Source organism: Rhizobium sp. S163 (assembly GCF_030380805.1).
GTDB lineage: Bacteria > Pseudomonadota > Alphaproteobacteria > Rhizobiales > Rhizobiaceae > Rhizobium.
Genome location: NZ_JAUDSA010000036.1, coordinates 225,091 through 279,995 on the forward strand (window position 1 = coordinate 225,091; position 54,905 = coordinate 279,995).

The 54,905-nt window shown below is 62.7% G+C and carries 55 protein-coding genes and 2 pseudogenes (2 of these 57 only partly in view); 25 read left to right on the forward strand and 32 right to left on the reverse strand.

What is annotated here, in order from left to right:
* Positions 1-1,020 carry the 5' portion of a lytic murein transglycosylase gene (locus QTL96_RS26155; RefSeq protein ID WP_112945247.1) on the reverse strand. Its footprint begins 204 nt before the window's first position, so only the first 1,020 of its 1,224 coding nucleotides appear in the window; its start codon is at positions 1,018-1,020; its stop codon lies off the left edge, out of view.
* A 201-nt stretch (positions 1,021-1,221) separates the two neighbouring features.
* On the opposite strand from QTL96_RS26155, the gene galU reads away from it, so the two are divergent.
* Positions 1,222-2,109, forward strand: a complete 888-nt coding sequence (gene galU / locus QTL96_RS26160; RefSeq protein WP_018899750.1) for a UTP--glucose-1-phosphate uridylyltransferase GalU — start codon at positions 1,222-1,224, stop codon at positions 2,107-2,109.
* Between the two features lie 48 nt (positions 2,110-2,157).
* Here the strand turns inward: galU and QTL96_RS26165 are convergent, their stop codons facing one another.
* Complete coding sequence (locus QTL96_RS26165) at positions 2,158-3,723, reverse strand: outer membrane beta-barrel protein (protein ID WP_289729768.1); 1,566 nt, start codon at positions 3,721-3,723, stop codon at positions 2,158-2,160.
* Positions 3,724-3,863: 140 nt separating this feature from the next.
* Here QTL96_RS26165 and QTL96_RS26170 point away from each other — a divergent pair, with 140 nt between their 5' ends.
* Positions 3,864-4,859, forward strand: coding sequence for a KpsF/GutQ family sugar-phosphate isomerase (locus QTL96_RS26170; RefSeq protein WP_112981611.1), 996 nt, complete (start codon positions 3,864-3,866; stop codon positions 4,857-4,859).
* A 42-nt stretch (positions 4,860-4,901) separates the two neighbouring features.
* On the opposite strand, the gene QTL96_RS26175 is transcribed toward QTL96_RS26170, so the two are convergent.
* Positions 4,902-5,357, reverse strand: a complete 456-nt coding sequence (locus QTL96_RS26175; RefSeq protein WP_289729769.1) for an NfeD family protein — start codon at positions 5,355-5,357, stop codon at positions 4,902-4,904.
* 3 nt (positions 5,358-5,360) lie between these two features.
* Positions 5,361-6,374, reverse strand: coding sequence for an SPFH domain-containing protein (locus tag QTL96_RS26180; protein ID WP_289729770.1), 1,014 nt, complete (start codon positions 6,372-6,374; stop codon positions 5,361-5,363).
* Positions 6,375-6,568: 194 nt separating this feature from the next.
* Here QTL96_RS26180 and queC point away from each other — a divergent pair, with 194 nt between their 5' ends.
* Genes queC through queE form a run of 3 tightly spaced genes read left to right on the forward strand, consistent with a single transcriptional unit; the run spans position 6,569 to position 8,365 of the window.
* Positions 6,569-7,276 (forward strand): 7-cyano-7-deazaguanine synthase QueC, encoded by a 708-nt coding sequence (queC, locus tag QTL96_RS26185; protein ID WP_289729771.1) that lies wholly within the window; start codon positions 6,569-6,571, stop codon positions 7,274-7,276.
* A 4-nt stretch (positions 7,277-7,280) separates the two neighbouring features.
* Positions 7,281-7,637 (forward strand): 6-carboxytetrahydropterin synthase QueD, encoded by a 357-nt coding sequence (queD, locus tag QTL96_RS26190; RefSeq protein ID WP_112981591.1) that lies wholly within the window; start codon positions 7,281-7,283, stop codon positions 7,635-7,637.
* Entirely contained in the window at positions 7,634-8,365 is a 732-nt protein-coding gene (queE, locus tag QTL96_RS26195; RefSeq protein WP_289729772.1) for a 7-carboxy-7-deazaguanine synthase QueE, read from the forward strand. Before queD ends, queE begins: the two co-directional genes overlap by 4 nt.
* A 41-nt stretch (positions 8,366-8,406) precedes the next feature.
* Here queE and QTL96_RS26200 read toward each other — a convergent pair.
* From QTL96_RS26200 to QTL96_RS26225, 6 genes and pseudogenes are all read right to left on the reverse strand, one after another.
* Positions 8,407-8,562 (reverse strand): annotated as a pseudogene (locus QTL96_RS26200) (riboflavin biosynthesis protein RibD); the annotation flags it as partial.
* Between the two features lie 41 nt (positions 8,563-8,603).
* On the reverse strand, positions 8,604-9,641 hold the full coding sequence (gene hemH, locus QTL96_RS26205) for a ferrochelatase (protein ID WP_289729773.1): 1,038 nt from the start codon (positions 9,639-9,641) through the stop codon (positions 8,604-8,606).
* Between the two features lie 148 nt (positions 9,642-9,789).
* Positions 9,790-11,721: a 5'-nucleotidase C-terminal domain-containing protein gene (locus tag QTL96_RS26210; RefSeq protein WP_289729774.1), complete on the reverse strand. Its 1,932-nt coding sequence runs from the start codon at positions 11,719-11,721 to the stop codon at positions 9,790-9,792.
* Positions 11,722-11,934: 213 nt separating this feature from the next.
* Complete coding sequence (gene omp10 / locus QTL96_RS26215; RefSeq protein ID WP_289729775.1) at positions 11,935-12,303, reverse strand: outer membrane lipoprotein Omp10; 369 nt, start codon at positions 12,301-12,303, stop codon at positions 11,935-11,937.
* A gap of 171 nt (positions 12,304-12,474) precedes the next feature.
* Positions 12,475-13,926 (reverse strand): homospermidine synthase, encoded by a 1,452-nt coding sequence (locus tag QTL96_RS26220; protein WP_112981595.1) that lies wholly within the window; start codon positions 13,924-13,926, stop codon positions 12,475-12,477.
* A gap of 137 nt (positions 13,927-14,063) precedes the next feature.
* Positions 14,064-14,936, reverse strand: a complete 873-nt coding sequence (locus tag QTL96_RS26225; RefSeq protein WP_289729776.1) for a DUF3445 domain-containing protein — start codon at positions 14,934-14,936, stop codon at positions 14,064-14,066.
* A 57-nt stretch (positions 14,937-14,993) separates the two neighbouring features.
* On the opposite strand from QTL96_RS26225, the gene QTL96_RS26230 reads away from it, so the two are divergent.
* On the forward strand, positions 14,994-15,185 hold the full coding sequence (locus QTL96_RS26230; RefSeq protein WP_289729777.1) for a hypothetical protein: 192 nt from the start codon (positions 14,994-14,996) through the stop codon (positions 15,183-15,185).
* A 176-nt stretch (positions 15,186-15,361) separates the two neighbouring features.
* Positions 15,362-16,267, forward strand: coding sequence for a sensor domain-containing diguanylate cyclase (locus tag QTL96_RS26235; protein WP_289729778.1), 906 nt, complete (start codon positions 15,362-15,364; stop codon positions 16,265-16,267).
* Here QTL96_RS26235 and QTL96_RS26240 read toward each other — a convergent pair.
* The 3 genes from QTL96_RS26240 to QTL96_RS26250 all read right to left on the reverse strand — a co-directional run bounded on the left by QTL96_RS26240 (position 16,264) and on the right by QTL96_RS26250 (position 20,249).
* Positions 16,264-16,890, reverse strand: a complete 627-nt coding sequence (locus tag QTL96_RS26240) for an aminotransferase class IV family protein (protein WP_289729779.1) — start codon at positions 16,888-16,890, stop codon at positions 16,264-16,266. The genes QTL96_RS26235 and QTL96_RS26240 overlap by 4 nt on opposite strands.
* A gap of 2 nt (positions 16,891-16,892) precedes the next feature.
* The gene (locus QTL96_RS26245) at positions 16,893-18,059 is read right to left on the reverse strand and encodes an aminodeoxychorismate synthase component I (RefSeq protein WP_289729780.1); all 1,167 of its coding nucleotides are present in this window, start codon (positions 18,057-18,059) and stop codon (positions 16,893-16,895) included.
* 336 nt (positions 18,060-18,395) lie between these two features.
* Positions 18,396-20,249, reverse strand: a complete 1,854-nt coding sequence (locus QTL96_RS26250; RefSeq protein ID WP_289729781.1) for a M3 family oligoendopeptidase — start codon at positions 20,247-20,249, stop codon at positions 18,396-18,398.
* 209 nt (positions 20,250-20,458) lie between these two features.
* On the opposite strand from QTL96_RS26250, the gene QTL96_RS26255 reads away from it, so the two are divergent.
* From QTL96_RS26255 to QTL96_RS26265, 3 genes are all read left to right on the forward strand, one after another.
* A complete protein-coding gene (locus QTL96_RS26255) occupies positions 20,459-22,012 on the forward strand; it encodes a sigma-54 dependent transcriptional regulator (protein WP_111563367.1) in 1,554 nt (517 codons plus the stop codon).
* A 180-nt stretch (positions 22,013-22,192) separates the two neighbouring features.
* Positions 22,193-24,109: a DUF882 domain-containing protein gene (locus QTL96_RS26260; RefSeq protein ID WP_037111523.1), complete on the forward strand. Its 1,917-nt coding sequence runs from the start codon at positions 22,193-22,195 to the stop codon at positions 24,107-24,109.
* 93 nt (positions 24,110-24,202) lie between these two features.
* On the forward strand, positions 24,203-24,970 hold the full coding sequence (locus QTL96_RS26265) for a pyrroline-5-carboxylate reductase (RefSeq protein WP_289729782.1): 768 nt from the start codon (positions 24,203-24,205) through the stop codon (positions 24,968-24,970).
* Positions 24,971-24,985: 15 nt separating this feature from the next.
* Here the strand turns inward: QTL96_RS26265 and QTL96_RS26270 are convergent, their stop codons facing one another.
* A complete protein-coding gene (locus QTL96_RS26270) occupies positions 24,986-25,180 on the reverse strand; it encodes a hypothetical protein (RefSeq protein WP_112981603.1) in 195 nt (64 codons plus the stop codon).
* A 102-nt stretch (positions 25,181-25,282) separates the two neighbouring features.
* Positions 25,283-26,395, reverse strand: a complete 1,113-nt coding sequence (locus tag QTL96_RS26275; RefSeq protein ID WP_289729783.1) for an NAD(P)/FAD-dependent oxidoreductase — start codon at positions 26,393-26,395, stop codon at positions 25,283-25,285.
* Between the two features lie 262 nt (positions 26,396-26,657).
* Here QTL96_RS26275 and QTL96_RS26280 point away from each other — a divergent pair, with 262 nt between their 5' ends.
* Positions 26,658-28,094 carry an NAD-dependent succinate-semialdehyde dehydrogenase gene (locus QTL96_RS26280; protein WP_289729784.1) on the forward strand — a complete coding sequence of 479 codons (1,437 nt, stop codon included), beginning with the start codon at positions 26,658-26,660 and terminating at the stop codon, positions 28,092-28,094.
* A 79-nt stretch (positions 28,095-28,173) separates the two neighbouring features.
* Here the strand turns inward: QTL96_RS26280 and QTL96_RS26285 are convergent, their stop codons facing one another.
* The 3 genes from QTL96_RS26285 to QTL96_RS26295 form a co-directional block, all read right to left on the reverse strand.
* The gene (locus QTL96_RS26285; RefSeq protein ID WP_018899724.1) at positions 28,174-28,437 is read right to left on the reverse strand and encodes a DUF2312 domain-containing protein; all 264 of its coding nucleotides are present in this window, start codon (positions 28,435-28,437) and stop codon (positions 28,174-28,176) included.
* Between the two features lie 90 nt (positions 28,438-28,527).
* Positions 28,528-28,833 (reverse strand): DUF1244 domain-containing protein, encoded by a 306-nt coding sequence (locus QTL96_RS26290; RefSeq protein WP_289729785.1) that lies wholly within the window; start codon positions 28,831-28,833, stop codon positions 28,528-28,530.
* Positions 28,834-28,848: 15 nt separating this feature from the next.
* Positions 28,849-29,637 carry an N-formylglutamate amidohydrolase gene (locus QTL96_RS26295; RefSeq protein ID WP_289729855.1) on the reverse strand — a complete coding sequence of 263 codons (789 nt, stop codon included), beginning with the start codon at positions 29,635-29,637 and terminating at the stop codon, positions 28,849-28,851.
* A 243-nt stretch (positions 29,638-29,880) separates the two neighbouring features.
* Between QTL96_RS26295 and QTL96_RS26300 the strand changes: the two genes are divergently transcribed.
* The 3 genes and pseudogenes from QTL96_RS26300 to QTL96_RS26310 form a co-directional block, all read left to right on the forward strand.
* Positions 29,881-30,366, forward strand: coding sequence for a DUF1036 domain-containing protein (locus QTL96_RS26300; protein ID WP_111563360.1), 486 nt, complete (start codon positions 29,881-29,883; stop codon positions 30,364-30,366).
* Positions 30,366-31,805: a pyruvate kinase gene (gene pyk / locus QTL96_RS26305; protein WP_289729786.1), complete on the forward strand. Its 1,440-nt coding sequence runs from the start codon at positions 30,366-30,368 to the stop codon at positions 31,803-31,805. Before QTL96_RS26300 ends, pyk begins: the two co-directional genes overlap by 1 nt.
* A gap of 107 nt (positions 31,806-31,912) precedes the next feature.
* Positions 31,913-32,074, forward strand: a pseudogene (locus QTL96_RS26310) (riboflavin biosynthesis protein RibD); the annotation flags it as partial.
* 39 nt (positions 32,075-32,113) lie between these two features.
* Here QTL96_RS26310 and QTL96_RS26315 read toward each other — a convergent pair.
* Together QTL96_RS26315 and QTL96_RS26320 are read right to left on the reverse strand one after the other, a co-directional pair.
* On the reverse strand, positions 32,114-32,665 hold the full coding sequence (locus QTL96_RS26315) for a DUF4865 family protein (RefSeq protein WP_289729787.1): 552 nt from the start codon (positions 32,663-32,665) through the stop codon (positions 32,114-32,116).
* Positions 32,662-33,081 (reverse strand): tautomerase family protein, encoded by a 420-nt coding sequence (locus tag QTL96_RS26320; RefSeq protein ID WP_289729788.1) that lies wholly within the window; start codon positions 33,079-33,081, stop codon positions 32,662-32,664. The genes QTL96_RS26315 and QTL96_RS26320 overlap by 4 nt, the downstream gene beginning before the upstream one ends.
* Positions 33,082-33,187: 106 nt before the next feature.
* On the opposite strand from QTL96_RS26320, the gene QTL96_RS26325 reads away from it, so the two are divergent.
* Entirely contained in the window at positions 33,188-34,105 is a 918-nt protein-coding gene (locus QTL96_RS26325; RefSeq protein WP_289729789.1) for a LysR substrate-binding domain-containing protein, read from the forward strand.
* 324 nt (positions 34,106-34,429) lie between these two features.
* On the opposite strand, the gene QTL96_RS26330 is transcribed toward QTL96_RS26325, so the two are convergent.
* A complete protein-coding gene (locus tag QTL96_RS26330) occupies positions 34,430-35,404 on the reverse strand; it encodes a threonine/serine dehydratase (protein WP_289729790.1) in 975 nt (324 codons plus the stop codon).
* Positions 35,405-35,473: 69 nt separating this feature from the next.
* On the reverse strand, positions 35,474-36,577 hold the full coding sequence (locus tag QTL96_RS26335) for a helix-turn-helix domain-containing protein (RefSeq protein WP_289729791.1): 1,104 nt from the start codon (positions 36,575-36,577) through the stop codon (positions 35,474-35,476).
* Positions 36,578-36,606: 29 nt separating this feature from the next.
* Here QTL96_RS26335 and QTL96_RS26340 point away from each other — a divergent pair, with 29 nt between their 5' ends.
* Positions 36,607-37,443 (forward strand): hypothetical protein, encoded by an 837-nt coding sequence (locus QTL96_RS26340; protein WP_289729792.1) that lies wholly within the window; start codon positions 36,607-36,609, stop codon positions 37,441-37,443.
* Between the two features lie 30 nt (positions 37,444-37,473).
* On the opposite strand, the gene ggt is transcribed toward QTL96_RS26340, so the two are convergent.
* The 7 genes from ggt to QTL96_RS26375 all read right to left on the reverse strand — a co-directional run bounded on the left by ggt (position 37,474) and on the right by QTL96_RS26375 (position 43,325).
* Positions 37,474-39,219, reverse strand: coding sequence for a gamma-glutamyltransferase (gene ggt, locus QTL96_RS26345; RefSeq protein ID WP_289729793.1), 1,746 nt, complete (start codon positions 39,217-39,219; stop codon positions 37,474-37,476).
* Positions 39,220-39,291: 72 nt separating this feature from the next.
* Positions 39,292-40,371, reverse strand: a complete 1,080-nt coding sequence (locus QTL96_RS26350) for an alpha/beta hydrolase (protein ID WP_289729794.1) — start codon at positions 40,369-40,371, stop codon at positions 39,292-39,294.
* 105 nt (positions 40,372-40,476) lie between these two features.
* Positions 40,477-41,109, reverse strand: coding sequence for a hypothetical protein (locus QTL96_RS26355; RefSeq protein WP_018899710.1), 633 nt, complete (start codon positions 41,107-41,109; stop codon positions 40,477-40,479).
* A 107-nt stretch (positions 41,110-41,216) separates the two neighbouring features.
* Positions 41,217-41,342 (reverse strand): type B 50S ribosomal protein L36, encoded by a 126-nt coding sequence (gene ykgO / locus QTL96_RS26360; protein WP_003566454.1) that lies wholly within the window; start codon positions 41,340-41,342, stop codon positions 41,217-41,219.
* A gap of 177 nt (positions 41,343-41,519) precedes the next feature.
* Entirely contained in the window at positions 41,520-42,593 is a 1,074-nt protein-coding gene (locus tag QTL96_RS26365; RefSeq protein ID WP_289729795.1) for a 5-(carboxyamino)imidazole ribonucleotide synthase, read from the reverse strand.
* Positions 42,590-43,084 (reverse strand): 5-(carboxyamino)imidazole ribonucleotide mutase, encoded by a 495-nt coding sequence (purE, locus tag QTL96_RS26370; RefSeq protein WP_018899708.1) that lies wholly within the window; start codon positions 43,082-43,084, stop codon positions 42,590-42,592. Before purE ends, QTL96_RS26365 begins: the two co-directional genes overlap by 4 nt.
* 37 nt (positions 43,085-43,121) lie before the next feature.
* Positions 43,122-43,325, reverse strand: a complete 204-nt coding sequence (locus tag QTL96_RS26375; protein ID WP_018899707.1) for a YdcH family protein — start codon at positions 43,323-43,325, stop codon at positions 43,122-43,124.
* A 229-nt stretch (positions 43,326-43,554) separates the two neighbouring features.
* On the opposite strand from QTL96_RS26375, the gene QTL96_RS26380 reads away from it, so the two are divergent.
* Positions 43,555-43,728: a DUF465 domain-containing protein gene (locus QTL96_RS26380; RefSeq protein ID WP_018899706.1), complete on the forward strand. Its 174-nt coding sequence runs from the start codon at positions 43,555-43,557 to the stop codon at positions 43,726-43,728.
* A gap of 156 nt (positions 43,729-43,884) precedes the next feature.
* On the opposite strand, the gene QTL96_RS26385 is transcribed toward QTL96_RS26380, so the two are convergent.
* Positions 43,885-44,145, reverse strand: coding sequence for a metalloregulator ArsR/SmtB family transcription factor (locus QTL96_RS26385; protein ID WP_018899705.1), 261 nt, complete (start codon positions 44,143-44,145; stop codon positions 43,885-43,887).
* Positions 44,146-44,213: 68 nt separating this feature from the next.
* Positions 44,214-44,978, reverse strand: coding sequence for a sulfite exporter TauE/SafE family protein (locus QTL96_RS26390; RefSeq protein WP_289729796.1), 765 nt, complete (start codon positions 44,976-44,978; stop codon positions 44,214-44,216).
* 107 nt (positions 44,979-45,085) lie between these two features.
* Between QTL96_RS26390 and QTL96_RS26395 the strand changes: the two genes are divergently transcribed.
* Together QTL96_RS26395 and QTL96_RS26400 are read left to right on the forward strand one after the other, a co-directional pair.
* A complete protein-coding gene (locus QTL96_RS26395; RefSeq protein WP_018899703.1) occupies positions 45,086-45,739 on the forward strand; it encodes a thiamine phosphate synthase in 654 nt (217 codons plus the stop codon).
* A gap of 10 nt (positions 45,740-45,749) precedes the next feature.
* A complete protein-coding gene (locus QTL96_RS26400) occupies positions 45,750-46,832 on the forward strand; it encodes a tetratricopeptide repeat protein (protein WP_289729797.1) in 1,083 nt (360 codons plus the stop codon).
* A 15-nt stretch (positions 46,833-46,847) separates the two neighbouring features.
* On the opposite strand, the gene QTL96_RS26405 is transcribed toward QTL96_RS26400, so the two are convergent.
* Positions 46,848-48,584, reverse strand: coding sequence for a chemotaxis protein (locus QTL96_RS26405; protein WP_289729798.1), 1,737 nt, complete (start codon positions 48,582-48,584; stop codon positions 46,848-46,850).
* 344 nt (positions 48,585-48,928) lie between these two features.
* Between QTL96_RS26405 and QTL96_RS26410 the strand changes: the two genes are divergently transcribed.
* The 6 genes from QTL96_RS26410 to QTL96_RS26435 form a co-directional block, all read left to right on the forward strand.
* Positions 48,929-49,258, forward strand: coding sequence for an STAS domain-containing protein (locus QTL96_RS26410; protein WP_018899700.1), 330 nt, complete (start codon positions 48,929-48,931; stop codon positions 49,256-49,258).
* Positions 49,255-49,623, forward strand: a complete 369-nt coding sequence (locus QTL96_RS26415) for a response regulator (RefSeq protein ID WP_018899699.1) — start codon at positions 49,255-49,257, stop codon at positions 49,621-49,623. The genes QTL96_RS26410 and QTL96_RS26415 overlap by 4 nt, the downstream gene beginning before the upstream one ends.
* On the forward strand, positions 49,620-51,695 hold the full coding sequence (locus tag QTL96_RS26420) for a chemotaxis protein CheA (protein WP_289729799.1): 2,076 nt from the start codon (positions 49,620-49,622) through the stop codon (positions 51,693-51,695). The genes QTL96_RS26415 and QTL96_RS26420 overlap by 4 nt, the downstream gene beginning before the upstream one ends.
* Positions 51,692-52,192 (forward strand): chemotaxis protein CheW, encoded by a 501-nt coding sequence (locus tag QTL96_RS26425; RefSeq protein ID WP_113011455.1) that lies wholly within the window; start codon positions 51,692-51,694, stop codon positions 52,190-52,192. Before QTL96_RS26420 ends, QTL96_RS26425 begins: the two co-directional genes overlap by 4 nt.
* Before the next feature lie 30 nt (positions 52,193-52,222).
* Complete coding sequence (locus tag QTL96_RS26430) at positions 52,223-53,914, forward strand: methyl-accepting chemotaxis protein (RefSeq protein WP_289729800.1); 1,692 nt, start codon at positions 52,223-52,225, stop codon at positions 53,912-53,914.
* Positions 53,915-54,119: 205 nt separating this feature from the next.
* Positions 54,120-54,905: the beginning of a methyl-accepting chemotaxis protein gene (locus tag QTL96_RS26435; protein WP_289729801.1), read on the forward strand. The gene runs 1,152 nt beyond the window's last position; the window shows 786 of its 1,938 coding nt (coding positions 1-786); its start codon is at positions 54,120-54,122; the stop codon falls past the right edge of the window.

Consider the following 54,905-nt stretch of genomic DNA (forward strand, 5'->3'; position numbering starts at 1 on the left):
GCGCTGCTTCATGCCGCCATAGCCGGCGATCTCGTCGGCGAGCAGGCCGACGGCAATCGCGTAGCTGTCGGAGGCGTTGTACTTCTTGATGGTGTAGAAGTTGCTGGTCATCAGGAAGCCCGGGCCGTCATTGCCGGCGGGCATCTTCAAGACCGCCTTGCCGGAGCCGTCCTTGAAGCCCATCCCGCTCGGGCGCTTCAGGCCAAGGGCTGCCCACTGCGACAGCGTCATGGTCTTGCCGACGTGCTTCAGCGCGCTTGATGGAACCTGGACTTCGTAGCCCCAGGTCTTGCCGAAATCCCAGCCGTTCTTCTTCAGGAGATTGGCGGATGTGGCGAGCGCGTCGGGAACCGAGTTCCAGATGTCGCGGTGGCCGTTGCCGTCGGCGTCGACGGCGTAGAGCAGGTAGCTGGTGGGGATGAACTGGGTGTGGCCCATGGCGCCGGCCCAGGAGCCGGTCATGCCATCAGGCGAGATGTCACCGTTCTGCAGGATCTTCAGGGCGGCGATCAGCTGCTTCTGCGCGAACTTGGTGCGCTTGGCGTCGGCATAGGCGAGTGTCGCCAGCGCGCGGGGCACGTAATGCAGCCTGTCGTCCTTCTCGAGCACCGCGCCGTAGTTCGATTCCATCGACCAAATCGCCAGGAGAATCGTCTTGTCGACACCGAAGTTCCGCTCGATCCAATTCAACGTAGAGGCGTGTTTGGCCATCATCTTGCGGCCGATCTGGACGGTATAGGGATTTACGCGAGAATCCACGTAATCCCAGATTTTCGTCGTAAATTCAGGCTGATAAGTAGCCTTTTCCAGCACCGTAGGGTCAGGGTCGCTGACGCCTGAGAAAGCTTTACGATAAGTTGCCTTGCTGATGCCATTTTGAGCGGCAGTTTGATAGAAGTCCGCGATCCACTTCTGGAACCGCTGGTCGGCCATGGCGTTAACAGGCGCCAGACTGGCGGATGCGGTCATGATGAATGCGAATGCAAGACCACGAAGGGAGATTTTGTGATTTTGAGTCATCGGCGGTCATCCGTCCTTTCGTTTCAGGCACAGCAGAGCGCAAAAATTCCGCTCAGGCCTGAGACTACCCGAACGGAGTCAACAAATTCTTTACCATGACGCACGAACACAGTCACTATTTGCAAAACCGTAGCAAATCTCATCTAATCCGATCAAAATCGCGTTATATTTCAAGCGTTAGAATCATCCCAGGAGGCCTGTGTGGCAGAGCATAAAAAAGTTCGCAAAGCTGTATTCCCGGTCGCCGGTCTCGGCACGCGCTTCCTTCCGGCCACGAAGGCCGTTCCGAAGGAAATGCTGACTGTCGTCGACAAGCCGATCATTCAGTATGTGGTGGACGAAGCGCTGGAAGCCGGGATCGAGCATTTCGTTTTCGTGACGGGCCGTAACAAGCACATCATCGAAGACTATTTCGATATCCATTTCGAGCTTGAGCAGACGCTGCGCGAGCGCAGCAAGAACGCCGAAATCACGCTGCTCGCAGGCCAGCTTCCCAAGGCTGGTACCGTGAGCTTCACGCGCCAGCAGGAGCCGCTCGGCCTCGGTCACGCCGTATGGTGCGCCCGCGAGATCATCGGCGACGAGCCTTTCGCGCTGCTGCTTCCCGACATGATCATGAAGAGCGAAGCCAAGGGCTGCATGAAGGGCATGATCGACCTTTATGCCCAGAGCGGCGGCAACATCATCGCTGTCGAAGAGTGCGCGCCCGATCAGGCCCACAAGTACGGCATCGTCGGCGTCGGCGACGCGATCGGTGACGGCTTCCGCATCACCGGCATGGTCGAAAAGCCCGCCAAGGGCACCGCACCGTCGAACTTCTTCATCAACGGCCGCTACATCCTGCAGCCGGAAGTGTTCAAGATCCTGGAAACCCAGGAACGCGGCGCCGGCAACGAGATCCAGCTCACCGACGGCATGCTGAAGCTCCTGAAGGACCAGGCTTTCGCCGGTTACCACTTCAAGGGCACGACCTACGACTGCGGCGCCAAGGATGGCTTCATCCTCGCCAACGTTGCCTTCGCGCTCGAGCGTGCGGATATCCGCCCGACCGTGATCGAGGGCTTCAAGGACCTGCTCAAGGGTCTCTGATATCAGGCGATCGAAGGGGAGGCCGCTTCGCGGTCTTTCCGATCGCTATCAGCGTTTCAGCTTCAGACCGACGCCGGCTCGCCATTGCTGCGAGTCGGCGCCGACTTTTCTGGAGGTAAGTTCGTAACCGATGGTGCTCGTCAGATCGAGATATCGGTTGATGTTCCAGGTCAGGCCGGCGCTGGTCGTATAGACCGTCTCGTCGCTGATCGCGCTATCCGATGGATAGTCGCGCAAGGTAATCCCACCCAGGAAGGTTCCGACCAGATTGTCGCGCAGCTGATGCGTGACCGTCGTCGTCATGGCGCGCGAGATATAGCCCGCGACACCCGGCGTGGTGGATGGCTGCAGGCTGGTTTGCAGTCCGAAATCGATATCCGTGCCGCGCAGAGGCGACCAGCGGACGCTGGCATCAAGCACGGTTGCGTCGATATCGGACAACCTGTTGTCGTCGAAGCTGGCGATCTCGTAGCCGACGCCCACTTCGCCGCGCAGCTTTTCGCCGAGATCGACCTCGACGCCGACCTTGGCGCCGTAGCTGTCGCCGGAGCGCTGGTAGCCCGCCACGTCGGTCGTCTGGTCGTATACCGTCTTGCCGACATTGCCTTCGATGAAGGGGATCAGGGCAGGCGACAGCTCGTAGCCGATGCGGCCACGCAGCGTGCCCGATGTCTGGTCGCGGTCGCTGAGCGATACGACGGTGCCATCAGACAGCGTCGCGTCGGAATAGATCGTGCGGGTGAAATCGATGCCGGTGCTGCCGCGCAGGATGCCGAAGTCGCGCTCGATCGAGGCGCCAAGCGTGAACTCCTGCACGTCCGACTGCTGGTCGGCGTTCTGGATGGCGTTCGGGTCGTCGGTGTCTTCGCGGTAGAAGTGGTAGCCGCCGTTGATGTGGGCCGTGGTTTCCTCGGGGAGATCAAGCCTCAGATCGCCGTTGATCCGGAAGTCCGGCTGCTCCTCGCCTTCGCCACTGACATTCTTTTGCCAGGCGCCTTCGCTTGTGATCAGCAACTGATGCAGCGCCCAGTCCGACGTCAGCGTGGTCTTCATGTCGGTTTCGAGGAAGGCGCGCGTCTGCTTGACGTCGCCGTCCTTCTGCGTCTCGGTGTTGATGCTCTGCGTCACCGTCGGGCGCAGCACGAAGGTTCCGACGCGGATGCCGGGCGTTTCCTCGGTCGAGAGATTGACGTCGGGCTTGCGCGGCCTGCGCTCGTCGAGTGGAGCCTCGCGGGTGTTCAGCCGCATCATGTCTTCGTCGAGAATGGAGCCGGTGGTCTCGTCGCTCGGCTGGTCGCCTGATGTGGTTTGGCGTGCGGCCGCGCTGGTGTTGGCGCTGGTGCCGTTGGCGGTGCTGTCGTTCGCATTGGCCGGGTCGTCGGCGGATGCCGTGGCGCCGGGTATGGCCGTGCCGTCATCCTGTTGATCGCCTGTTGCATCGGGGGTGGCGATGTAGGCGGACTGGGCAAGGGGAGAGGAAGATGCGGCCGTGCGCGCCGTCTGCGCAAGCGCCGAAACAGGAGCCATGAGCTCGAGACCTGCCAGCACCACGGACACGGCAACGCCCGCCGTGCGGAGCGGCGTCAGACTGCTCGTATGTCTCCAATGGCCCATATGGTCGCGCTCGGCATGCTTCGAAGTGGTTACCCGAACGTAAAGCCTCGTGGTTAACCATTCGTTGCCATTTGGCCGCAAGCAGTGCGCAATCCGCCGCTGCGGTGGACACCGCGCTGGAAAGCGGCTAACGGATGGCGATGATCAAGCGAGCGGTAAATCTCATCGACAACGGCGTGATCGACTCGGCCAGGCGCACACTCGCCACCGAACGACAGTCGTTGGTGTCCCTCGAACAGGCCTTTGACGGCGACCTCGCCGGGCCTTTCATGCAGGCCGTCGAAACGATCGGCGGGATTTCGGGGCGAGTGATCGTCACCGGCGTCGGCAAAAGCGGCCATATCGGCGTCAAGATCGCCGCGACGCTGGCTTCGACCGGAACGCCCGCCTTCTTCATGCATGCCGCCGAGGCCAATCACGGCGATCTCGGCATGGTAGGGCTGGGGGATGCGGTGCTGGCGCTATCGAAGGGCGGCGAGAGCGCGGAACTGCGCAACGTGATCGCCTATACGCGCCGCTTCTCCATTCCGCTGATCTCCATGACCTGCTCGCCGGATTCGTCGCTGGCCAAGGCGTCCGATGTCGTGCTGCTGATGCCGAATGTCGAGGAAGCCTGCCCGCACGGCTTGGCGCCAACCACGTCGACGATGATGCAGCTCGCCATGGGTGATGCGCTGGCGATCGCGCTGCTCGAGGCGCGCGGCTTCACGGCGCGCGACTTCCATGTGTTTCATCCGGGCGGCAAGCTGGGTGCGGCCTTGAGCCATGTCGCCGACGTCATGCACACCGGCGAGCGCGTGCCGCTGGTTGCCAAGGGCACACCGCTGCCGGAGGCGATCTCGACGCTATCGCGCAAGCATTTCGGCTGCGTCGGCATTTTGGACGAAGACGGCCGGCTTTGCGGCATTGTCACCGAGGGCGACATGGCGCGCAATCTCTCGCGCAATCTGTCGGAGCTCGTGGTCGACGATATCATGACGCGTTCGCCGAAGACGGTGAAGCCGAATGTCTTGGCGACCGCGGCGCTGGCATTGCTCAACAAGCACAGCATCGGCGCGCTTATCGTCGTCGACGACGACAACAAGCCGGTCGGGCTTATTCATTTCCACGATCTTCTCAGGATCGGCGTGGCCTGATCAAGGCCAGCTTGATCGGGATCAAGACGAGCTTGATCGGGATCAGGCTTCCTCGACCGTCAGGTCGCGGCCGTTGCTTGATATGACCTTGACGCGCGCGCCGACGGGCAGATCCGGGCCGCTCACCTTCCATTGCGTGTCGTCCAGCTTGATGCGGCCACGGCCCTCGGTGATCGGCTCGGCGAGCGTCGCGGTGCGGCCGACGAGGCTGGCGCCGCGCTGGTTGAGGAAGGGCTCGTCCGTCTCGCCGTGATCGCGCGTCAGCTTGCGGCCGATGAAGGTGGCGGCGACGGCGAAGGCGGCAAACAGGATCGCCTGCAGCTGCCAGACCCAGAAGGCGCTATCCCAAAAGAGCAGCGACAGCGCGCCGACGGCGATTGCCGCAAGGCCGATCCAGACGAGGAAGAAGCCGGGCACCAGCATCTCGGCGGCGAGCAGCACGAGGCCGACGACCCACCAGCTCCATGGCCCCAATTCCGATGTGATGGCGGACAGCATCGATCAGCGCTCCGGGTTCTGGTTGAACGGGTTGACCTGCGGAGTGGTGCGCGGGGCCTGGACCTGGCGCGGCGCGGGGGCTGCCGGCAGAGTGTCCTTGCCGCCGAAGACTTCCTTGGCGATGGCGCCGATGCCGCTTAGCGAGCCAATGATCGACGAGGCCTCGATCGGCATCAGCACGACCTTGGAATTGGTGGCCGAGCCGATCGCGGTCAGCGCCTCGGTGTATTTCTGCGCCACGAAGTAGTTGATCGCCTGCACGTCGCCGGCGGCGATCGCCTCGGACACCATCTTCGTGGCCTTGGCTTCGGCCTCGGCCAGGCGTTCGCGCGCCTCGGCGTTGCGGAAGGCGGATTCGCGCTGGCCCTCGGCCTGCAGGATCGCCGACTGCTTGGCGCCCTCGGCGCGCAGGATCTGTGCGTTTCTCGAGCCTTCGGCCTCCAGCACCTGGGCGCGCTTCTCGCGCTCGGCCTTCATCTGGCGGGCCATGGCGTCGACGAGGTCGCGCGGCGGCTGGATGTCCTTGATCTCGACGCGGGTGACCTTGATGCCCCAGGGCTGGACGGCATCATCCACGACGCGCAGCAGGCGGTCATTGATGGCGTCGCGGTTGGAGAGCAGCTCGTCGAGATCCATCGAGCCCATGACCGAGCGGATGTTGGTCATGGTCAGGTTGAGGATGGCATTTTCGAGATTGGAGACCTGGTAGGCCGCCTGGGCGGCGTTGAGGATCTGGTAGAAGGCGACGGCATCGGCCGAGACGGAGGCGTTGTCGCGGGTGATGACTTCTTGCGTCGGTACGTCGAGCACCTGCTCCATGACGTTCATGCGGGCGCCGACGCGCTCGATGAAGGGGGTGATGATGTTGAGGCCCGGACCCAGCGTGCGAGTGTAGCGGCCGAAGCGCTCGACCGTGTACTGATAACCCTGCGGGACCGTCTTGATGCCGGCGAAGAGCACCAGGATGACGAAGACCACCAGCGCGATGACCACGATGTCGAAGCCGCCCAAAACCATGAAATACCTCCCAAACCCGAATCGAATAGCCGCACCTTAGCCGAGACGATTTCAAAAGCCACGCTCTCAGGTAGTCGTGCCGCCTCACCCATCAAATATGGGGGTTCGATTGGTTCTTCACAATGTGGTCCCTTTGGCCTAGAACGCCCGCATCCGGTCGCAGCCCACCCGGTCAAAACAAGGGATCAAACATCATGAAGACTATCGTCATCTGCTCCGGCGGATTGGACTCCGTTTCGCTTGCGCACAGGATCGCCGCGGAACAAACCCTCATCGGCCTTCTCTCCTTCGATTACGGCCAGCGTCACCGCAAGGAACTCGACTATGCCGCCGCCTGCGCAAAGCGGCTCGGCGTGCCGCATCAGATCATCGACATCAGGCCGATCGGCAGCCATCTCACCGGCTCGGCGCTGACCGACAATATCGACGTGCCCGATGGACACTATGCCGAGGAGACCATGAAGGCGACCGTGGTTCCGAACCGCAACGCCATCATGCTCGCCATCGCCTTCGGGCTTGCCGCCGCGCAGCAGGCGGATGCCGTGGCCGTTGCCGTGCATGGCGGCGACCACTTCATCTATCCGGATTGCCGCCCCGGCTTTATCGACGCGTTCCAGGTGATGCAGGATGCAGCTCTCGACGGCTATGCCAGCGTCAAGCTGCAGGCGCCCTGCGTCAATGCCACCAAGGCCGATATCGTCACGGATGGGGCGAAGCACGGCACGCCGTTTGCCGAGACGTGGTCGTGCTACAGGGGCGGCGCGCGCCATTGCGGGCGCTGCGGCACCTGCGTCGAGCGGCGCGAGGCGTTTCATCTGGCCGGCGTCGCAGACCCGACGGAGTACGAGGACGCCGATTTCTGGAAGTCGGCGACATCGGGCTTCTCGGCCACGGAGGTGTAACCCCGTGTTCCGCATCACCAAGGAATTCCACTTCTCCGCCTCGCATCAGCTCTCGCACCTGCCCGCCGATCACCAGTGCGCGCGGCTGCACGGGCACAACTATATCGTCGTCGTCGAGCTTGCGGCTGCAGAGCTCAACGCGGACGGCTTCGTGCGCGATTATCACGAGCTTGCGCCGCTGAAGCGTTACATCGACGAACGGTTCGATCACCGGCATCTGAACGAGGTGCTCGGTCATAACAGGGTGACGTCGGAATATCTCGCCAAGCACTTCTATGACTGGTGCAAGGCGATCCTGCCGGAGACGTCGGCCGTTCGGGTCAGCGAGACGCCGAAGACCTGGGCGGAGTATCGGCCATGAGCGCCGATCACAAGATCCGCGTCAGCGAGATCTTCGGGCCGACGATCCAGGGCGAGGGCGTGCTGATCGGTCTGCCGACGGTTTTCGTGCGCACAGGTGGCTGCGATTACCGCTGTTCGTGGTGCGATACGCTGCATGCCGTCGACAGCGAATATCGCGATCAATGGACGCCGATGTCGGTGGAGGAGATCTGGGCCGAGGTCGTTTCGCTCTCGGGCGGGCAGCCGCTCACCGTCTCGCTCTCCGGCGGCAATCCGGCGATCCAGCCGCTGGGGCCGCTGATTGCACGCGGACATGCGGAGGGTTATCGGTTCGCGCTGGAGACGCAGGGCAGTGTCGCCAGGGATTGGTTTACCGATCTCGACACACTGGTCTTGAGCCCGAAGCCGCCGTCGAGCGGCATGGAGACGGATTGGGGGCAGTTCGAGGACTGTCTGGCGCGGGCCGCCGGCGGGCCTGAGGTCGCGCTTAAGATCGTGGTGTTCGATGAGCGGGATTATCGCTATGCGCGGGAGGTTGCCGGGCGCTATCCGGATTTGCCGGTTTATCTGCAGCCGGGCAACCACACGCCGCCACCTGCCGATGACGATGATGCCAGGATCGATATCGATGGGATCATGGATCGGATGTTGTGGCTGGTCGGGAAGGTGACCGAGGATCGGTGGTTCGAGGCCAGGGTGTTGCCGCAGCTGCATGTGTTGTTGTGGGGGAATCGGCGGGGGGTGTGAGTGGGTGGTGGGGAGTGCACTTAGGCTCGGTTTTGCCGTGTGTTACCCCCCTCTGTCCTGCCGGACATCTCCCCCACAAGGGGGGAGATTGGCTGGGGGGAGCCGCTCGCTCCAACCTTTATTGTTTGGCGTAAACCTCACCACTTGCCGATCTCCCCCCTTGTGGGGGAGATGCCCGGCAGGGCAGAGGGGGGTATGGCTGGTCGCAGCGGCTAACGACGTCTCAAGGCAACGCGCCTCAAACCCACCCCAACAATTCCCGCCGCACCACCTTCTCCAGCACGCGCATCCCATCGTCGCTGTCGTTCAGACACGGAATATGCGCGAACTTCTCGCCGCCGTTCTCGTGGAACGAATGCGCCGCCTGCTCGGCGATTTCTTCCAGCGTCTCCAGACAGTCGGAGACGAAGCCGGGGTTCAGGACGGCGATCTTTTTCACGCCGTCCTTGGCGAGTTGCTCCACCGTCTTGTCGGTGTAGGGCTGCAGCCATTCTTCCGGGCCGAAGCGGGACTGGAAGGTGACCATGAACTGGTCCTTGGAGAGACCGAGCTTTTCGCGCAGCAGGCGGCCGGTCTTCTGGCACTGGCAGTAATAGGGGTCGCCCTTCTTGAAGTAGGACATGGGGATGCCGTGGAAGGAGGCGATGATCTTTTCCGGTTGCCAGTCCAGCGTCGACAGATGTTTCGTGATCGAGTTGGCCAACGCCTCGATGTAGGTGTCGTCGTCGTGATAATCGGGCACGGTGCGCAGCGCCGGCTGCCAGCGCATCTTCAACAGGTGCTGGAAAGCCTTGTCGTTGACGGTCGCGGTGGTGGCGGCGGCATATTGCGGATAGAGCGGGAAAAGCACGATGCGGTCGCAGCCGTCGTCCTTCAGCGCCTGGATGCGCGAGGCGATAGAGGGGGTGCCGTAGCGCATGGCCCAGTCGACCTTGACGTTCTGCAAATCCTTCAGCCGCTCGGCCATCAGGTCCGACTGGCTGCGCGTGTAGGTGCGCAGGTAGCTCTCGTCCTTTTCCTTGTTCCAGATCAGCTCGTAAGCCTTGCCGACCTTGCCGGGGCGGGTGTTCAGGACGATGCCGAAGAGGATCGGATACCACTTCCAGGGCGACCATTCGATGACGCGCTTGTCGGTGAGGAACTCCTTGAGATAGCGGCGCATCGAGGTGTAGTCGGTGCCGTCAGGGGTGCCGAGATTGACGAGCAGGACGCCCACCTTGCCATAGTTCACCTTCGGGTGTGCCGACGGATGGTGCGTGGTATCAACGGTCGTCATTCAAACCTCAGTTCTGCTGCTCAGCCGCTCATACGCGGACGAGATCGAATGGTTCACCCTATAGGAACAAAAGCCGGCCCGGGAAACCCCGGACCGGCTCACATCATTGGGACAAATCGTCATACTTTATTGCGTCCAGCCGCAAGGCTTACTTGGACGGGATCTGCAGCTCCTTGCCAACAGTCAGATGGCGCGGGGTCGGCTTGCCGTTGGCCTCGGAGATCTTCTTCCAGAGCGTACCGTCGCCATAGAACTGCTTGGCGAGATCCCACAGCGTGTCACCCGATGCGATGACGTGGGTGGTCGGCGTGTTCGGGGCGAGAGCCGCAGGGGCTTCCGTGGCCGGTGCCGTTGCCGCCGGAGCGGCGGGAGCGGGCGTTGCTTCAGGTGTGGCCGGTGCCGGCGTTGCTGCCGGTGCGGTTGCTGCCGGTGCCGTCGTCTCAGATGCGGTCGGTGCAGGTGCCGTAGCCGAAGAGGCGACCTCGGTCACGCGTCCATCGGTGTATGGCTTGTAGGGCGAGTGGGCCGCGAGGAAATCGGCGGTGACGTCGGCGAGATCGGGGCCGAAGTCATAGGCATTCTTGCCTGCTGTTGCGAAGATCGAATAGCCGTCGCCGCCAGCGCGCATGTAGTTGTTGGTGACCACGCCGTAGGTCTTGGCATCATCAAGCGCCACGAAGGCGTCGCCGTCCTTGACCTCGACGGAGACAACGCGGCTGCCTGGCGGCTTCGACTTGTCGAAGCTGTACTTCATTCCCGCCACCTGCGGGAAGCGGCCGGCGCCTTCCTCGATCTTGCCGAGGCCGTTTTCCAGCGCTGCGCGGATATCGGCGCCTGTCAGCTGGAAGGTGGCAAGCGTGTTCTGGAAGGGGAGCACGGTGATGACTTCGCCCTGGGTGACATCGCCACCGTCGATCGACGAGCGCAGGCCGCCGCCGTTCTGGATGGCGATCTGCATGCCTTGGCTCTTGCCGCGATCGAGCATGGCGTCGGCGACGAGGTTGCCCATCGAGCATTCCTCGACGCGGCAGACCTTGCGGTCGCCTTCGATCGGGCCCTCGGAGGAGCCGATGACCTTCTTGCGCAGGTCCTCGATCGGCTTGGCGAGCTCGGTGATGCGGGCGGCGATCTGGGGATCGGGCGTGAACGAGCTGTCGATCAGGATCGGATCGCCCTTGGCTTCCTTGACGACGCCGTTGTCGTCGAAGGTGATCACGACATCGCCGAGATACTTGCTGTAGGAGGCGGCGGTGACGACGGGGACCTTATAGCCACCGGGATTGTCGACCATGGTCGGGTAGGGGCCTTCGGCCTTCGGATCGGTGTTCGACAGAAGCGTGTGCGAGTGGCCGCCGACGACGACATCGACATCCGGGATCCTGGCGATATCCGATAGGTCCCTGGTGTAGCCGACATGCGTCAGCGCGATGATCTTGTTGACGCCATCGGCCTTGAGCTTGGCGGCTTCCTTGGTAATCGCCGCGACATCGTCGGTGAACTTTACGTTCGGGCCGGGAGAGGCGAGCTCCGGGGTTTCGGTGGTGACGACGCCGATGATGCCGATCTTCTGGCCGCCGATCTCGAGCACGACCGAGGGTTCCGGCTTCTTCTTGATCGTCGAGGCGTCGGAGATCTCGACATTGGCGGCGGTGACGGGGAAGGCGACCTTGTCCATGAACGGCGCCAGCGCCTTTTCGCCGTCGTCGAATTCATGGTTGCCGAGCGTCATGGCGTCGAACTTGATGGCGTTGACCATCTCCAGTTCGGCGGTGCCCTTGTATGTCGAATAGAACAGCGAGCCCTGGAAATTGTCGCCGGCGTTCAGCGTCAGCACGTTCTGGCCGGCCAATGCGGCGCGGCGCTGGTCGATCGCGGTCTTCAGGCGGGCGGCGCCGCCGAAGCATTCCTTCTTGCTCTCTTCCTCGGCCGAGCAGGTGGAATCGAACTTGTTGATCGCCTCGATGCGCGAATGGAAATCGTTGATGTGCAAAATATTGAGCTGGTAATCGGCAAAGGCGGCGCTGCTCGACAGCGCCAATACGGACGCTGTCAGCAGACCGAATTGAAACGATTTCGTCATCCTGTTCTCCTGGTTTTATCGGCGACGCTCGAACCTGATCCGGTTTGCCGGATACCAGTCCCCCAAGCCCCGCCGTCCCTACACGGTCGATATTTCCATCAACCCTTAGTGGCCACAAGAGAAAAACCTGTGACAGCGCGGGTGCATTCCAAGAGCGGTAAACAAAAAAAGCTCCCGCGAGGGGAGCTTTTCCGATCGACCATACAAGGCGACTTACATGTGGCGGTTGAGGCTGAACTGCGAGCCGCTGTCGGAGGTGCAGTTGAGCTGGCTCTGGGTGACCAGCGCGCAGTTGACCTTGGACTGCGTTTTGCGCACCAGCGAGGTCATGTTGATCTCGACCAGCGTCGGCGACGTGTTGATGTAGGTGCCGGATGCCAGCATCTGGTTGGTGTCGGTCGTGCGCGTCGTGAACGTGCCGGCCTGGAAGGTGGAGATGATGCCGTTCGGATCCGACCAGGAGCCTTCCACGCCTGTCTGCGCCGGAGCGGCGGCAACGGGCATCGGACGCGGGGACTGCGGAACGCAGGCCGAAAGGGCCGCCAAAGCACTCGCGATCACGAGGAGGGTTTTGAGTCTCATAAGATTCTCCCGGAAGTTCAGACCGAAAAACATAACGCTTGGTTAACGAACACATGGCGCGAGCGTTCCGGGAAGGCAAGGCTTCTTGCGCGCGTCAGGGCATTTATACAGCAGGCGTTACAAAAATGCCCGCCTTGCGGCGGGCATCTGGTGATCTCGGTCTCGTTTCTATCAGCGAACGAGGATGTTCTTGAACTGCCAAGGATCCTTGGTGTCGATGTCCTCGGGGAAGAGGCCCGGGCGGCCATCGAGCGGGGTCCAGTCGGTGTAGTGACCTTCGACCGGGCCGAGGTAGGGCAGCTGTACTTCGAGGCAGCGCTTGTAGTCGATCTCGTCGGCTTCGACGATGCCGGCCTTCGGATTTTCAAGCGCGTAGACCATGCCGGCCAGAACCGCCGAGGTGACCTGCAGGCCCGTGGCGTTCTGGTAAGGCGCGATGCGGCGGGTCTCTTCGAGCGACAGGCGCGAGCCGAACCAGTAGGCGTTCTTCTCGTGGCCGTAGAGCAGCACGCCGAGTTCGTCGACGCCGTCTACGAGTTCATGCTCGTCGAGAACGTGGTGAACCGGCTGCGCGGTGCCGCCGTTGCCGAACATCTCATGCAGCGACAGAACGGCGTCGTTGGCCGGATGATAGGCGTAGTGGCAGGTCGGGCGGAAGGTCACTTCGCCGTCCTTGTCGCGCACCGTGAAGTAATCGGCGATCGAGATGGACTCGTTGTGGGTGACGAGGAAGCCGTACTGCGGGCCGGGCGTCGGGCACCAGGTGCGAACGCGGGTGTTGGCGCCCGGCTGCTCGAGGTAGATGGCGGCCTGGCAGCCCTTCTTGTGCTTCTTGGCGTTCTTCGGCATCCAGTTTTCGTGGGTGCCCCAGCCGAGTTCGGCCGGCTGCAGGCCTTCGGAAATGAAGCCTTCGACGGACCAGGTATTCCAGAAGACGTTGAGCGGCTTCGGGTTCTTGGTGAGCTGCGTGTCGCGCTCAGCGATGTGGACGCCCTTGACGCCGAGCTTCTTCATCAGCTTGGCCCAGCCTTCGCGGTCATGCTGATCCGGCTCGTCGAACTTCAGGCCGGTGTCGTTTGCGAGGTTGACCAGCGCCTGCTTGACGAACCAGGAAACCATGCCCGGGTTTGCGCCGCAGGTGGAAACGGCGGTGGCGCCACCAGGGTTCTTGGCCTTTTCCTTGCGAACGGTTTCGCGCAGCGCATAGTTGGTGCGGTCGGCGTTCTTCATGGACTTGTCGAAGTAGAAGCCGAGCCACGGCTCGACGACGGTGTCGATGTAGAGAACGTCGAGCTTGCGGCAGAGCTTCATCAGGTCCAGCGAGCCGGTATCAACCGAGAGGTTGACGCAGAAGCCCTGGCCTTCGCCTTCGGTCAGAAGCGGCTTCAGCAGGTCCTTGTAGTTGTCCTTGGTCACATATTCCTTGATGTGACGGACGCCGTGCTGCTTGAGGATCTCCATGTCGGAGGGCTCTTCACGCGGGTCGATGACGACCATCCGGCTCTTGTCGAACTTGAAGTGGCGCTCGATCAGGGGCAGCGTGCCGCGGCCAATGGAGCCAAAGCCGATCATGACGATCGGGCCGGTAATTTCGGCATATACCGGGTGGTTCTGTTCCGTCATTCTTTTCTCCTATGGAAGGCGACGAAGGCGAGAAGCCTCTAAGAATTCATTTGAAATCGTTCAAATACCGCTAGGTGACCGGCTCTAATCACAAAATCACGTCACAATAAAGAGCGTTCCGGCCGGGAATGTAAATATCAGGTGAAGCGATCATTGCTTGCAAGCGCGTGCAATTTCGCCGCCAGTTCCCGCTTCTGCAGGCTCAGTCCCTTGTAGGCCGCCTGGTGCTCGTCGAGGCTTTCGAGCTGCGCGGCGAAGCTTGCCGCCAGGCTTTGCGCCTGCGGGTGATGGGCAATAGCGGAGATCGGATCGACGTAGACGCGGATCGTGAAGAGGATATCGCCAGACCGCGGGAGCTTGCGCAGCGTCTGGCGCTCGACGCGGGCGAAGCGATCGGCCAGCGTGAACGGCTCGGCCTGCGGCGGGCGGCGGTGCTTGGAGAGCGGCAGGAAGAGATCGCTCGACGTGTTGACCGACCAGTTCAGCCGCTCGACCGGTTGAGAAACCTGCAGATTGTCGAAGATGCGGTGGATGAGGGTGGCGTTGCGCGTGCCCTCGCCGAAGCCCGGCACATCCGCATGGATCTGATGCATCGGCCGGCCGAATTTTTCGCGCAGCGACCACGAGGAGGGGAAGGCGACGAAGCCGGCCACGAGATGCCAGTCGTCTTCCTTGCGGCGCATGATGACGAGGTCGTCCTGGATCATCAGGCCGGCGCGGAGCAGCGGCGGGAGATCGCTGCCAGTGTCTGGGAAGTCGGCACAGAGGTTGGGGTGGCGCTCGCGCAGGTGTTGTCGAAGCAGGTCGAGCGATTCCTGCTGTGCGTCCAATGTGTCGGCTTCGGCGACGAAGACGTCGTCGCGAGTGCTCTCGACCAGCGCACGCTTTTCGCCGACATAGCGGTCCCAATCGGCATCGGGCTCGATCCAGCGGTCGGGATCGAGCGGCATCAGGCCGATGGTGAAGGGCTTGGCCGAGCCGTCATAGGGCGTGTAGGTCGGTGGCGTCATTGTCAGCAAAGTGCCGATTTGCTAGCCTGCTGGCAATAGGTGACGAGAGGCCGGGCGATGGCTGATGACGACGAACTGGCGGCATCTATCGACGCCGCAATCTTGGCCGCCGATCGCGGTGAGTTCATTTCCAACGAGGCGATGTGTGCCTGGTTGTCGTCCTGGGGAACCGAGAACGAACTTCCGCCGCCAGAGGTCGATATCCGGAAAGCGCCTCGATCACGCAGAGATCAAAAGCCTCAGGGCTAGCGCTCTGGCGTTTCCTTCTCCTTCCAAAACCTCCAGCCCGGCATCCTCCCTCGTGAACCAAGGCGTCGCATTCCGGAACAACCAAATAGTGCAATTGCGCCGAAACCATCCATCTTCTTTTCAGATTTCTGCGTCAAACTGCGAATCATCTTATATCCACGCCCCGGAACCATCGGATGAACCAGATATCGGAGCGGCTTGCGGAATTGCAGGAGGACAGTTCCGTCCTGATCGCGCTTTATGATCAGGACGATCGTCTGCGCTATGCAAACCCGGCCTTTCGCACGACCTTTGCCTTGGAGCCCGAGGAATGCCCGCTATGGGCCGACTTGATGCGGCGCAATACGCGCAGCGGCAAGGGCACAATCATCCGAACCTCCGATTTCGAGACCTGGCTGGTCTCGGCGCAATCGCGGCGCGGCAAGCTGCCGTTTCGCGCCTTCGAGACGGATGTGGTCGATGGGCGCTGGCTGTGGATGACGGAGACCGTTCAGAAGGACGGCTGGATGCTCTGCATCGCCAGCGACATCACGCATCTGAAGGCCAGCGAGCGGGATGTCAGGCAGGATCGCGACTTCGCGCTGAAGGCCTCACAGACGGACGAGCTCACCAGCGTCTCCAACCGCCGCTTCATGATGGCGGCGCTCGACAGTCTCGCCAACGGGCATGCCGCGCCGCGGCCCATGGGAGGCTGCATCTGCATCATCGACCTCGATTTTTTCAAGCGCATCAACGATCTCTACGGCCATCAGACAGGCGACGACGTGCTGGTCGATTTCGCCCGGCGGGTGCATCCCCTCGTGCGCCGGCGCGACAGTTTCGGGCGGATCGGTGGGGAGGAATTCATGCTGATCCTGCCGGATACGACCCTGGCGCAAGGTGAGCTGATCATCGAGCGGATTTTGACGACGGTGCGCGGCGCGCGGCCGATTCAGAATGCGCCGAGTTTCTCCTACACCTGCTCGGCCGGGCTTGCGGAACTGCACCCGGGCGATACCGCGCGCGAGCTTTATGCGCGGGCCGACGAGGCGCTCTATCATGCCAAGCAGGGCGGGCGGGATCGGTTGCGGATCGTTGCTTAAAGCACGATCTTTGCCGGGATCAACCCGCGCAGCGAATTGCCGACGTAGAGCTTTCCGGTCTTCAGATCATCGCGGGTGATGTGGCCGACGCGGGCTTTGCGTTGGCAGATCAGCTCTGTGCGCAGCACGCCCGCGAGCAGGCCGCAGGAGATCGGCGGCGTGCGCAGCAGGCCCGAGCCGTCGTCGAGGAAGATCGAGGTGATCGTGCCCTCGCAGGCCTCGTCGCGCTCGTTCAGCATCAGCACTTCGTCGGCGTCTGCAGAGGTATATTCGGCGCGCGCGGCCTCGTAGACGGAGCGGCGCGTGGTCTTGATGCGGAGCAGCTTGTCGGCGGAGTCGAGCCGCTGATCGGCGATGCGGATGGTCCAGATGGTGTCGGGCGCGAGCGGCGTGAAGGGGGCGGTGGTGACGTCGATATTCGCGTTCTCATCTAGGGTCAGCCGGACGCGCTGGGGCGTGGTGGCGCCGGCGACGGCTTGCTGCAATCTTTCGAGCGCACCCACCGGCTGGGGAAAGCCGATGCGGCGGGCGGAGCGGGTGAGGCGGGCGAGATGCAGGCGCAGGCGGATGAAGCCGGTGTCGGGCTCGTAGCGCAGGGTTTCGATCAGCGAGAAATCGGCCATGGTCAGACGCTCCCCGTTCCTGCGATCGGCTGGTCGCCGATGGCGAAGCGGGCCTTCAAGAGGCACTCCTCATATTCGGCTTGCGCCGTGGAATCGATGACGATGCCGCCGCCGACATTGAAGACGGCGCGGCCGTCATCAAAGAGGGTGAGCGTGCGGATGGCGACGGAGAAGCGCATGGCGCCCGAGGGTGCGATCATGCCGATGGCGCCGCAATAGACGTCGCGCGGGCCATCTTCCAACTCGTGCAGGATCGTCATGGCGCTGATCTTCGGCGCGCCTGTTATCGAGCCGCAGGGGAAGAGGGCGGCGAGGATGTCGCGGATTTCGAGCTCGGGCAGGAGCTTTGCCTGCACGTGGCTCACCATCTGGTGCACCGTGGGATAAGTCTCGATGTCGAAGAGTTTGGGGACGTCGAGCGTGCCGACCTCAGTGATGCGCGAGATATCGTTGCGCAGGAGGTCGACGATCATGCGGTTTTCGGCCTGCGTCTTGATGTCGGCGAGCATGGCTTGCTTGATCGCCTCGTCCTCGGCGGGGGTAGCGCCGCGTCTTGCCGTCCCCTTCATCGGATGCGTCTCGATCCAGCCTTCCTCGTCTGTGCGGAAGAAGAGCTCCGGCGAGCGCGACAGGATCACAGGGCCGCCGAGATCGACCAGCGCGCCGTATTTCACCGGCTGTCGTTCGATTAGCGACCAGAAGGCGGCACTGACATCGCCGGACCAGCGGGCCGTAATCGGCATGGTGAGGTTTGCCTGGTAGCAATCGCCCTGCATGAGGTGGTGGTGCAGGCGGTCGAAGCGGTTCTTGTAGGTCGCGAAGTCCCATGCGGCTTTCGGCGCCGTCAGGAACTCTTCGTTTTCGAGGCGCTGCGTGGGCTGGGCGAGCGAGTGGTCGTCCGGTTGCGGGTGGTCGAAGATGCCGAAGCACAGCAGCGGGGTTTCGCGGTTCTCGATGGCGAAATCGGCGAGCTTGTCTTCGAAGAGGTGGCCTGCTTCATAAGCGATGTAGCCGGCGAGCCACTTGCCGGACTTTTTCGCCTCCTCCATGCGGGCAAGGCCTGTAAAGACCTCGGCGCGGGTGTGGGCGACGATGATCTCGGCCGGGTCGGCAAAGAGCATGACCTGGCCGGATGTGTCGTCGCGGAAGAGGATGTGGGGGGCGGCCATCAGGATGCTCCCTCATTCCTGTGCTTGTCACAGGAATCCAGCATGCCCAAGTCCTTGGGCATGGGAGATGCCATAACGCGAAGAAAGAGTTTTCTCACGGCGCGGACGCGCCGTGGCTGGATTCCTGTGACAAGCACAGGAATGAGGGAGAGTGAGGGGCTGCTGGGCGGTCTATCAGTCATCTTGGTGCATTCGCTCAAGGCGTCGCTTGCGCTCCGCCCCCTCATCGCCTCGCTACGCTCCGGCACTTCTCCCCGTCGGGGAGAAGAGACCTGTGGCGGCGTAACGCCCCTCTCTTGTGTCCGTAGAAGCGCGCTACTGGCGCTTTTATCCACCTCAGCCCTTATCTAGCGCTTCCAGCTCGTCGATCAGCCCCTCGATCATCGACAAACCCTTGCTCCAGAACGACGGATCGGTGGCGTCGAGGCCGAAGGGCTTGAGGAGTTCGGAGTGATGCTTGGTGCCGCCCGCCTTCAGGAGTTCGAAATACTTGTCCTGGAAGCCCTGATCCGCCTTCTGGTAGACGGCGTAGAGCGAGTTTACCAGGCAGTCGCCGAAGGCATAAGCGTAGACGTAGAAGGGCGAGTGGATGAAGTGGGGGATGTAGGTCCAGTAGGTCTCGTAGCCCTCGGAGATCTTGATCGCCGGGCCGAGGCTTTCGGCCTGGACGGACAGCCACAATTCGCCGATCTGCTCGGCCGTCAGCTCGCCTTCCTTGCGCGCGGTGTGAACCTTGCGCTCGAATTCGTAGAAGGCGATCTGGCGCACGACCGTGTTGATCATGTCCTCGACCTTCTGGGCAAGCATGGCCTTGCGCTCGCGCTTGTCCTTGGTCTTGTCGAGAAGGGCGCGGAAGGTCAGCATTTCGCCGAAGACGGAGGCGGTTTCGGCAAGCGTCAGCGGCGTCTGGCACATCAGCGCGCCCTGGTCGCCGGCCAGCACCTGGTGCACGCCGTGGCCGAGCTCATGGGCGAGCGTCATCACGTCGCGCGGCTTGCCGAGATAGTTGACGAGCACGTAGGGATGGGCGGAGGGAACAGTCGGGTGCGCGAAGGCGCCCGGCGCCTTGCCGGGGCGAACCGGCGCGTCGATCCATTCCTCATCGAAGAAGCGCTTGGCGATCGCGGCCATCTCGGGGGCGAAATTGCCGTAGGCGGAGAGCACCGTGTCCTTGGCCTCGGTCCAGGAGATGACGGCATTGGAGGTTTCCGGAAGCGGCGCGTTGCGGTCCCAGAACTCCATCTGATCCATTCCGAGCCACTTCGCCTTCATCGTGTAATAGCGGTGCGACAGACGCGGATAGGCGTCGCGGACGGCGGCTGCCAGCGCATCGACCACTTCGCGCTCGACGCGGTTGGCGAGGTGTCTTGAATCGGCGATGTCCTCGAAGCCGCGCCAGCGGTCGGAAATGTCCTTGTCCTTGGCGAGCGTGTTGGTGATCAGCGTGAAGATGCGCAGATTGTCCTTGAAGGTCTTAGCGAGCGCCATGGCGCCCTTGCGGCGCACTTCAGGGTCGCGGTCCTGCAGCATGTTCAGCGTCACCTCGATCGACAGCATCTCGCCATCCACCTCGAAGTGCAGCTCGGCCATGGTCTCGTCGAACAGGCGGTTGAAGGCGGCGGCAGAAGTCATCGACTTCTCGAGGAAGAGCTGCTCCAGCTTATCGTCGAGCTGGTAGGGCTTGTCCTTGCGCAGATCGACCAGCCAAGGGCGGTAGTGGCCGGCATCGGGGTCGTTGGCCATGCAGGCGTCGATCACGGCGTCGTCGATGCGGTTGAGCTCGAGCGTGAAGAACAGCAGGTGGCCGGAGAAATCGGTGATCTTCGCCTGCACGTCGCCGTAAAGCTTGCCGTTGGCCGGGCTCGACGTGTCGGAGAAATAGGTGAGGCCGGCGAACGAGCCGAGGCGGCCGATGATGTCGTCGAGCGCTTCATATTCCTTCAGCGCCTGGCCGATGCCGTCTGCGCCCTTCTTGTTCGCGGCGTCCGAGAGCTTGCCCTTCCACTTGGCTTCGAAGGCAAGAGAATCCTTTTCGGCCTTCGCCATGTCGGCCTTGAAGGCGTCGGAGGTGGCGGAAGGATAGAGGTCCTGAAGCTTCCAGGTCGGGAGGTCGCCGAGTTCGATCGCCTTCGCGGAACCGGCATTGCTTACCGAAAAGTTGTATTCGGCGCCGAAGAGCGGGTTTTTCATAAGCGGGATCCTCTTCCTATTTTACGACAGGTCTGACTGTCTAAGCGCCCAAAGCCTTGGCATCAAGGGGCTTTTCGTCGCGCAGGAGCGTCGTTTCGAGGCGAATCCGCCTTCGTCACAAACGTTAAAATGCGATTATTTCTCAAAACTGGATGTTCAAGCCTTTCTGCGACATTGCCATTCAAGGTTTCGCATGAAGTGAGGCAGCAATGACCGGTTACAACGAGCACAAGGGTGCAGCGCAGATACTTGTCGTCGAAGACGATCCAGTACAGCGCAGACTGCTGAAGAACGCCATCGAGCGTCACGGACACGTCGTCCACCAGGCAGAGAATGGCCGGATCGGTCTTGAGATGGTGAAGAGGGCCGGTGGCCTCTACAACGTCATCGTTCTCGACCTGATGATGCCCGAGATGACGGGCCTCGAGTTTCTTGAGGCGATCCATGCCTTCGGTACGCAAATTCCCGTGATCGTTCAGACCGGGCAGGGCGGGATCGAGACGGTGGTGCAGGCGATGCGCGCCGGTGCCTTCGATTTCGTCGTCAAGCCCGTCTCGCCGGAGCGGATTTCCAATTCGATCGCCAATGCGCTGAAGCTCGATCAACGCGAGGTCAAGGCACGCGCCGGACGGCGTTCGCGCTCCGGTGCCGTCGGCTTCGACGATATCGTGTCGGCAAGCCCGGCGATGATCCGCGTGCTGGATCTCGCCCAGCGCGCCGCGCAATCCAACATTCCCGTCGTGCTCGAAGGTGAATCCGGCGTCGGCAAGGAGCTGGTGGCTCGCGCCATCCAGTCCGGCAGCGACCGCTCCGGCAAGCCTTTCGTCACCGTCAACTGTGGCGCCATTCCGCACAATCTGGTCGAGAGCATTCTCTTCGGCCATGAGAAGGGTGCCTTTACGGGCGCCACGGAACGGCATGTCGGCAAGTTCATGGAAGCCGATGGCGGCACCATCTTCCTCGACGAGATCGGCGACCTGCCGCTCGACGTGCAGGTGAAGCTGTTGCGCGCCGTGCAGCAGGGCGAGATCGAGACCGTCGGCGCGCGCACCGCGCACAAGGTCAATGTCCGTCTGATCTCGGCGACCAACAAGGATCTGATCGAAGAGGTCAAGAACGGGCATTTCCGTGAAGATCTCTACTATCGCCTCAACGTGTTCCCCATCACCATCCCGGCGCTGCGCAAGCGCAAGGAAGACATTCCGCATCTGGTGCGGGTGTTCACGGAGCGCTTCTCGAGCGAGCAGAAGAACGGCAACCGGATGACGGTCAATGCCGGCGCGCTGGCGCTCCTCACCGCTTACGACTGGCCGGGCAACATCCGGCAGCTCGAGAACGCGATCTTCCGTGCCGTGGTTCTGGCCGATGGTCCGGAGCTGACGGAAGCAGACTTCCCGCAGATCGCGGCGCAGCTTCCGGAATACGACGTGGTCGATCACCTGGCGCTGGTTGCCGATAACAGCAGCAATGTTCGCCTCGGCGAGATCGCCGCTGCCGAGTTCGGTGTCTCGCAGACGGTGGCGGATAACGTCGCGGCGCGCATCAACGACGCACCCGACAACGCGATTTCGAGCACTAATCCGTCCGGTGACGTGCGCAAGCTAGCGGATGTCGAAGAAGAGCTGATCCGATTCGCGCTCAAATTCTATCGTGGCCAGATGAGCCAGGTTGCGCGCAAGCTGGGCATCGGTCGCTCGACGCTTTACAGAAAGTTGAAGGACTACGGGATCGACCCGGACAACCCGCAAAAGGACGCTGCATAGGGTGTTTCAGTTAAGATTCCGGCAATCATCTTTTGTTACCAATCATAAACCACTTGTTAGTGGCCTGTTCACTATGTAAAGAAAAGGTTGATCATGTGTGGCATTTTTGCCATCGTGTGACCGCATTTCACAGTCAAGGGTCAGATTGAGGGACCATCGGCTGTCTGACGGGGATTGAGTTTGCCGGATCTGAATTGGAATACGAAGCCTTCGCGCCCGACATGGCGCAACAGGTGCGCAGACCTTTGCGGAAAGGTGACAAGGACGGCTATGGCCGCCCTTCTCGCAGTTGCAGTTTCGTCCCCGGTGCTCGTCGGCTCCAGTACGCCGTCGCAAGCGGCGGGCGAAACGCGTAGTCTCAAGCTTTACTTCATTCACACGGGTGAGAAGGCTGTCATCACCTATAAGCGCAACGGCAGGTTCGACCCCAAGGGTCTCGAGCAGCTGAACCGCTTCCTTCGCGACTGGCGCAAGAACCAGCCGACGAAGATGGACCCGCGCCTCTTCGACCTGATCTGGGAAGTCTACCGCCAGAGCGGTTCCAAGGATTACATCAACGTCGTCTGCGGTTTCCGTTCGCCGGGCACCAATGCCATGCTGAAGAGCCGCTCGCGCAATTCCGGTGTCGCCGAGAAGAGCCAGCACATGCTCGGCAAGGCGATGGACTTCTTCATTCCTGACGTAAAACTGGCGACTTTGCGCGCGATCGGCATGAAAATGCAGGTCGGCGGCGTCGGTTTCTATCCGAAATCCGGTTCGCCCTTCGTGCACATGGATGTCGGCGGCGTTCGCGCATGGCCGCGCATGAACCGCGACGAACTCGTCCGTCTCTTCCCGAACGGCAACACGATGCACATCCCGGCCGACGGCAAGCCGCTGCCGGGTTATGAGCAGGCGGTCGCCGATTACAAGCGTCGCGTGAGCGACAGCTCGGTGCAGATGGCAAGCTCCGGCGCCTATACCGGCTCGGCCAGCGAAGAGCGCAAGAAGCCGAAGACCTTGTTTGCAGCCCTGTTTGGCGGTGGCGCGGACGAGGAAGAGGATAACTCCGACGACAGCACGCCAGCAGTGGCCGTTGCCAAGGCAACGCCGCCGAAGGCCGCCGATATGCCGAACGCAGCTGATCCGAGCCAGGGTGCCCCGGCTCAGGCAGAAGCTTCGCAGCAGACTGAAGTCGCAAGCGTTAACGCACCGATCCCGCAGGTGCGGCCGGCGTTCGCAAATCAGCCTGGCGGCAGCGAAGTGGCCAGCGCCCTTGTCGCTCCGCAATCGGGTAATGCCGCGCAGGATGCTCTTGCCGCTGTGACCGATCAGGGTCAGCAGGGCTATGCGGATCTCAGCGCGTATAGCGTTCCGGTGCCTTCGCTCCTCGGCGCACGTCGTTCTCCGGGAGACGCGGAAGTCGCTTCAGCCGATCCGGCTGCCGCGATGACGGGGAATCTCGCGGCCGTGCCTACGCCGGCTGAGCGTCCGGCTCTGGCAGAAAAGCTTCTGGCGGCGGCGAATGCCGATCCGGAAGCCGGTGTCGATGAGGCAGATCAGCAGGGTACGCTTTCTCCAGCAGTTGCCGATGCTCTCAACCAGCAGAACACTGCCAATCACGGCCAGCTTGCAGCCAACCAGCCGCCGGTATCGAGCGTCGAACAGGCTATAAACGCAGCGATGCCACAAAAGGTTCCGGCCGAAAAGCCGCCCGTCCAGCTGGCAGCGCTTGCGCCCGCGACCAAGTCGGCAAGCTTCGGCGATGCGTTCGATGTGCCGAAGCCGGCAATCGAGCCGAGTGCGGCTCAGAGCCTGCCCTCGAAGGGTGGCCGGCCGACCAAGCATGAAGCCGCCGAGGCTGATGCCAGCCGCGCGACTGTGACCACCGAGCCGAAGCTGACGCAAAAGATCATCTCGCAGTGGGCGCTCAGCAATGCGCGCATGGAAATGGTCACCAAGCCGGTCAAGGCACCGCGTTTCGTCAGCCAGACGCTGCGCGCACAGCCGAAGGCGGTCTATGCCGAGGGCTTCACCAAGACGGCGTCGATCGACACGGGCCGCTTCAGCGGCACGGCGGTCAACTTCATGGAAGTGCGCAAGTTCGAATCGAACTGAGCGATCTTCCAGATCAGACAATCAGAACCGTCGGAGCGATCCGGCGGTTTTTTGTTGGTGGCGTTGGATGCGCGCAAGTAACGGAGAGCGGTGATGAGGATTGGGTTCGTGGGTACCGGGGCGATCACCGAGGCCATGGTCAAGGGGATGCTCGGCTCGTCGCTTGATCTGTCGCGGATCACCGTCTCGCCGCGCAATGGCGAGATCGCGGCGCGCCTTGCCGCATCGTCGCCGCTGGTCGAGATCGGCGCCGACAACCAGGCCGTGGTCGATGCCGCCGATATCCTGTTCCTGGCGATCCGGCCGCAGATCGCAGAGGACGTAATCAAGGGCTTGCGTTTTCGCGCCGGGCAGAGCGTCGTCAGCGTTATAGCCGCGACCGACCGGGCGAAGCTCGAGGACTGGATCGATGCGTCTGTTACGATTACCCAGGCCATTCCGCTGCCCTTCGTCGCCGAGCGCGCCGGTGTGACGGCGATCTATCCTGAGAATGAAACGGTCGCCGCGATCTTTTCGGCGCTGGGAAGTGCTGTCGCCTGCGAGACGCGCGCGGAGTATGATCTGCTGGCGGCCGCAAGCGCGCTGATGGCCACCTATTTCGGCATCCTCGACCGCACCACCGGCTGGCTCGCCGATCAGGGAATGCCTGCGGACAAGGCGCGGGCCTATCTGGCGCCGCTGTTCCTCAGCCTCGCGCAGGAAGCGGTGAAGCATGGCGACACGCCGCTCACCGAACTCAAGGAAGAGTTCTCCACCAAGGGCGGTTTGAACGAGCAGGTGTTCGAGGACTTCGACCACAAGGGCGGAAGCGGCGCGCTGATCGCGGCGCTCGATCGCGTGCTGGCGCGGATCAAGGGGTAGGGCGTCACGCCCGGTTCAGGGCTTGCCGGGATTGTCGTTGGCGGTCGTGCGAAACTGCTCGTCCTCGAGCACGCGCGCGCCGGTATCGAGCACCCGGATCACCATCTCGTAGATGTTGAGCGCGCGTTTGCTTGAGGGCATGCTGTTGTCGAGAATATCAAGCGCCTGGCGCAGGCGCTCGGCCAGTTCCTTGTCGGTGATCGTTTTCACGAAATGCGCTCCGCAAGTTGCTCCTCTGACTGTGTAATCTACCGCGAATTGCGCGATGAAGCCACTATCCGAAGGTTGGAGACGGGCGTTGTACGCCACCTTTCAGCCGGCGATTTCAGACATGACGTGTTCGGCGAGCGCAAGCGACGAGGTGAGCCCCGGGCTCTCGATGCCGTAGAGATGCACCATGCCGCTGACGCCATGGACTGAGGGGCCGTGAATGGCGAAGTCGGCGGCGGGCTGGCCGGGGCCGGAGAGTTTGGGGCGGATGCCGCTATAGGCGGGCTGCAGGCAGTTGTCGGGGAGGCCGGGCCAGTAGCGGCGAATCTCGTCGTAGAAGCGCTCGCAGCGCGTCGGATCGACCTCGTAGTCGATCGTGTCGATCCACTCGACATCGGGGCCGAAGCGGATCGAGCCGCCAAGGTCCATGGTCAGGTGCACGCCGAGGCCGCCATCCTCCGGCACCGGATAGATCAGCCGCGAGAAGACGTTGCGCGTCGGGGCGGCGAAATAGTTGCCCTTGGCAAGATGGAGCTTGGGCACTGTGGCGTGATCGAAGCCCGAGACGAGGCGGGCGAGATCGTTGGCGTGCAGGCCGGCTGCGTTGATGAAGTGGCGCGAGGCCACGTCGTATTCCTCGCCGCTCGTCTTGTCGCGGGTGCGCAGGACGAAGCAGTTGTCGGCGGCCTCGCCTGATATGATCTCGGTGTTGAGGGCGATGAAGGCGCCGTTCTCCTCGGCATCCCCTCGCAAGGCGAGCATCAGCGCATGGCTGTCGATGATGCCGGTCGAGGGCGAGACGAGGGCGGCGACGCAGTTCAGCGCCGGCTCGCGGGCCATCGCTTCCTCGCCGGAGATCAGCACCAGATCATCGACGCCGCATTCGGCCGCCTTGATGCGGATCGCTTCCAGTTTCTCGACCTGCGCCGGGCTGGTCGCGACGATGAACTTGCTGCAGCGTGCGTGAGGGATTCGCCGGTCTTCGGCGTAGCGATAGAGCCGCCCGCGCCCTTCGATGCAGAGCCGCGCCTTCAGCGATCCGGGCGGGTAATAGATGCCGGCGTGGATGACTTCGGAATTGCGCGAGCTTGTTTCCATGCCGATCATCGGGTTGGCCTCGATGACGAGCGTCTCCAGACCGCGCATCGCCGCTTCGCGCGCGATCGCCAGCCCGATTACGCCGGCACCGGCGATGATGCAGCCGACCTCATCCATTCCAATCCTCCTGCAACACCCCGATCACTACCGCAATCGGCGGGGCGATCAAAGTCCCGCAATCCTAGGGCTTTCGGCGTAGCGCTTTTGGCATAAGTGGCATGACCGATTGGGGGGAGACACAGGCCCATTTCGGTTTATAACGTCGCAGTCTCTGAGAAACAGCATCCGTTCGGCCTATATGGGGCATGTGCGGAGCGCGCGCCCGGCGCGCCGTTCGCTGTCCGACAAATTGATTTGATGAAGACGACAAGGAATAATCATGCAGACCTATCCCGATGTGAAGCTGTTCATCGACGGCGAATGGAAGAATGCCGCCTCCGGCAAGACGCTGCCCGTCACCGACCCGGCCACGGGTGAGACCATCGGCACCATTCCGCATGCCTCCCGCGAGGATCTCGACGCCGCACTCGCCGCAGCCGACAAGGGCTTCCGCGTCTGGCGCGATACCTCGCCCTTCGACCGCTCGAAGATGATGCGCCGCGCCGCCGACCTGTTGCGCGAGCGCAAGGAAACCATCGCCTGGATGATGACGCGCGAGCAGGGCAAGCCGCTGGCGCAGTCGCTCGTTGAACTCGCCGGCGCCGCCGACGTCATCGACTGGTTCGCCGAAGAAGCGCGCCGCACCTATGGTCAGGTCATTCCTTCGCGCGCGCCGAATGTCACGCAGCTGGCGATCAAGTCGCCGGTCGGCCCGGTCGCCGCGTTTACGCCGTGGAACTTCCCGATCAACCAGGTGGTGCGCAAGCTTTCGGCCGCTATCGCCGCCGGCTGCTCGATCATCGTCAAGGCGCCCGAGGAAACCCCGGCATCGCCGGCCGAGCTGATCCGCGTCTTCGCCGATGCCGGCATTCCCAATGGCGTCGTCAACCTCGTCTACGGCATTCCGGCCGAGATCTCCGAATATCTGATCTCGCACCCCGTCATCCGCAAGATCTCGTTCACCGGCTCGACGCCTGTCGGCAAGCAGCTGGCGGCGCTGGCCGGCCTGCACATGAAGCGGGCGACCATGGAGCTTGGCGGTCACGCCCCGGTCATGGTGTTCGATGACGCCAATGTCGATCAGGCCGTGTCGATCATGGCCGGCTCGAAGTTCCGCAATGCCGGCCAGGTCTGCGTCGCGCCGACGCGCTTCCTCGTGCAGGACGGCGTGATGGACCAGTTCACCGACGGTTTTGTGAAGGCCGCCCAGGCGGTCAAGGTCGGCAACGGCCTGGACGCAGGCGTCGAGATGGGCCCGCTCGCCAACGAGCGCCGCATCCCGGCTCTCGAAGAGCTGATCAACGATGCCGTCTCGAAGGGCGCAGAGCTCAAGACCGGCGGCCGCCGCATCGGCAATACCGGCAATTTCTTCGAGCCGACGGTTCTCGCCAACGTGCCGCTTTCGGCGCGCGTGATGAACGAAGAGCCCTTCGGCCCGCTCGCCATCATCAACCGCTTCTCCACGCTCGATGACGCGATCACCGAAGCGAACCGCCTGCCGTTCGGCCTGGCCTCCTTCGCTTTCACCAGCTCCAGCGCCACCGCGCAGGCGCTTGGCCGCCGCGTTGAAGCCGGCATGCTGTCGATCAACCACAACGGCCTTGCCCTACCGGAAGTGCCGTTCGGCGGCATCAAGGATTCGGGCTATGGTACGGAAGGCGGCTCGGAAGCGATCAACGCCTATCTCGACGTGCGCTACGTCACACAGCTCGGCTGATCGCCGGGACAGAGAGACAAAAAGAAAGCCGCCGGGGCGACCCGGCGGCTTTCTTGTTTGGTTCGATCGTAAACGAAAATTAGGCTTCCGCCGGACCTTCGATCATGCCGAGCGCGGCGAGATAGGTGTCGAGGATCGCTTCTTCCTCGAGACGTTCCTGCTCGTCCTTCTTGCGCAGCGCGATGACCTTTTTCAGGATCTTGGTGTCGAAGCCGGTTCCCTTGGCTTCGCCGTAGACGTCCTTGATATCGTCGGCGATGGTCTTCTTTTCTTCTTCCAACCGTTCAATGCGCTCGATGAAAGCGCGAAGCTGGTCGCGGGCAACGCCGTGGGCATCAGACATCGTGTTCTCCTGCTAGGGGGATAAAAATTCGGATGGCGTTGACTGCCGTGAAGATCAGCCGGGGTCAAGCCTATTCGACAGAGCCGGGGCTCATTTGTGCGGGTTGTTGCTTTCGAATGCGGCTTTTTGTTGGGGCGTCGCTTCACTCTGGTAGCGGCTTTTCCACTCGTCGAAGGGCATGCCGTAGACGATCTCGCGGGCTTCGTCCTTCGTCAATTCGACGCCATCGGCATCGGCTGCGTTCTTGTACCAGTTGGACAGGCAGTTGCGGCAGAAGCCGGCCAGATTCATCATGTCGATGTTCTGCACGTCGGTGCGTTCGCGTAAGTGCGCGACGAGGCGGCGGAAGGCGGCTGCCTCGAATTCGGTCTGCTGTTGCTTGCTGAGCGTGGTCATGTCGCTCTCCTCTTTTCAGTATGGGCCGGTGCGCGAGACGTGCACCTGGAATCGATGCAGGGCGGGGTCGGCGTTCATGGTCGCGAAGATCGGCGCGAGCCGGTCGGCCCAGGCGGCGATGCCTGCCGCGTCGCCGATCAGGTCCTGGCGAACCTCCAGCAGCGCATGCGGGATGCCTGTGACCATGCAATGCTGGTACATGGTGTCACCCTTCAGTGCGCCATCATAGGGCTCGTTGTCGCCGATCACCAAATCGGGATCGGCGCGCAGCAAGTCAAGAAGCGGGGCGACGGCGCGGTGGTCGCTATCCCACAACACGGCGGCGTGCCATGGGCGCGGCACGTTTTTCCAGGCGGGCGTGAAAGAATGCAGCGAGAGGACCAGCGGCGCCTTGCCGGTGGCGGCGGCGACCTTCGCAATCGTCTCGCTGACGGCATTGTGATAGGGGCGGTGAAAATTGGTGATGCGGCCGTTCCACTCTTCCCGGGTGATCGGGTGATTGCCTGGAATGATGGCGCCGTCGGAGATCTTCATGATCAGCGTCGGGTCGTCCTCGCCCCGGTTCGGGTCGATCAGCAGGCGAGAAAAGCCGCCGAGCACGGCGGGCACACCGAGCTTTTCAGACAGCGCCCGCGTCAGTCCCTCGATGCCGATGTCATAGGCGATATGCCGGGCAAAGGCGCTCTCGGGCAGGCCCAGGCTGCCATAGCGTTCCGGCAGGCGGTTCATCGCATGGTCACCCAGGAGCACCATACCCCTGTCATGATGTCCGCCTAGAATTTCGAAGGATTGGAAGTCGTTCATCGAGGACAATGCCGTTGACTGTTGCAAGCGTGTCTCTGATCGCACGGGCAGGGGAAGGGTTCAAGCGCGCCACGTGATCAAACACCTGGCAATCACTTCGTGCCAGCCTGGCAATCTCCGCGCGATCCTTGTGGCGGCGAGTGCGCCTCTTGTTTGATGTCAGAAATATAATCGATTAGCATTGCGTTGACTTTCGCCGGGAGGCAGCGCAAGAAGGCACGACAACGAATAACCGGGAGCCAATTGGAAGTCGTGTTGATCCAGACCGCGCCATGTTTCCTTACGCGTTCCGGGCCGCTTGCCCGTTTTGCTCTTTTTGTTCTCGCGGCGTTCTCGCCGTTCTTCATTGCCGATGTGGCGCGCGCTGATTTCCGCGTCTGCAACGGTACGCAGAATCTAGTCGGCGTGGCGATCGGATACCGGGCCAAGGACGGCTGGATGACGGAGGGCTGGTGGCAGGTCCCGGCAACGACCTGCGCGACACTGATCGAGGGAGAGCTTCAGTCTCGCTACTACTACCTCTACGCCGAAGACGCCGCCCGGGGAGGACGATGGACGGGCGACGTGCAGATGTGCGTGGCGGAGAACGAATTCAAGATCACGGGCGTCAATGATTGCTACGCCCGTGGCTATCAGAAGATGGGGTTCAAGGAATATGACACGGGCCGCCAGGGCAGCTGGATGGTTCAACTTTCCGATACCCCAGGCACCCAGGAAAGTCCGAACTGATGAAGCGTAACCGCAAAGTAAAAATCCTCGCAACGCTCGGACCCGCCTCGTCCGAAGAAGCGATGATCGAGAAGCTGCACCAGGCCGGTGCCGACGTTTTCCGCATCAACATGAGCCATGCGAGCCATGACACGATGCGCACGCTGATCCAGCGCATCCGCGCCGTCGAGGCGCGCAGCGGCCGGCCGATCGGCATTCTCGCCGACCTTCAGGGTCCGAAGCTGCGCGTCGGCAAGTTCGCCGACGTCAAGGTCGACCTGAAGCCGGGCGACACGTTCACGCTCGACAACAACGACACCCCTGGCGACAAGAACCGCGTGTTCCTGCCGCACCCCGAAATTCTCGAAGCCGTGAAGCCGGGCGACCGCCTGCTGATCGACGACGGCAAGCTGGCGCTGCGCGCTGAAAAGTGCGACGGCAAGAGCATCGTCACGACGGTTGTTTCGGGCACCCGGATTTCCGACCGCAAGGGCGTGAGCCTTCCCGACACGATCCTCACCGCCGGCGTCCTGACCGACAAGGACCGCGCCGACCTTGATGCGGTTCTCGCAACTGATGACGTCGACTGGGTTGCGCTCTCCTTCGTGCAGCGTCCGGAAGATCTGGTCGAAGTGCGCAAGATCGCGCGCGGTCGCGTTGGCCTGATGGCGAAGATCGAAAAGCCGCAGGCAATCGAACGGATCGAAGAGATCATCGAGCTTTCAGACGCGCTGATGGTTGCCCGTGGCGACCTCGGTGTGGAAATGCCGCTCGAAGCGGTTCCCGGCATCCAGAAGCAGCTGATCCGTGCCTGCCGTCGTTCGGGCAAGCCTGTCGTCGTCGCCACGCAGATGCTGGAATCGATGATCTCCGCGCCGGTACCGACCCGCGCTGAAGTCTCTGACGTCGCGACCGCCGTCTTCGAAGGCGCCGACGCCGTCATGCTCTCTGCTGAATCCGCGTCCGGCGATTATCCGGTTGAAGCCGTCTCGACGATGGCGTCGATCGCCAGCACCATCGAGCGCGAGCCGCACTATCCTGGAATCATCTACGCCCAGCGCGCCCAGGCGGAAGCCACCGGCGCCGATGCGATTTCGCTGGCTGCCCGCCAGATCGCCGAAACGCTGCGCCTGTCGGCCATCGTCTGCTACACCTCTTCGGGCACGACGGGCCTGCGCGCCTCGCGCGAGCGTCCGCAGGTGCCGATCCTGGCGCTGTCGCCTGTTATCCAGACCGCACGCCGCCTCGCCATCGTCTGGGGCCTGCACTGTGTGGTCACCCATGACGCGACCGACCTCGACGACATGGTCAACCGCGCCTGCCGCATCGTCGCCGACGAAGGCTTCGGCAAGCCGGGCGACCGCATCATCATCTCGGCCGGCGTGCCGCTCGGGACACCTGGTGCGACGAACATGCTGCGCATCGCCTATATCGGTTCGGACGGCCAGAGCGGGTTTTGATCCGGATTTGGTTTGATTGAGTTGAGAACCCGCTGCCTCCTGGAGGTGGCGGGTTTTTTGTTGATGGGTTGTGGTGGATCGCGGGGTTGGTGGGTGGGTGGGATACCCCCTCTGCCCTGCCGGGCATCTCCCCCACAAGGGGGGAGATCGACTCGTGACTACGGTCTCCGCCAAACAATAAGAGTGGAACGAGCGGCCGCGCCCAGCCAATCTCCCCACCTGTGGGGGAGATGCCCGGCAGGGCAGAGGGGGGTATCCCACTCACTGACTGCTCGATCAGCATTTCTCCGAGGAAACGCGATCGACCGTCACGGCAACGACACGTGACCGACGCGATAGATCCGCGTCGATGGCGACACAGCAGGCGCGTCCGCGTGCAGCACGAAGCGCACCATCGTCCATCCCAAGGGATCGAATGCCGCAACGGATGCGAGCACGCCGGGCTGATCCAACAGCTCACTGCCAAGGGCAGTTTCGCTCTCGCGAACCGATGCGAGCGAAACGTCCGCGCCCAGCGGCAATATCTCGCGTGTCGCGAAGCGCGCCTCGGCCACATCCGGCGCCACATCGCCATGCCAGACAATCCACGTCGCCACCTGCGGCCGGCCGAAGGATTGGCTGACGGCCTCAAAACCGGGGCCGCAAAGGAAGTCGCTCGCGCCTTCTGCATGCCGCCAGAAATAGAAGGGCGCGTAGAGATTGTCCGTCGCGCCAAGCTCGCCCTTGCGTGCCGTGAGGTAGGCCTTGAAGCCGAGCTTGGGGAAACCGTCGGTCATCGGGCCCTTGTCGTGGATGCGGCGGTCGATGATCGCCATGTCGTAATCGGCGGGCAGGGTGAAAGCGTATTGCATGGCGATCATGGCGCGGTCTCCATTGCGCGGATTTCCCAGCCGGGCTCCAGCATTTGCTGCCCGCCATTGCCGAAGGACCATTCGTCCGGCGCCGTGGTGTTGACGACGATCATCACATCCTCAGGCCGCAGCCCCGGCGACTGGCCGAGCAGTTCGACCGCGCGCTTGAAGAAGGCGGTGCGCGCTTCCGCCGTGCGCGGCTTGCCGGCGGTGATGGCGATCAGCACGAAATCGTCGGAGCGTGGGCCGGCGAGATAGTTGCGGTCGAAGATCAGTTGGCCCCGATCGTGCTGGTGGATGATGTGAAAGCGATCGGCCGGCGGCACGTTGAAGGTTTCCACCATGGCGCGGTGGAGGCTCTCGGAGAGAGCCGCGAGATAATCCGGCGACTTGCCTTTCAGAAGCGAGATACGAGTGAAGGGCATGTTTGCCTCCTTTTCTCTGATGTTGACAGGAAGAGGATCGCACTGCACGATAATGCAGAAAATCAGAATATAATGGATCATCGATCCTGAAAATATGGACTATTAAATGCGCCGGACGATCTTCGACCTCGACGTTCTCAGAACCTTCGTGACCGGCATGGAGCTCGGCAATTTCGCGCGCGCCGCCGACCGGCTGGGGCGCTCGACCTCGGCTGTGAGCGCGCAACTGAAGAAGCTGGAGGAGCAGGCGGGCACGCCGATCTTCCGCAAATCCGGCCGCGGGCTGGCGCTGACCGATGCCGGCGAAACCATGCTCGGCTATGCCCGCCGACTGCTGGAGCTGAACGACGAGGCGGCGGCGGCCGTGCACAGCGTCGAGCTGGAGGGCTGGGTGCGGCTTGGGCTGCAGGAGGATTTCGGCGAGACGTTGCTCCCTGATGTGCTCGGCCGTTTCGCGCGGGCGCATCCGAAGGTGCGGGTCGAGGCGCGGGTGGTGCGCAACGTCGAGCTGATCGAGCGGGTGACGTCGGGCAAGCTCGACCTCGCCCTTGCCTGGAGCGACGGGACGCTGACGCCGCATTGCGACCGGATCGGCGAGGTGCCGATGCGCTGGATCGGCTCGGCCTCAGTGTCGTCAGGGTGGGGCCGCGAGAGCGGGGAACCGCTGCCGCTCGCGGCACTCGAGGCGCCCTGCCTGATGCGGAGCGCTGCGACCAAGGCGCTGGATGCGGCGGGGATTTCCTGGCGGCTCGCCTTCGTCAGCCCCAGCCTCGGCGGCCTGTGGGCGGCGACGGCGGCGGGGCTCGGGATCACCCTTCGCACGCCGGTCGGCCTGCCCGCGAAGGTGCGGCCGCTTATGGCGGAAGAATTGGCGCTGCCTGAATTGCCGGGGCTTGGTCTGGTGCTGCACCGGGCAGAGGCGGAGAGCGCGCCGGCGGTGGCGAGGCTCGCGGGGTTGGTGCGGCAGTCGGTTTCGGATGTGCTTGGCGAGGTTGAAAGGCCCGTTGGTGGGGTGGTGCGGTAAGGGCGTGGTTAAGGTGGTTGCGGTGTGGTGCGGCTGGAGGAGTTGGTGAGCGCATTATCGCTGGCTTGGCGGGTGGGATACCCCCCTCTGCCCTGCCGGGCATCTCCCCCACAGGTGGGGAGATTGGCTAGGGGCCGCCGCTCGCTCCTACCTCGATGTTTGGATGGAGAGCGGGCCACGGATCGATCTCCCCCCTTGTGGGGGAGATGCCCGGCAGGGCAGAGGGGGGTAACACAACCGCCGAGATCTCGGTCTTCTAGTCAGCTATCGTACTCGCCGACCTCTCGGTCTCGCAGCTACCTCCCGCAGCGCCGACCTCTCGCCCTACCCCCGCAACGCCAACGCCCGGCCAAACATCTCGTCATCCACATTACCGCCCGAGGTCACCACGATCGCAGCATCCTCCTGCAACTGCTCGCCATGAAACAACGCTGCCGCCAGCGCGACTGCGCCGCCGGGTTCGACGACGATCTTCAGGCGGGTGAAGGCGAGCGCCATGGCGCGGAGTGCTTCCTCGTCGGTGACGACGAGGCCGGGGCCGGCGAGGCGTTTGAGGATGGGGAAGGTGATGTTGCCGGGTTGCGGCGTGATGATCGCGTCGCAGATCGAGCCTGATAGCGTGGCGTTGCGCTCGATCTGGCCCGAGGCCAGCGAGCGGGTCGTGTCGTCGAAGCCTTCGGGCTCGCAAGGGCGGACGCGGAAGGCGGGGGTGCGGGCTTCGAGTGCCAGCGCGATGCCCGAGGTCAGCCCGCCGCCGCCGCAGGGGACCAGCACCTCGGCCGCGGTCATGCCTTCTTCTTCCGCCTGTTCGGCGATCTCCAGGCCGGTCGTGCCCTGGCCGGCGATGACCTGGGGTTCGTCGAAGGGCTTGATCAGGGTGAGGCTGCGTTCTTCGGAGAGGCGCGCGCCGATCGCGTCGCGGTCTTCGTTGGCGCGGTCGTAGAGCACGACCTCGGCGCCAAGAGCGCGCGTATTGGCGATTTTCAGCTTCGGGGCGTCGGAGGGCATGATGATGACGGAGGGGACGCCGTGCAGCTTGGCGGCAAGCGCGACGCCCTGCGCGTGGTTGCCGGAGGAGAACGCGATGACGCCGCGAGCGCGTACCTCTGGCTCCAGCGCCGAGACAGCCGACCAGCCGCCGCGGAACTTGAAGGAGCCGGTGTGCTGCAGGCATTCGGCCTTGATGAACAGCCGGCGTCCGGCGATCTCGTCGAGAAACGGAGAGGAAAGAAGCGGGGTGCGGCGGGCATGTCCACGCAGGCGGGCGCGGGCGGCGACGATCATTTCAATGCTGACCATGGGAGCTCTTTCGGATGATGATGCCGTCATGAATAGGACGCGGCCTTCGCGTTGTGAACGGCTGCTTTGTCACGGTGACATGAAAAGCGGCTGTTGCGGCGCCGGCAGGAATTCCGGTTCCGGCGCGGGCTTTTGGCTGACCGGCCGGGTCTGGTGGCGCCTGCGGTATTCGGTGGGGCTCGTGGCGGTCACGCGCAGGAATTCGCGGTTGAAATTCGACTTGCTGATGAAGCCGCAGTCGAACATCAGCCGGGTCACCGGCTCATCGGTCGTTTCCAGCATCCGGCAGGCGGCGCGGATGCGGAAGTCGTTGACATATTGCGAGACGCTTGCCTCGTGCACTCGGTTGACCGCGATCGATACGCGGCGGACGGGCAGGTTCATCCGGCGGGCGATGCGGCCGAGATTGAGTTCGGGGTCGCGGTAGAGTTCGCGCGACTGCATGAGCTCGTCCAGCGACCGGGCGATGGCGCCGTCTTCCTCTGTCGGCGAGGGTGCCGGTGGCTGTGGCTGGGGCGGCGGCGATGACGCGGATTCTGTGGACTGGCTGCTGCTGGCGATGGCAGCGGCGGTGCCGAGTGCCAGCAGCGAGATGACATTGCCGATGGCGACCACGGCGCCGGCGTGAGCGCCGCCCGTTCTATAGAAATCGAAGCTGATGACGATATCGGCGGTGGCGGAGGCAAGCAGTGCTGCTGCGGTAATCAGCAGCGAGCGGTATGAGAGGAGCGCGCCGTCGAGCCGTGAGGAGATAAGTCCATCAGGGCCGTGGCGGGCGAGCCAGAAGAGGGCGGCGCCGTAGGCCGTGAAGGTGGCGGTGATGAAGACACCGACGGGGCCGCGCCAGAAGATCATCAGCACGAGGACGACGGCGGCCGGCAGGAGATGCGGCGCAAGGCGCAGCCAGGAGAGGGTGTTGTCGCGGGCGAGGTTGCTGAAGCTGATCCAGGCGAAGGCGGCGATCAGGGCGGCAAGCACCGCCTGGCCGGGCATCAGGGCGATGATGTCATAGCCCCAGCGCAGGCCGAGCAGCACCGATTGCAGCGCGTAGAGCCCGATCAGGATCAGGAAGGGCCGCCGCTCGGGCGCCAGGCCGTCGCTTTGCCTGACCATCCGGACAAGCAGGATCGCGAGCAGCAGGGTGACGACGAAGGGCAGCGGCACGAAGATCATGGGTGCGGATCCAGCAACAGAAGAGCGATATGAGCACGACAATGACCTCGATCGCAATCGCGGGCGACCCGGATCGCGATCGAGGTCTCGATTTCGTGTGGTCTCAGCGACCTTGGGTCCGCCGCTCGATGGGAGCGGTGTCACGCAAGGAGACTGCCATGATGATCATCATAACGATACCGCTTCTCTTGTTCACGCTGGTTTCAAGCTATGCCGATGGCTGGCGTACGGGAGAGACGATCGACGTCTCGGCGATCCGCTCGATCGTGATAACTGGCGACGCCAGCTCGATCCGGATCAGCGCCAATTCAGACGAGCCTTATCGGGCCGAGACGCGCGGGCGGCGCGACGGGTGGTTCAGCCGCTGGTACTCGAGCTGGTTCTTCAGCGGTTGCGAGGACCAGAGCCGGATGACGGTCGATGGCACGATGCTTTCGATCGCGGTTGCGTCCACGAAATGGTTCGATCTTTCCGATTGCTCACCCGAGGTCGTCGCCAACATCCCGCCGGGCGGGTCGATCGAGGTCAACCAGCAGGCCGTGATGGCGCGGTTCGAGGGCGAGTTCGCGAAGCTCGGCCTGTCGAGCAAGGCGGCAGACGTCACGCTGCAGGGGCATGCCTCGAACGTTGCCATCGACAGTGCCGCGCTCAGGGCGCATCTGACTTACGACAAGCTCAACGCCGACGAGACGATCGACGTGAAGGCGCATTCGGTGGACAGCTATATCGACTTCGGCAAGGACGTGCCTGTCGATTACACCGTCACGGCCAAGGCGTCGCTCATCGACAGCCCCCGGCCGAGCGTGGTCGGCGCCAAGCCTGTCGTCACCATCAAGGCGGAATACGCGCATACGACGATCCGCTGAGGGGCTTGGAGCCTCCCCTGCTGCGATTGCCTAATAGCCGCCGGCCGAGCCTTCGGTCGAGCGGCTGTCCATGGCGCCGTTGTAGCGGGCGCCGCCGCCTTTATCGATATCCTTCAGGCTCTTGCCGCCGACGAGGATGCCGGCGGCCCGGCCCCAGACGGGCGTGCCGCTGCCGTCGTCCATGGTGTGGCCCATCGCGATCAGCGCGCGGATCGTGTCGGGCGACAGCGCGTAGGGCTCGAAATAGATCTTGTCGGGCTGCCACTGGTGATGGATGCGCGGGGCGTTGACGGCCTGGCTGATGTCCATGCCGAAATCGACGACATTCAAAATGGCTTCCAGCGTGATGGTGATGATGCGCGAGCCGCCGGGGCTGCCGATTACCATGAAGGGCTTGCCGTCCTTGGTCACGATGGTGGGGCTCATCGACGAGAGCGGGGTCTTCTTCGGCGCGATGGCGTTGGCTTCGCCCTGGACGAGGCCGTAGAGATTGGGGACGCCGGGCTTGGAGGTGAAGTCGTCCATCTCGTTGTTGAGAAGGATGCCGGTGCCGGGCGCCACGACGCCGGCGCCGAAGTTGCCGTTCAACGTGTAGGTGACGGCGACCGCATTGCCCTCGTCGTCGATGATCGAATAATGCGTGGTCTCGGTGCTTTCCTTGGCGCCGAGCGGCTTCAGGTTGGCGGATGTGCCTGACTTGTTGATATCGATCTTGGCGCGGATAGCCTTGGCATAGCTCTTGTCGAGAAGCGTCGTGACCGGGTTGTCGACGAAATCCGGGTCGCCGAGGGCGGCGTTGCGGTCGACATAGGCGTAGCGCATGGCCTCGGTCATGAGGTGCACGGTCTCGGCGGAACCGTAGCCGAGGAAGGAGAGCGGGTAGCCTTCCAGGACGTTCAGGATCTCGCAGATGATGACGCCGCCGGAGGAGGGCGGAGGCGAGGAGATGATGTCATAGCCGCGATAGCTGCATTCAACCGGCTTCAGTTCACGCACCTGATATTGCTCGAAATCCTCCTTGGCCAAAATGCCGCCCTTGGCCTGGCTGGCCTTCACGATCGCGTCCGCCGGCATGCCCTTGTAAAAGGCGTCGGTGCCCTTGTCGGAGATGCTCGTCAGCACGGAGGCCAGTTCAGGCTGCACCAGCTTCTCGCCTGACGTGAAGAGCTTGCCGTCGGGCTTGAGGAAGATCTTGGCGGCCGCCTCGTCCTTGGCCAGCCGCTTGGCACTGTTCTCGATCGAGGCGACGTCGCCCTGTTCGAGGGTGAAGCCATCCTTGGCGTAGCGGATGGCGGGGGCAAGGAGATCCTGGCGCGACTTGGTGCCGTATTTCTCGCGGGCGGTCTCGAAGCCCATGACGGAGCCGGGCACGCCGACGGCCAGATAGCCGTCGAGGCTGGCGCGGGGCACGATATCGCCCTTGGCGTCGAGATACATGGTCTTGGTGGCGGCGAGCGGCGCGCGTTCGCGGAAATCGAGGAAGGTGGACTTGCCATCCTTCATGCGTATCGTCATGAAACCGCCGCCGCCGATATTGCCGGCGGTCGGATAGACCACGGCCAGCGCATAGCCGACTGCGACCGCCGCATCCACGGCATTGCCGCCGTTCTTCAGCACCTCGACGCCGACATCGGTCGCCAGATGCTGGGCGGTGACGACCATGCCATGCTCAGCCTCTACAGGCGCGGGCGAGGCGGCAAGTGCCGGTGCGATTGGCGCCAGCGTCAGCGACAGGGCGGCGATGAGGGCTGCGGATTTCGTGTGAAGACGGTCCATGATGTTCCCCTCGTTGGACTGACATGGGGAAGATATGGGGTTGCAGGCGTGGCAGGCAATGCGCGGCGGGCGCTAAGTGGTGCCCTGCAGGTCCGGCGTTGCGACTGGCTTTGGCGTTGGGGTCGGCTGCGGGATGGACGGCAATTTGGCTTCCGGCGCTGGCAAAGCCAGTCTTGCCTCGGCAATCCGTGCGGCGGCCTGCAAGTCGCGGTCGTAGCCTGAGATCTTCTCGATTGCCGCGATGGCGACGTCGGTGGCGAGGTAATCGGGCTTGTGGCCGACGCCCTTGATCTTGACCAGTTCGGAGCCGGCGATGTCGCGGGCCAAGCCTTGCGAGTGCAGGTGCTCCCAGACGATGTCGTCGCTGTCGCCGGTGATGATGACCGTGGGCGCCGATATCTTGATATAGAGATGCGATTGGGTCTTGAAGTAATCAAGCAGGCGCACGAAGTCGGCGGCGTTGTTGTGGAAGGTGGCGGGGCGCAGCACCAGCGAGGGGCCGGTTTTCATGATGTAATCGGCCGGTCGCGGGTTGGGGCGGAAGACGTTGAGTGTGCCGCGTTCCAGACGCCGCAAGCCCAGCGGCACGACCAGTGCGTGGTTGAAGAGCCAGCCGATCACCGGGGCTGTCGAGACGTGATAGTACCAATCGATGCCGCCGGGCCATGGATGCGTGGCAGGCGCCAGGAAGAGCAGACCGGCCGTCTTTTCCGGATGACGAACGCCGAATGCGGCGGCGATGGCGCCGCCGAAGGAATGGCCGACGATGATCGCCTTGTCGATGCCGCGCTTTTCCATCAGCGCGGCGATGGCGTCCGCCTGGCCTGAGGGGAGGGCGTTATCCGGTCCGCCGCGTTCGGAATAGCCGTGGCCGGGTCTATCGACGAAGAGCATTTCGGCGCGGCCTCGCAACGGCTCCAGAAAGGCGCCGATCTGGTCGAGCAGGTTGCCGCTGGCGCCATGGATGAAGACCAGCGCCGGCAGGTCGGCGGTTTCGGGGCGCTCGATGTGGACGGCGTTCATGCGGTAGCCGCCGATGTCGGTCAGCTCGCCAATGTTGGGATAGGCCTGCTCGAACTGGCGGGCCTTATAGGAAGAGTAGCCGATTGCTGCGGCCAGAGGGGCGAGGAGGGCGGAGACGAGGGTAAGCATGGTGCGACCTGCGGAAGGGACTAACGGACCATACGTTAGATTGGCTCGCGCGGTTCACCTTCAAGAGGGGCCGGGCAAGAGGGGAACCTGTCACACAGTAATATGTCAGGTGCGGCTGCCGGCGAGCTTTTCGGAGAGCGTGTTCAGCTGTTCCTGCGCATTGCGGTTGGCGGGGTAGATTTCGAGGAAACGCTCCCATGCCTTCAGCGCAAGCTGGTCGTTGCCGCTGTCGCCAAGAATGGAGGCCATGCCCGCGAGAGCGCCGAAATGACGAGGCTCGATATCGAGCACATGTTCGATATCGGACATCGATTTGCGCATCGCGCCGTTGGTGTAGTTCAGCGTGGCGCGGCGGTTCCAGCTCTCGGAGTAGCCGGGCTTCAGCGCGATCGCCTGGTCGAGGAAATCGAGTGCGGCGCTGTTGCGCTTCTCCTCGATCGCCTTGTCGGCCCATTGCATCAGCAGGTTGACGGTAGCGCTGCCCGAATCGTTCCATTCGGCGCGGATCTCGTTGGCGATGTTATCGGCCTTGTCGGCGTCGCGCTCGCGCTTCAGTGCTGCGAAAAGCTGATCGAGATGTTCTTTTGGCGAGAGGTTCGCGGCCTGCTGCTCGACGATCTTTTCCTTGTCCCGCGCGGGCGCGGGTTCCTGCGCATGGGCAGGCAAGGCAACTGAGAGCAGGGCGAGGGAGAGCGGCAGTGCCGCGCAGGTCATAGCCAAAAAACGCATGGCGGGCATAATAGCCCGCCAACGCGAAAGATCAAAACACTTTAACGGGATCACAAAAGAACCCTTCCGGACAGGCTCAGGCGCGTAAACGCTGCCGAGCCATCCGGCCAGCCAAATCAGCCCTGACGAGCCTTGAAGCGTGGGTTCAGCTTGTTGATGATGTAGATGCGGCCCTTGCGGCGAACCAGGCGGTTGTCACGGTGACGAGCCTTGAGCGACTTGAGCGAATTCTTGATCTTCATTGTTTTGATCCGCGATGTTGGGGGGAATTCACATTCGCCCGTATCTATTACATTCAAAAGCGCGCTCAGGGCGCGCTCTTCAGGTTGGGCGTGCAGATAACCCGGCCTCTTGTCTGTGTCAACCACGTGAAGGTGTTTTTCCCGTGGCAGTGGCCGGTTTTGTCAGGGGAAAACCCCTTATTTCCCCGCCCGTGCGCTGGCAAGCGTGGTGACGTGACCCATCTTGCGGCCGGGTCTCGATTCCGTCTTTCCATAGAGGTGAACCAGCGTGTCGCGCCGCTTCAGCCAGTCCGGAAGAGCAAGGATATCGTCGCCGATCAGGTTCTGCATCACGCAGTCGGAGTGGCGATCCGCGTTGCCGAGCGGCAGGCCGGCGACTGCGCGGATATGCTGCTCGAACTGCGAGATCACGCAGGCGGCTTCCGTCCAGTGGCCGGAATTGTGCACGCGCGGTGCCATCTCGTTGGCGATCAGGCTGCCGTCGGCGAGCGCGAAGAACTCGATGCCGATGACGCCGACATAGCCGAGCGTCGAGAGGATCTTCTCGGCGGCATCGCGCGCGGCTGTGGCCGTGGCGTCGGTGATCGACGCCGGAACCGTCGAGGTGTGCAGGATGCCGTTGCGGTGCACGTTTTCGGCCGGATCGTAGCAGGCGACGGTGCCGTCGGTGGCGCGGGCGGCGATGATCGAGATCTCGCGCTCGAAGGCGACGAAGCTTTCGAGGATCAGCGGCACGCCGCCGAGTTCGGCAAAGGCGCCATCGGCGCTGTCGGCAGCCGAGCGGAACACCTTCTGGCCCTTGCCGTCATAACCAAGGCGGCGGGTCTTCAAGACACCCTGGCCGCCGAAATCGGCAAGGGCGGCCTCGAGGTCGGCCTGGCTGTCGATAGCGTGGAATTTCGCGGTCGGAATGCCGCAATCATTGATGAAGCGCTTTTCGACGAGACGGTCCTGGGCGGCTTCCAGCGCTTTTGGCGGCGGATAGACCGGCACGGTCTGCGCCAACGCTTCGGCTGCGGAGACGGGGACGTTCTCGAATTCGTAGGTGACGACGTCGCAGACGGTCGCCAGTTCCTCAAGTGCGGCTGGATCGTCATAGGCGGCGACGATCTGCCGGTTGGCGACCTGCGCTGCCGGGCAATCGGCCTGCGGCTCGAGAATGATGGTGCGGAAGTTCAGGCGGGCGGCAGCCATGGCCAGCATGCGGCCAAGCTGGCCGCCGCCGATGATGCCGATCGTTGTCATGCTCATAGGTCGTCCATCGGGTATTCGGCGATCGCCGCACTTTGGCTCTCGCGCCATTCGTCAAGCCGGTCGGCAAGGTCTTCGTCCGACAGCGCCAGAACCGCGGCGGCAAGAAGCGCCGCGTTGATGGCGCCGGCCTTGCCGATCGCCAGCGTTCCAACCGGGATGCCGCCGGGCATCTGCACGATCGACAGCAGGCTGTCCTGGCCGGACATCGTCTTCGACTGCACCGGAACGCCGAAAACAGGAAGAGGGGTCATCGCGGCGGTCATGCCCGGAAGATGGGCGGCGCCGCCGGCGCCGGCGATGATGACCTTGAAGCCTTCCGACTTCGCACCCTTGGCGAACTCGACCATGCGATCGGGCGTGCGATGTGCCGATATGATCCTGGCGTCATAGGGGATCTCGAGCGCCTCCAGCGTATCGGCGGCGTTCTTCATGGTCTCCCAATCGGACTGGCTTCCCATGATGATGGCAACGGTCGGTCTGTCTGTCATCGTCACGACACTTCCTTCAGGCAATGATATCCGGGCTTCAGGCGATGATATCCGGAATGATCTGGTCTTCGAGCTTCGACAGCTTGTCCTTGATAACAAGCTTCTTTTTCTTCATGCGCTGAACGCGCAGGGCATCGCAGCCAGTCGCGATCATGGCGTTGATGGCGACATCGTAGTCCTCATGCTCCTGGCGCAGGCGCGCCACCATGAGCCTGACTTCCGCCTGTTCCTGATCCGGCATACGCATTCCCCATGATCGTCTTCAGACCTTCTCCGGCCTGTCGCTAATTTTTGCAAGCTCCTATCACCAAATAGCGGTAACGGCTAGTTAGTCTCGATCATGAATTTGCCACGCTCTCTCCTTGTTTTCGCCTTCGACAAGCCTTCAAAAATGTGTCACAGTTTGAGGGTTGACGCCTTGGATCTCCGGCGGTGTTGGCTGGAGAAAGGCTAGAGGAAGGAAGGGTCATATGACTGTTCAAGCTCATCTTGAATCACTCCAGAAGAAGCATGGCGCTCTCGAAGACGAGCTCCATTCACTGATGGCATCCCCCTCCAGAGACGACCGTGAGGTTGCCGAGTGCAAGCGCAGGAAGCTGCGCATCAAAGACGAGATTGAGCGTCTCAAATCATCCGTACACTAAGCAGGATAGAACGTTACAGGGCGTGGTCGACGCGATTCAAAGGGTAAATATCGCAATATAACCAGTTGTTTAGTAGTCTGTCGCGTCCGTTGGAATGTTCCTGCGCGTCGGTTGCCGAAAAGGTCGCAGCCGGCGCGTTTTCATGTCCGGATGGCGTTATGCCCAGAACTGATCCAGCCAGAGATTGAGCCTGTCGAAGCCGCGATTGTTGACCGCGTAGATGCGTTTCGTGCCATCGGCGGTGACCGAGACGAGGTCGCAATCGAGCAGTGCCTTGAGGTGCTGGGAGACGGCCGGACGGCTGATCGGAAGGCCTTCGGCGAGCTCGTTGACGGTGCGCGGCGAGCGTCGCAATTCCTCCAGCAGGAAGCGCCGGTGAGGGTCGGCAATCGCAGTGAAAGGGTCCACGTTCGACATGGCGAAAAGCTACGTCAATCGGAGAATTAGGGCAAGCGAATTGTGCGCCGCAGCAAGGCCCTTAAAGCCTAAAATCCAAGGCCTTCGCGGGCGATCAGGACGGCCGCGATCAGCGCCATCGCATACATGAATGGATAGAAGATTTTCGGCTGCATGCGCTTCACGCACCAGGCGCCGGCGAGGGTGGCAAGGGGCGCGAAGGGAAGCAGCGTGGCGGAGGCGGCGAGGTTCTGGGTGTCGAGCTGGCCGAGCGCGAAATAGGGGATCAGCTTGACCGCGTTGAGGATGGCGAAGAAGCGGGCGCTGGTGCCGGTATACTCGCGCGGCGGCATCTGCAGCGGCAGCACGTAGATCTGGAACGGCGCGCCGCCGGCGTGTGCGACGAAGCTGCCGTAACCGGAAAAGGTGCCCCAGAGCGCGGCGCGGACCGGCCGCTGGCCATGCGGCGGCACGATCTTTCCTCTGCCGGGGCCGAAGTTGTTCCAGAAATAGCGCAGGCAAAAGAGGATGGTGACGACGCCGATGACGACGCGCAAGACGCTGCCGGGAACCAGTGCTGAGGTGGCCCAGCCGAGCGCGATGCCGGCTAGCGCGCCCGGGAGCATGATCTTCAGCGTCGTCCAATCGCCATGCTTGCGCCAGATGACGAGCGATATCATGTCCATGAAGATCAGGATCGGCAGCAGGATGGCGGCGGCCTGCACGGGGGAGACGACGAGAGCCAGAAAAGGCAATCCAATCAGCGACAAGGCGTCGCCCATACCGCCCTTCGCGAGACCGACCAGAATGACGGCGGGAATGGCGGCGTAGTAAAATGACACGTCCATCGGCATGCTTTTGAAGTCCTCCCCTTGCCAGCCCGGTCTAACGGAATTACTCACACAAAACGAGTGCGGAGCTGCCGGCAAACGGCGAAATCCGCTGGAAATGGAAAGAGTTCATGAGCGAACCTGAAAACCGCTGCCGCCTGGTGCTGATCGTGCCCGATATCGCCGATGCCGACGAGCAGGCGAAAATCGTCGGCGATGCGCTGAAGGGCGGTGATGTCGCCTCGATCATCCTGCCGCAATACGGGCTTGGGGACGGCGAGTTTCAGAAACATGCCGAAAAGATCGTGCCGCTGGCGCAGAACGCGGGTGCCGCGGCATTGCTTGCCGGCGACAGCCGGGTCGTCGGCCGCACCAAGGCGGATGGCCTGCATATCACCGGCGGTGCCGCGGAGATTTCCGAGGCGGTCGAGAAATATGCCGACAAGCTGATCGTCGGCGGCGGCAATGCGGCCGACCGGCATCATGCGCTTGAGATCGGCGAGGAGCGCCCGGAGTATGTCTTCTTCGGCAAGCTGGAAGGCGACATCAAGCCGGAGGCGCATCCGAAGAACCTGGCGCTTGCCGAATGGTGGGCCTCGATGATCGAAATCCCGTGCATCGTCATGGGCGGCACCGATCCGGCCTCGGCGCTTGCCGTTGCCGAGAGCGGGGCGGAATTCGTGGCCATGCGTCTTGCCGTTTTCGGCGAGCCGGCGCGCGCGGCCCTTGTCGTTGCCGAAATCAACGCACTTCTTGACGAAAAAGCGCCACGGTTTGAGGGTTGATATCGCCCTCATGCCCATGCTGACACGCCATTTGCGCCTTTCTCTTCTTGCCGCCGCCACATGTGTGGCGGTTTTCGCGCATGGCGCATCGGCCCAGCAGGTCCACAATATGGTCACGCGACCGCTTACCGGCGCGCCTGAGACATTGAAATCAGGCCGCGCCCAACCGGATGGGGTAACACCGTCCACCGGTGTCGGCGTGTTCGATCGCATGGGCGCGAAGCTGCCTGATTTGCCAGCCGAGAAGGACTATCACGGCAAGGTCGATGACGCCTATGGCGCCTACCAGCGCGGCTACTATCTGACGGCGATGGGGATTGCGCTGCCTCGCGCGCAGCTTGGCGATGCGGCGGCGCAGACGCTCATGGGCGAACTGCTGGCCGATGGCCTCGGCGTCAAGCGCGACGCGAAGGCGGCTGCCTTCTGGTACGGGAAGGCCGCCGAGGGCGGTGATCCGGCGGCGATGTTCAAATACGCGCTCATCCTGATGGAAGGCCGCATCGTCAAGCGTGACAAGACGCTTGCCGACAACTACATGCGCAAGGCGGCGGAGGCCGGCAATGCGTCGGCCGAGTTCAACTGGGGGCAGATCCTGGTGGCCGACAATCCCGGCGACAAGGGTCTGAAGCTCGCCCTGCCATTCTACGAAAAATCGGCCGAGAAGGGCGTCGCCGACGCGCAATACGCGGTGGCGGAGATCTACTCGTCGCTGCCCGACCTGCCGCCCGAGAAGAAGCAGCTTGCCCGCGAATGGATGGCGCGCGCCGCGCATGCCGGTTTCGACACCGCGCAGCTCGATCTCGGCGTCTGGTTCGTCAACGGAACCAATGGCCCACGCGATTTCGAAAAGGGCTTTCAGTGGCTGAGAATCGCCGCCAATGACGGCAATGTGGTTGCGCAGAACAAGCTGGCGCATCTCTACATCAACGCGCTCGGCACGAAGCCGGATCCTGTCGAGGCTGCCAAGTGGTATGTGCTCTCGCGCCGTGCCGGTCTGCCCGACCCGGCGCTCGAGGATTTCTACCTCGGTATCGAGGAAGAGCAGCAGAAGGCGGGGATCGAAGCCGCCAACAAGTTCCGCCGCCTGCGCTGACCGCGCTCCAACGTTTTAGAAGAGCGCGTCCTCGAAAAGGTCTTCGTCGCTTGTCGCAGCATTTACCGGCTCTGGCTCGGCTGCTGCCGTCTCTTCGACCGCTGCGATGATGTCGCGGTGGACGTTGCGCTCCTGCACCATCGTATAAAGCTTGAAGATCTTTCGGTCGAGCGGGGCGATGGCCTCGGCCAAGTCAGAGATATCGGCGATCTCGGCGCCGGCGGCATCTTCCAGCGTATCGGCGCAGCCCGCCAGCACATCGCCGAGATCCTTCTGGAAATCCAGCGTTCCGATCAACAGGTTGATCTTGCCGGCGACCTCGCGGCCGTGTTCGGACAGTGTCTTCAGTTCGGCTTCCATCGTATCGGCGGCGGTGCGGATATCTGCAACGGCGGTCGTCAGGTTTTCGGCGAGACCGCCTGATGCCGTCTCGCTCGACGGGGCCACGCGGCCGGCTGCTTCCTCCAGCGCCGGCAGGCCGTTGACGATGGCGTCGGCGCTGTCATCCAGCTTGCCGGCGAAGATGCGCAGCTCGGCCGTGACGACGTTGATCGACTTGCCGGCTTCACCAAGCCGGCTGCAGCGCAGATTGGTGTTCAGCGCCATGTAATGGATGTCGGTCTTCACCGCCTTGATGTTGCCGATCGCTTCCAGAAGCTTGGCGGTGGTGTCGCGGGTCGACTGGCTGACCTGGTCGGCCTTGAGGGTGACGGCGTCGACCTGCTTGACGATCTCGTGCGCGGCCGAGACGCTGGATTCCAACGCGCGGATGAAGTTGCCCTGGCCGCCGCCGCTCATCTGGTCACGCAGCCGCAGGATCTCCTGCGTGTCGTGGCCGAAGCTGGCGATCGTCTTCACGACATTCTGGGAATCGCGGTGAAAATCGCGGCACATCTCGTTCATCTGCGCCGCCGTCAGGTGCTGGATGACGTTTTGCAGGCGCGCGCGGGCGTCGGCGTTCAGACCGCGGCTGTCCTCGCTGTCGAGGAACTCGTCGAGCAGAGTGAAGGTGCTCTGCACATGCTCGATGCGCTGCCGGGTGATGTCGCCGATCTGCAGCGCAGACAGGGTCGAGGCGACCTTGCTCTGTACGCCTCTGGCGACCGCGCCAACGTCGCGGGCGATGGCGCTCAGGTTCTGGCGGTGTTCGGCGATCTTGCGGGCGTCGCCGTCAAGCGCGCTTGCCACGGCGGGGACGGTGTCGGCGTAGCTCTTGGAGACGTCGGTGCCGAAGGTCAGCGCGAGCTTCACTTCCTTTTCCAGCTCCTCGATCCGGCCGGCGAAGCGGTTGACCTCATCGGTGCCGGAATAGATGCGTTCCAGAATTTCCTGGGCGAAGCCCGCGAACTCGGCAAGGCCGGCGCCGGTGATCTTCACGGTTACGGCGAAGGTGCGCAGGTAGCGCATGGTTTCCTGCATGTCGGAAACGTGCCGGCGCAGCGAATATCCTGTTTCGGCGAGCGACGAGAGCGCTTCGCGGCGGGACTTTTCGGCGGTCGGGAGATCGCTGAGGCTCTTGACCGTTGCGCGTAGTTCCGCGCCGGCATCACCATTCTCGCCGGCGTCCAGCGCCTTGGTGATGTTATCGAGCGAGCTCAACAATCGGTTGAGGACGTCCATGACCGAAAGCAGGACGGTACCGCCTTCGAGAAAGCGCTCCTCGACCTTGCTGCGCGCTGCTTCCAGTGTTTGGCTGATGGCTGATCCAGATGCCTGGAATGCAGTCACTGCCGATGTCGCCCCGTTCGTCATTTTATTGTCCTTTACTTAAAACCTCAGCAAGGTTCGGGACCATTTTTACGGGCATCATGGAAACGCGGAGTAAACACGCCAGACTCGTCAACGTTGTGCTTAACATAGCGTGAATTGCACGAGGCGCGTTTCGGAAAAGCGCTCACATTTTTAATAAGTATGTGAATTTATTTGATTTTATAAACATATTTGAATGCTAATTATTATTTCTCTCAGGTGATAATTCGGGGAGTCGGGACTCGTCTCAATTGCATTTCACTGCAACCTACTTTTACGTGTTGTTAAGCGTGTCGTGAGATTCCTCAACGGGTTGAAAAAGTATTTCTCCGCCCTAGGAGGCCGAAGTGAGTGTGCGTGAACAGTATTCTGAGTCTATATCCCTGCCGGAAGTTCTAACCATCAGGAATATCTCGGATATCTTCTCAAAAATTGCGTCTTTATTTAAGAATAACAGTTCCGTTGTTCTCGATATTCCCGAAAAAGCTGAGGCCGACTTGAGTTTTGTGCAGCTGATCGAAGCTGTTCGCCGGCACGCTGAAACCAACGACAAAGCGCTCGCACTCGCGGCTCCGGCCCGCGGTCAGGTCCTGAAGGTGCTGGAGCGCGCCGGCTTCGTGGAAGCCTTCAACAGCGAAGATACAAAATTCTGGTTGCATGAAGAGGTAAAGCCATGAGCGCCAACATTCTCACCGTCGACGATTCCGCAAGCATTCGACTGACGACCAAGGTCACGCTGACCAATGCGGGCTACACCGTCAGCGAGGCGGCCGATGGCGCGCAGGGCCTGGCGGCCGCGAAGGCCGGCAATTACGACCTGATCATCACCGATCTCAACATGCCTGTCATGGACGGCCTGACGATGATCGAGGAGCTGCGCAAGCTTCCGGAGCATACCGGCGTGCCGATCATCTTCCTCACCACCGAATCCGACGCCGACCTCAAGGCCCGCGCCAAGGCTGCCGGCGCCACCGGCTGGCTGACCAAGCCGTTCGATCCGGAAAACCTGGTCAAGATCGCCAGGAAGGTGCTCGGCAGATGAGCTCTCTCGATCCTGTAGCGGTCTTTCGCACAGAGGCGGCCGAATGCCTCGAAGCCATCGAGACGGGCCTTCTCGATCTGACGCACAAGCTCGACGACAAGGACGTCGTCGATGCCGTCTTCCGCGGCCTTCACACGCTGAAGGGCTCGGGCTCGATGTTCGGCTTCGATGCGCTGGCCGCCTTCACGCATCATTGCGAAACGGCATTCGACCGGGTTCGCAAGGGCGAGGTGCCGGCGACGGCCGAGCTTGTCGCCGCCGTGCTTGCCGCTCAGGATCACATGCGTGCTCTCGTCGATCGGCCGGATGCCGATCACGGTGACACCGGCCAGCGGCTGCTGGCCCAGCTTCAGGCCGCCGTCGGCGAGACATCGGGCGGCGTTGCTGCTCCTGCTGCTAAGCCGGCCCCGGTTGTTGCTCCCGCCGCTGCTGCCGCCAAGACCACCACCTGGCGCATCCGCTTCAGCCTGCCCTCGAATTCGATGGCGAACGGCACCAATCCGCTCGGCTTGCTCGATGAGCTGCGCGATCTCGGCGAATGCAGCGTCAAGGCCAACCTCTCCGCCATTCCTGTCCTCGACGAGATGGTTCCGACCGATCTCTACGTCACCTGGGATGTCGTTCTCACCAGCACGCAGGACCGCTCCGCGATCGACGACGTGTTCATCTTCGTCATGGACGACATGGAGCTTGAGGTCGAGGAGATCGCCGGTCCGGTGGCTGAGGAAGCCAAGGCGGAACCCGTCGCTGCCGTGGTAGAAGTGAAGGCCGAGCCAGTCGCCGCAGCGCCCGTCGCGGCTGCGCCCGCAGTTGCCTCCACACCGGAATTCAAGCCTGTCGAGGCGGTGCCCGCCAAGCGCGAGAGCGCAGCGCAGGCCGACCAGCGTCAGGCGAAGGCTGCCGAAAACGTTCGCGTTCCGGCCGAGCGTCTTGACGAACTGATGGACCGCGTCGGCGAGCTCGTCATCGCCCAGTCGCGCCTCAGCCAGCTGGCGAGCGCCAGCGCCGATATCGCGTTGCGCTCGGTGTCTGAAGAAATCGAGCGCCTGTCGGGCGAACTGCGCGACACGATGATGGTGCTTCGCATGGTGCCGGTCGCGACGCTGTTTTCACGCTTCCGCCGCCTCGTTCACGATCTCGCCCGCGAAACGGGCAAGGTGATCGAGCTGGTGACCGAGGGCGAAAGCACCGAGGTCGACAAGACCGTGATCGAGCGTCTCGCCGATCCGCTGGTTCATCTGGTGCGCAATTCGATCGACCACGGGCTGGAAACGCCGGCCGAGCGTCTGGCCGCGGGCAAGAGCGAAGCCGGCACGGTGACGCTGTCGGCGCGCCAGGCCGGCGGCGAGGTGATCATCTCGATCAAGGACGACGGCCGCGGCATCAACCGCGATCGGGTCCGCGCCAAGGCGGAATCCTCCGGCCTCATCGCGCCCGGCCAGCCGCTCACCGATTCCGAGCTGCTTCAGCTGATCTTCGCGCCGGGCTTCTCTACGGCTGCGGCGATCACCAATCTTTCCGGCCGCGGCGTCGGCATGGATGTGGTCAAGAAGACGGTCGAGGCGCTGCGTGGCGCTATCGATATCACCAGCCTCAATGGCCAGGGTTCGGAAGTGTCGCTGCGCATTCCGCTGACGCTTGCCATCATCGACGGCCTGCTCGTGCGGGTCGGCAATGGCAGCTACGTCATTCCGCTTTCCGCCGTCGAGGAATGCCTGGAGCTGTCGCTCGAAGAGGACCTGCGTTCACGCGGCCGCAGCTTCATCTCGCTGCGCGACAGCCTCGTGCCGTTCCTGAGGCTCCGCGATCTCTTCCGCACCGGCACCAAGCCCGACGTGCACCAGAAGGTCGTGGTCATCTCCACCGGCACGGAGCGTGTCGGCCTGGTCGTCGACCAGATCATCGGCGACCACCAGACGGTCATCAAGTCGATGTCGAAACTGCACAACGACGTGTCCACCTTCTCGGGCGCCACCATTCTCGGTGACGGCAGCGTCGCCCTCATTCTCGACGTCGGCCATCTCGTGGCCGCCGGTCAGCAACAGGAAACACAGATGCGGGTGGCAGGATGAGCGCGGCAGCCGAGAAGATCGACCATCATTGGAACTATGCCGACGAGGTTGAGGTCCTGACCTTCGACATGAATGGCGAGACCTTCGCGCTCGAGGCGGTGATCGTCCAGGAAATCCTGGACCTGCTGCCCGAGACGGCGGTGCCGGGCGCGCAGCCCTTCGTCGCCAGCGTCATCAATTTCCGCGGCAAGGTCATTCCGCTGGCGGACCTACGTCTGGCCTTCGGGATGGAGGGCACGGAAGCGACGATCGACAGCCGCATCATCGTCATCGAGGTCGATCTCGACGGCGAGGCGACGCTGGTCGGCCTGCGCACCGACAAGGTGAACGAGGTGACGACGCTGGCACGGGCAGCCAGCGAACCGCCACCGAGCGTCGGCATGCGCTGGCGCGCCGACTACATCAACTGCCTGGTGAAACGCGGGGGCGAGTTCATCATCCTGCCCAATCTGCAGGCACTGTTTTCTTCAAGACACGAGACATCGACCGCCGTTTAGGCTGCGTCATCTAGGGGTAAGGGGTTAGAGATGCGATTGACGATCAAGACGAAACTGGTGTCGGCGTTTGCCTTCATCATCCTCATGTTGCTGGGCACATCGACCTATTCGATCATCAGCCTCAGCGGCCTGAATGATTCCATTGGAGATGTACTCTCCGGTCCGGCCGCGCGGTTGGAACTGGCGCAGACCATCAATATCGGCCAGCTGGAAGCGATCCGCCAGCAGAAGAACCTGCTGATGGCCAAGGATGCGGCGGAAGTGAACAATTCCATCGCAAAGGGCGATGTCGGGCGCAAGGAATTCACGCAGGCGCTGGCTTCGGTGCTGAAGATCGCCACCGAACAGGGCCGCCCGCGTTGGGAACAGGTCTCGGAGCTTTCGAAGGCGTTCTTCCAGGCTGACGACCAGATCCGCGAATTCGTGAAGGCCGGCAACGCGGAAGCCGCCAACAACGTCTCCGTGACCACGGCACGCGCCGCGGCCAATCAGATCGATACGGCGCTTGCGGAAATCCTCAAGCTCGAGAAGGAGCGCATGAGCGTTGCCGATGATGACGCGGAAGCCAGCTACCAGGCGACTCGCCTGACGATGATCATTGCCGTCGCTGCTGCCTTCCTGTTTGCCGCCATCACCGCCTTCTGGATCGCCAGCACCATCTCCAAGGGCCTGAACCGCGCCAACAACGTGGTGCGCGAAGTCGCCGAGGGTGACCTCACCAAGATGGCCGAGATCACCAATCGCGACGAGATCGGCGAACTGCTTGGCAATGTCAACGTGATGATCGAGCGCCTGCGTGGCGTGGTCGGCGATGCGCTCTCTGCTTCGGAAAACGTCTCGGCCGGCAGCCAGGAACTCTCGGCGAGCTCCGAGCAGGTATCGCAGGGTGCGACCGAGCAGGCCGCATCGGCTGAAGAAGCTTCGGCTTCGATGGAAGAAATGGCCGCCAACATCAAGCAGAACGCTGATAACGCCGCCCAGACCGAGAAGATCGCTCGCCAGTCGGCCAAGGACGCGGAAGAAAGCGGCGCTGCCGTCAGCCGTGCCGTCGAAGCCATGCGCACCATCGCCGACAAGATCGTCATCGTGCAGGAAATCGCACGCCAGACCGATCTTCTGGCCCTCAACGCCGCCGTCGAGGCAGCGCGTGCCGGCGAACATGGCAAGGGCTTCGCGGTCGTTGCTTCGGAAGTGCGCAAGCTTGCGGAGCGCAGCCAGTCGGCAGCCGCCGAGATCAGCGCCATGTCGGGCGATACGGTCAAGGCCGCCAGCAATGCCGGCGACATGCTCGGCCGCCTGGTGCCTGACATTCGCAAGACCGCCGAGCTCGTCTCCGAGATCAGCGCCGCCTGCCGCGAGCAGGATATCGGTGCCGCCCAGATCAACGAGGCGATCCAGCAGCTCGACAAGGTGACCCAGCAGAACGCCGGCGCCTCCGAGCAGATGTCTGCAACCTCCGAAGAACTCGCGGCGCAGGCCGAGGAACTTCAGGCCTCGATCGCCTTCTTCAAGGTCGACGGCACGGGCAGCAAGGCCGCCTTCAAGAAGCCGGCTGTCAAGCCCGCCGCCAAGGCTCCTGCCGCACGGCCGACCGTGGCCAGCAACAAGAACGTCAACACCCGCTCGGTCGCCGCCCAGCAGGCGCGTGCCAAGGGCTTTGCTCTCGACATGTCGATGGGCGGTCCTGACGCCAGCGATGACGATTTCCGCGAAAGCGCGTGATTAGTGACCCCGTCGTGGCCGGATAGCCGGCCACGACATCAAGACTGCCAACGAATGGATCGTTGGAGGGCAGGGCGTGCGACAGCCGCCGGCCATGAGCGGATGCAAGCTCCCATCTTATTTCCGAAATCGCCTGGATGATCGGAATCCTCACAGATCGCCATCGCGGTTTCACCCAGCGATTTTCAAAGGCCGGAGTTTTCACATGCGCATTACGCTTAAGCTGAAACTTTCATTCGCATTCTCACTGCTGATTTTGCTGATCATCGGCTCCGTCGGTCTTGGCATCCACGGCCTGCAGTCGATGAACACGCTGCGCAACGAGCTCCTTGAAGGTCCGGTAGAGCAGGATCATTATGCCGGCAGCCTGACTGCCGCCTTTGATGGCCTCGGCCTTGCCGTGGGTGACCTGCTTGTCGCTGACAGGCCCGAATTCACGGCGCGGGCGAATGCCGCGATCGATACGGAACGCAAGGCATTCGAAAAGGCGCTCGACGAGGGCGAGCATGACGCGCCGCCGGAATTCAAGGATGAGTGGAAGCAGATTCGCGAGTTCTGGACCGGCTATGTCGTCTTGAACGACCGCATTCGCGGCCTCATCACCTCCGGCCAGAAAGAGATGGGCCTGCAGCTGAACGAGACCGATGGTGTCGCCGCGCGCCAGAAGCTCGATGGCATGACCGCCGCGCTGACGGCGCTGACGAAGCAGGCTGTCGCTGATGCCGATGCGGTGGGCGACAAGACCTATGACATGACCTTCATGATGCTGCTGGTCGTGGCGGGCGTTGCGCTTGTCATCGCCATCGGCGCGACCATCTGGATCGCAACGACGATCAGCTCGGGTCTGCGCAAGGTGAAGACGGTGGCTGACGCGGTGGCGATCGGCGATCTCAACCAGAACATTGAGATCAAGAGCAATGACGAGATCAAGGACCTTGTCGACACGATCAACGTGATGACCGCCAATCTGCGCCGGACGGCCGGAATTGCC

What these genes read in the sequence shown, in the direction of transcription:
- QTL96_RS26165 (WP_289729768.1), bottom strand. Translation starts at nt 3,723, where the DNA reads ATGGGCCATTGGAGACATACGAGCAGTCTGACGCCGCTCCGCACGGCG.
- QTL96_RS26170 (WP_112981611.1), top strand. Translation starts at nt 3,864, where the DNA reads ATGATCAAGCGAGCGGTAAATCTCATCGACAACGGCGTGATCGACTCG.
- QTL96_RS26175 (WP_289729769.1), bottom strand. Translation starts at nt 5,357, where the DNA reads ATGCTGTCCGCCATCACATCGGAATTGGGGCCATGGAGCTGGTGGGTC.
- QTL96_RS26180 (WP_289729770.1), bottom strand. Translation starts at nt 6,374, where the DNA reads ATGGTTTTGGGCGGCTTCGACATCGTGGTCATCGCGCTGGTGGTCTTC.
- queC (WP_289729771.1), top strand. Translation starts at nt 6,569, where the DNA reads ATGAAGACTATCGTCATCTGCTCCGGCGGATTGGACTCCGTTTCGCTT.
- queE (WP_289729772.1), top strand. Translation starts at nt 7,634, where the DNA reads ATGAGCGCCGATCACAAGATCCGCGTCAGCGAGATCTTCGGGCCGACG.
- hemH (WP_289729773.1), bottom strand. Translation starts at nt 9,641, where the DNA reads ATGACGACCGTTGATACCACGCACCATCCGTCGGCACACCCGAAGGTG.
- QTL96_RS26210 (WP_289729774.1), bottom strand. Translation starts at nt 11,721, where the DNA reads ATGACGAAATCGTTTCAATTCGGTCTGCTGACAGCGTCCGTATTGGCG.
- omp10 (WP_289729775.1), bottom strand. Translation starts at nt 12,303, where the DNA reads ATGAGACTCAAAACCCTCCTCGTGATCGCGAGTGCTTTGGCGGCCCTT.
- QTL96_RS26220 (WP_112981595.1), bottom strand. Translation starts at nt 13,926, where the DNA reads ATGACGGAACAGAACCACCCGGTATATGCCGAAATTACCGGCCCGATC.
- QTL96_RS26225 (WP_289729776.1), bottom strand. Translation starts at nt 14,936, where the DNA reads ATGACGCCACCGACCTACACGCCCTATGACGGCTCGGCCAAGCCCTTC.
- QTL96_RS26230 (WP_289729777.1), top strand. Translation starts at nt 14,994, where the DNA reads ATGGCTGATGACGACGAACTGGCGGCATCTATCGACGCCGCAATCTTG.
- QTL96_RS26235 (WP_289729778.1), top strand. Translation starts at nt 15,362, where the DNA reads ATGAACCAGATATCGGAGCGGCTTGCGGAATTGCAGGAGGACAGTTCC.
- QTL96_RS26240 (WP_289729779.1), bottom strand. Translation starts at nt 16,890, where the DNA reads ATGGCCGATTTCTCGCTGATCGAAACCCTGCGCTACGAGCCCGACACC.
- QTL96_RS26245 (WP_289729780.1), bottom strand. Translation starts at nt 18,059, where the DNA reads ATGGCCGCCCCCCACATCCTCTTCCGCGACGACACATCCGGCCAGGTC.
- QTL96_RS26250 (WP_289729781.1), bottom strand. Translation starts at nt 20,249, where the DNA reads ATGAAAAACCCGCTCTTCGGCGCCGAATACAACTTTTCGGTAAGCAAT.
- QTL96_RS26255 (WP_111563367.1), top strand. Translation starts at nt 20,459, where the DNA reads ATGACCGGTTACAACGAGCACAAGGGTGCAGCGCAGATACTTGTCGTC.
- QTL96_RS26265 (WP_289729782.1), top strand. Translation starts at nt 24,203, where the DNA reads ATGAGGATTGGGTTCGTGGGTACCGGGGCGATCACCGAGGCCATGGTC.
- QTL96_RS26275 (WP_289729783.1), bottom strand. Translation starts at nt 26,395, where the DNA reads ATGGATGAGGTCGGCTGCATCATCGCCGGTGCCGGCGTAATCGGGCTG.
- QTL96_RS26280 (WP_289729784.1), top strand. Translation starts at nt 26,658, where the DNA reads ATGCAGACCTATCCCGATGTGAAGCTGTTCATCGACGGCGAATGGAAG.
- QTL96_RS26285 (WP_018899724.1), bottom strand. Translation starts at nt 28,437, where the DNA reads ATGTCTGATGCCCACGGCGTTGCCCGCGACCAGCTTCGCGCTTTCATC.
- QTL96_RS26290 (WP_289729785.1), bottom strand. Translation starts at nt 28,833, where the DNA reads ATGACCACGCTCAGCAAGCAACAGCAGACCGAATTCGAGGCAGCCGCC.
- QTL96_RS26295 (WP_289729855.1), bottom strand. Translation starts at nt 29,637, where the DNA reads ATGAACGACTTCCAATCCTTCGAAATTCTAGGCGGACATCATGACAGG.
- pyk (WP_289729786.1), top strand. Translation starts at nt 30,366, where the DNA reads ATGAAGCGTAACCGCAAAGTAAAAATCCTCGCAACGCTCGGACCCGCC.
- QTL96_RS26315 (WP_289729787.1), bottom strand. Translation starts at nt 32,665, where the DNA reads ATGATCGCCATGCAATACGCTTTCACCCTGCCCGCCGATTACGACATG.
- QTL96_RS26320 (WP_289729788.1), bottom strand. Translation starts at nt 33,081, where the DNA reads ATGCCCTTCACTCGTATCTCGCTTCTGAAAGGCAAGTCGCCGGATTAT.
- QTL96_RS26325 (WP_289729789.1), top strand. Translation starts at nt 33,188, where the DNA reads ATGCGCCGGACGATCTTCGACCTCGACGTTCTCAGAACCTTCGTGACC.
- QTL96_RS26330 (WP_289729790.1), bottom strand. Translation starts at nt 35,404, where the DNA reads ATGGTCAGCATTGAAATGATCGTCGCCGCCCGCGCCCGCCTGCGTGGA.
- QTL96_RS26335 (WP_289729791.1), bottom strand. Translation starts at nt 36,577, where the DNA reads ATGATCTTCGTGCCGCTGCCCTTCGTCGTCACCCTGCTGCTCGCGATC.
- QTL96_RS26340 (WP_289729792.1), top strand. Translation starts at nt 36,607, where the DNA reads ATGAGCACGACAATGACCTCGATCGCAATCGCGGGCGACCCGGATCGC.
- ggt (WP_289729793.1), bottom strand. Translation starts at nt 39,219, where the DNA reads ATGGACCGTCTTCACACGAAATCCGCAGCCCTCATCGCCGCCCTGTCG.
- QTL96_RS26350 (WP_289729794.1), bottom strand. Translation starts at nt 40,371, where the DNA reads ATGCTTACCCTCGTCTCCGCCCTCCTCGCCCCTCTGGCCGCAGCAATC.
- QTL96_RS26355 (WP_018899710.1), bottom strand. Translation starts at nt 41,109, where the DNA reads ATGCCCGCCATGCGTTTTTTGGCTATGACCTGCGCGGCACTGCCGCTC.
- ykgO (WP_003566454.1), bottom strand. Translation starts at nt 41,342, where the DNA reads ATGAAGATCAAGAATTCGCTCAAGTCGCTCAAGGCTCGTCACCGTGAC.
- QTL96_RS26365 (WP_289729795.1), bottom strand. Translation starts at nt 42,593, where the DNA reads ATGAGCATGACAACGATCGGCATCATCGGCGGCGGCCAGCTTGGCCGC.
- purE (WP_018899708.1), bottom strand. Translation starts at nt 43,084, where the DNA reads ATGACAGACAGACCGACCGTTGCCATCATCATGGGAAGCCAGTCCGAT.
- QTL96_RS26375 (WP_018899707.1), bottom strand. Translation starts at nt 43,325, where the DNA reads ATGCCGGATCAGGAACAGGCGGAAGTCAGGCTCATGGTGGCGCGCCTG.
- QTL96_RS26380 (WP_018899706.1), top strand. Translation starts at nt 43,555, where the DNA reads ATGACTGTTCAAGCTCATCTTGAATCACTCCAGAAGAAGCATGGCGCT.
- QTL96_RS26385 (WP_018899705.1), bottom strand. Translation starts at nt 44,145, where the DNA reads ATGTCGAACGTGGACCCTTTCACTGCGATTGCCGACCCTCACCGGCGC.
- QTL96_RS26390 (WP_289729796.1), bottom strand. Translation starts at nt 44,978, where the DNA reads ATGCCGATGGACGTGTCATTTTACTACGCCGCCATTCCCGCCGTCATT.
- QTL96_RS26395 (WP_018899703.1), top strand. Translation starts at nt 45,086, where the DNA reads ATGAGCGAACCTGAAAACCGCTGCCGCCTGGTGCTGATCGTGCCCGAT.
- QTL96_RS26400 (WP_289729797.1), top strand. Translation starts at nt 45,750, where the DNA reads ATGCCCATGCTGACACGCCATTTGCGCCTTTCTCTTCTTGCCGCCGCC.
- QTL96_RS26405 (WP_289729798.1), bottom strand. Translation starts at nt 48,584, where the DNA reads ATGACGAACGGGGCGACATCGGCAGTGACTGCATTCCAGGCATCTGGA.
- QTL96_RS26415 (WP_018899699.1), top strand. Translation starts at nt 49,255, where the DNA reads ATGAGCGCCAACATTCTCACCGTCGACGATTCCGCAAGCATTCGACTG.
- QTL96_RS26420 (WP_289729799.1), top strand. Translation starts at nt 49,620, where the DNA reads ATGAGCTCTCTCGATCCTGTAGCGGTCTTTCGCACAGAGGCGGCCGAA.
- QTL96_RS26425 (WP_113011455.1), top strand. Translation starts at nt 51,692, where the DNA reads ATGAGCGCGGCAGCCGAGAAGATCGACCATCATTGGAACTATGCCGAC.
- QTL96_RS26430 (WP_289729800.1), top strand. Translation starts at nt 52,223, where the DNA reads ATGCGATTGACGATCAAGACGAAACTGGTGTCGGCGTTTGCCTTCATC.